Genomic DNA, 57,244 nt, shown 5'->3' on the forward strand with positions numbered 1-57,244 from the left:
CCGATAGTACCAACGTTAACGTGCGGTTTCGTACGTTCAAATTTTTCTTTAGACACGATCGTGTTCCTTCCTAGTTGTGATTCGCCCCGCTGACTGGCGGGACGCGTCAGAAGTTGTATTTTATGCGCCAACCGAAGCGGACGCAATATTTCTGCTGATGTTTAACCGCGCTCAGCGACGATACCGTCGGCGATATTCTTCGGAACTTCAGCATATTCGCTGAACTCCATCGAATAGGATGCGCGGCCTTGCGTAGCAGAACGAAGATCCGTTGCGTAACCAAACATTTCTGAAAGCGGAACTTGCGCACGGATAATCTTCAGTCCAGCCGGACCTTCATCCATACCACCGATGATGCCGCGACGACGGTTCAGGTCACCAACAACATCACCCATCCAGTCTTCCGGAGTGGTTACTTCAACTTTCATCATAGGTTCAAGAATGACAGGTTGAGCATCAAGTGCACCCTTCCTGAACGCCATAGAACCGGCGATCTTAAACGCCATTTCGCTCGAGTCAACATCGTGGTATGAACCATCGAACAGCGTCGCTTTGACGTCCAGTACCGGATAACCGGCAAGCACACCATTTTTCATCTGCTCTTCGATACCTTTCGCCACGGCTCCGATATATTCTCTCGGAATCACACCGCCAACGACTTCGTCAACGAAGACAAAACCGGCATTCGGCTCAGAAGGTTCAATCTTCAGCCATACGTGACCGTACTGGCCGCGACCACCAGATTGACGTACGAACTTACCTTCAACTTCCGTCTTACCACGGATAGTTTCACGGTAAGCAACCTGAGGTTTACCAACGTTACATTCAACGCTGAACTCACGCTTCATACGGTCAACGATGATATCCAGATGAAGCTCGCCCATCCCTGAGATCAGGGTCTGGCCAGATTCTTCATCCGTTTCCACCCGGAAAGATGGGTCTTCTGCAGCCAGCTTACCCAGCGCAATACCCATTTTTTCCTGGTCAGCTTTCGACCTTGGTTCAACAGCAATCTGAATAACCGGCTCTGGGAAATCCATACGTTCCAGGACTACTTTATGATCCTGATCGCACAGGGTGTCACCCGTCGTCACATTTTTCAGACCGATTGCTGCCGCGATGTCGCCAGCTCGAACTTCTTTGATTTCTTCACGTTTATTCGAATGCATCTGTACGATACGCCCGAAACGTTCACGCTTATCTTTTACCGTGTTGTAGACGGTATCGCCTGAATTCACAACACCAGAATAGACACGCATAAATGTCAGGGTGCCCACAAACGGGTCCGTTGCGATCTTGAATGCCAGCGCAGCAAACGGTTCTTCGTCGCTGGAATGGCGGATCACTTCGTTACCATCCATGTCTTCACCACGGATTGCTTTGACTTCCGTCGGTGATGGCAGGAATTCAACGACGGCATCCAGGACAGCCTGCACACCTTTGTTCTTGAATGCAGAACCACAGGTCGCCAGAACAATTTCATTATTCAGCGTACGCTGGCGCAAGCCGGCTTTGATGTCATCTTCTGACAGGTTCCCTTCTTCCAGGTACTTATCCATCAGCTCTTCAGACGCTTCAGCTGCCGCTTCAACCAGGTTTGTGTGCCATTCTTCGGCCAGTTCCTGCATGTCGGCTGGAATGTCTTCATAAGAGAAGCTCATGCCCTGATCGGCTTCATTCCAGTTGATCGCTTTCATTTTAATCAGGTCGATCACACCTTTGAATTCTTCTTCCGCACCAATGTTCAATTGAATTGGTACCGGATTTGCGCCAAGACGGTGTTTGATTTGATCAATCACGCGCAGGAAGTCTGCGCCTGCACGGTCCATCTTGTTCACGAAGACCATACGGGGTACTTCGTATTTATCAGCCTGACGCCATACGGTTTCAGACTGCGGTTCGACACCTGATGAACCACAGAAAACAACCACTGCACCATCAAGTACGCGCAGAGAACGCTCTACTTCGATAGTGAAATCAACGTGTCCTGGGGTGTCGATAATATTGATGCGGTGCTCTGGGAACTGAGCATCCATACCACGCCAGAAGGTTGTAGTGGCAGCAGAGGTGATGGTAATCCCACGCTCCTGCTCCTGCTCCATCCAGTCCATGGTAGCGGCACCGTCGTGTACTTCACCAATTTTGTGGGAAAGACCTGTATAGAACAGGATACGCTCGGTCGTGGTTGTTTTCCCGGCGTCTACGTGAGCACAGATACCGATGTTACGGTAACGCTCGATAGGAGTTTTGCGAGCCACGATTGAATCCTCTTACTAAGGTTATCCTTAGAAAATGGTATGGGCGCAGCAGGCCAAGCCTGCTGCGCCCAGTCGCTAATAACGAAATTACCAGCGGTAGTGTGCGAACGCTTTGTTCGCTTCTGCCATACGGTGAACGTCTTCACGTTTCTTAACAGCAGAACCTTTGTTGTCGGATGCGTCCAGCATTTCAGCAGCCAGACGAGCAGCCATAGATTTTTCACCACGCTTACGCGCAGCTTCAACCAACCAACGCATAGCCAGAGCATTACGACGTACTGGACGTACTTCTACTGGTACCTGGTAAGTTGAACCACCTACACGGCGAGATTTAACCTCTACCGCTGGGCGAACGTTTTCAAGAGCTTTTTCAAAAATAGCCAGGTGCTCTTCACCAGAGCGCTCAGCCATAGTATCCAGTGCAGTGTAAACAATTTTCTCTGCAGTAGATTTCTTACCGTCAACCATCAGGATGTTGACGAATTTTGCCAGCAATTCAGATTTGAATTTAGGATCTGGAAGGATCTTACGCTGACCAATTACGCGACGACGTGGCATGGAAATTCTCCGTTGTCTTCTTCAGGTTTTATCCAAAACTTTTCAGTTTTTTCAAAATTACAGTTAATTTAGTGTTTGGCCTTACTTAACGGATTCCATTAAGACTTAGGACGCTTCACACCGTACTTAGAACGACCTTGTTTACGGTCGTTAACGCCTGCACAGTCAAGTGCACCACGAACAGTGTGGTAACGCACACCCGGAAGGTCTTTAACACGACCACCACGGATCAGAACAACACTGTGCTCTTGCAGGTTGTGACCTTCACCACCGATGTATGAAGTAACTTCAAAACCGTTGGTCAGACGTACACGACATACTTTACGCAGTGCGGAGTTTGGTTTTTTTGGAGTAGTAGTGTATACACGAGTACATACACCACGCTTTTGTGGACACGCTTCTAGCGCAGGCACGTTGCTTTTAACAACTTGCTTTGCACGTGGTTTGCGTACCAGCTGGTTAATAGTTGCCATTAAATAGCTCCTGATTATTTACTTTCGTAAAGGTGAAAAATCCGCCTCCCAACAACAGGAGGACGCGAAATTTTAGGCGTCGGACTATAAGGTGTCAAGATATATACAGCGATCACAGCAATGATCATTTCTTAATCACTGCTTTTCACTGGTCTGTTCTCTTTTTCATCACCCGTCACTATGCCCATTTCATGCTGTTCGGATGGCTGATCGTCAGCTCGACAAATTGATTGTGATCGATCACTTCGACTTCAGAGGACGTGCGCCCTGCCAGCCCCCGGGCCAGCAGATCCGCTTCCAGCACATACACTGACGCACCCTGACTCAGCACCTGATCCAGCTGACCCGGTGACACGGCAGCCACTGCCGCATCCTGCAACAACAAAACATCATCGCCCGGCAGGAGCTGTTCAGCACATTGCTGTAAAGCGCGATTTTGAAAAGGAGAGGAAAAGACCATGTGTAGCATAAATCGCCCCGTTGGCAGGTTGCGGGTTAATAACTCAGTAATTTCTGACAGCGATGCAGCCTGTGACTGAATTCATCGCGGCCCAGAACTTCAGCGTCAATCAGCAAATCATCCGCCGACAGTCCGCGCTTTGACAGCGATTCGCAGCAAACCCAGATGTCTTCAATGTCATAGAGGGACAGCATCTTGAACGCGACACTGTATTCACGGCTCAGAACCTGGTCGCCCTGCTGCCCTTTTAATAATTGCCAGACCCCATCCCCGATAAAGAATAGCTGGATTTCTTCACTGTAAGCAGAGGTTGCCAGCACAGCATCCAGCCCTTCCCGGCCGCTGTTACTGCCATGGGGGACGGAACGAAAAACGAACCCAATCGACATAAGGATTTCCGAATTGATTAAAACTGAATGACGCGATCAGCACTCAGCAGCACTTCTGCCAGGCCACCCAACCCCGCCTGTTCGAAGCCGTCGGCAAGATTGTTGCCGGGCAGCGTGTTTTGACTGGCTTCCTGCTCACTGACAACGCCCCGCCGAAGTGCCGCAGCCACACAGGTTTGCAGTTCAACCTCATGTTCACGGCCCAGTTGCTGCCAGGCTGCCAGCAAATCAAACTCGTCCGAAGCCGGTGAGACCAGAACAGAGCCGTTGTGAACCCCGTCCTGATAGAAAAACACCCGCTGTAACTGATGGCCGGCTGCAATCACTGCCTGTGCAAACTGCAATGCGCTTCTGGCGTTCTGTGTCCCGTAGGCCGGGCCATCCACCACCAGCGCAAAAGTCAGGCTCATTTTTCGCCATCCTCGGTTTTACGCTGCCGAATGTAGAGATACACGGTATGTTTGGAAATATTCAGACGATCGGCCACACGGTTAATCGCATCTTTGATATCAAAGATACCTTTATCGTACAGCTCCATCACGATCTGACGGTTTTTCGCATTGTTCGACACGTTCTTGTCTGCATTGATTTCTTCAATCGTGCGTTCAACCGTCTGATCCACCAGCTCATCCACATCACTGGCAAAATTCACACTGGATGCCGCCTGTTTAGCTTCATCGGTCGGCATGAAAGATTGCAGGATCTGAGAGAAAGGCGCATCCAGATTCACGTTAATACACAGCAGACCAATGATATTGTCATCGGCATTACGGATAGCGATGGTGATGGACTTCATCAGAGCCCCACCCTTGGCACGCGTAAAATAGGCACGGGAAAAATTACGTTCCGACCCTTCGATATCTCGCAACATTCGCAGGGCAAGATCCGTGATGGGCGATCCCACCTTACGACCGGTGTTTTCACCATTGGCAATTTTGATCGCCGAAGTATTCAGGTCTGCCAGTGAGTGCAGCACAATTTCACAGAACGGGCCGATCAGTGCGGCCAGGCCATCAACGACGGCTTCATATGAACGTAAAATGGTAAAGTCATGTTCGGTAAACGTTCGGGTTTCAATTAAGTCACTTTCCACCATGACTTCAGTGCCAAAGTTATCTGCTGATACCACTTTCCTGTCTTCCTTGCTCATTCCCGTGACCCGGTTTTACAGGCAATCCTGCATTTCAACGAAACGGGGAAAAATTCAATTCTTGCTTGCAAGTTTATCAGAATATGAATACAGGTCTTCACAAAATGAAATTTGCAACGCACAAAATAGGACAGAAACCAGACTGAAGTAATAAAAAAGCCCGGCTTATAGCCGGGCTTTTGGAAATTGCAGACAATGAACGATTACTCGTCGTCAGCGTCTTTCTTGGCCTTCACGATATCCAGCAGTTCAACTTCAAATACCAGCGTTGAGTTTGCAGGAATGCTTGGGTTGGCCTGAGAGCCGTATGCCAGCTCAGGCGGAATCACAAACTTGAACTTAGAACCGACAGGCATCAGCTGAACGCCTTCAGTCCAGCCCGGAATCACCTGATTCAGCGGGAAAGTTGCAGGCTGGTTACGCTTGTAAGAACTATCGAACTCAGTCCCGTCAACCAGCGTACCTTTATAGTGAACCTTCACAGTGTCGGTGGATTTCGGCTTATCGCCCTGACCTTCAGTTTCGACTGCATACAGCAGACCTGACTCAGTTTTCTTCACGCCTTCCTGCTTCTCGAACTCAGCGCGGAAGTCATCGCCTGTTTTGGCATTTTCTTCAGCTTCTGCTTTGGCTTTCGTCGCCATCATATCAGAAACGCGCTTGTCCAGTTCCTGCAACGTCTGCTGAGTTTCTTCCTGGCTCAGACGGCTGTTGCCGGCGAATACATCACTAACACCAGCCAGGACATCTTCTTTTTTCAGTTCCAGGCCCAGCTCTTTTTGCTGTTCCAGGTTTGCAGACAAGTACTGTGCCAGCGAAGCACCAATTGCGTAAGCGGCTTTCTGATCTTCAGATTCAAACGCTTTTGTCGCTTCGGCTGCAGTCTGCTCAACCTGAGCAGCTGACTCTGCTTTTTCTGCAGGTGCCGAGGTTTTCTCATCCTGACAACCTACTGCCAGCAGAATGGTTGCTGCCAGTAAAGACACTTTCAGAACTGGTTTCATCTCTCTCTCCATTTTTCCAGAGGCTAAGCTCTTAACTTTATGCATAATTTTTCACAGTTGTGTTAAAACCATGCCATATCAATATACTAATACCAACTTTTTTCTTGCCGTTGGTGATAACACCCGGGTTTCAATGGGATCAACACCGGGCAAAAGCGGCCGAAACACGGAAAGTCAGCACATGCGTCACATTTTTATAGCAGCCATTTTCATTCTGACCCTGATCTCTGTCTCAGGTTGCGATATTTCAGGTCCCGAACGTCAGCGCTGGGATCTGGCACCGCAAGGCGCAACCGCTTTCAGTCTGAGCAGGGATGGCCGCTTTGCCTTATTTTATTCAGCCCAACAAGGTATCGTGCTCTGGGATCTACAGCAAAACAAAAAGTTAGCGAGTTTAGGTTCTCAAGATCCACATCACACAACCGTGACAAATAGTGATATTTCAGACAATCACCGCTACGCGATCACCGCAACAGCACAGAACTTTGCAATCTGGGATCTGGCCTGGGGACAGGCTCAGGGACTCTGGTCGATCTCCGACGGCATCATCCGGGATGCAACAATCGCGAATGACGGCAAGCAGGTGCTGCTGGCCCTGTCAAACGGCAAAGCACTGTACGTCAACTTGGGCAACGGAAGACGGCTGGAGTTCCTCGCCCACCGGGAAAAAGTGAATTCTGTAGCCATTTCTCCAAATGGCCACTACGCCCTCTCCGGCGGTGATGACAAACGTGCTTTTCTCTGGGATACCCAAACCGGTCAGATTCTGTATCAGTTTGAGCACACGATGCGGGTTAATCAGGTGAGCCTGCAGCGAGACGGCAAGCTGGCAATGACAGCCGACAGCGGCAACGAGGCGTTTATCTGGAATTTAACGAACGGGCAGAAACAAGCTTCTCTGAACATTCGTCTGAGGCAGCAAAACTTCTCCAGTGCCCGCTTTTCTGATGATGGCTTGCAACTGGCTACCGGCACGCCCTCCCGCCGGGTTGAACTGTGGAACACCGTGACTGGCAACAGACAGGGCTACTGGCAAGCGGCCACACAAGAAAACGAGCGCCCGGGGTCAGCGGTGGTGTATGATGTGGCCATTACGCCACTCGGCGATGTCCGCTCAGGCAACTCAGCCGGCATTGCTCAGGATTGGCACCGTCCCGAATGACCGATGATCATCAACCATGACAGACATTGAAAAAAAGCTACAGGCTCAGATAGATGAGCTGGAAATGAAACAGGCTTTTCAGGAGCAGACGATTGAAGAGCTCAATGACGCGCTGACGCAACAGCAGTTTCTGATCGATAAGATGCAGGTCCAGATGCGCTATCTGGTGGGCAAAGTGAAGTCAGGTCAAGTTTCCAATATCGCCAGTGAGAGCGAAGAAACACCACCCCCTCACTACTGAGGGAAAAACATTGATACAAAAACGGGAAGCCTGCGCTTCCCGTTTTGCCGTCATGACTTAGTGGTCATGTCCGCAACAACCACCTTCATGGTCGTGATCATGGTCGTGGTCGTGTCCACAACCGCCCGCCTGATGAATATGGCCGTGAGAAATTTCTTCTTCCGTTGCAGCACGAGTCGCAACAATTTCCACATCAAACGTCAGTGTCTGGCCCGCCAGCATGTGGTTACCGTCAACAACAACTTCGTCGCCGTCAACTTCAGTCACTTCTACCGGGATTGGACCCTGATCGGTGTCTGCCAGGAAACGCATGCCAACAGTAATTTCGTCCACACCCTGGAACACTTCAGCCGGAACGCGCTGAACCATTTCTGCATGGTGCTCGCCGTATGCTTCTTCCGGTGCCACAGTCACTTCGAACTTATCGCCAACTGCACGGCCTTCCAGAGCTTTTTCCAGACCGATGATCAGGTTGTTGTGGCCGTGCAGGTAATCCAGCGGCGCATCTGTGGTTGACTGATCAACGACAATACCTTCTTCGGTTTTCACTTGGTAAGCCAGGCTTACTACGGTGTCTTTAGCGACTTTCATGTTTACTCCGAATTTGAGCAGGGGATTTAACCTGTAATCATACCGGATCTGCCCTGCCAGACGCCAATACTGATCGAAAATTCGGCCGGGATTCATTCCGGCTTAAAAATACCGATCACTTGTTCCTGAGCCGTTCCGGCCACATGTTTGCTGTCTTCAACAGATTTCGGCAGGCGGGTATCCGTGTGGTGACAAGCGACACATTCGACTTTCTCCACCTCATTTTCCAGCCACCAGCGTAACGTGTCCTGCTGCTGACAGGCCGGGCACACCGCACCGGCGATAAATCGTTTCTTGGTCATAGCTCCCTTCCTGTACTGCTTGGGATGGTCTCAATTTACGGCGGGTCAGTCCCAGCCGTTATGCCGCTCACGCTCACCGCGCATCTCGCGGTCAAAAATCTCTTCCAGCTCTTTGCGGGCTTCTTTTGCTCGGGTTGCCAGGTGCACATCTTCCGAATGCTGCGGCAACAAATCCCGTAAAGCGGTGGTATCCAGTTTCCGGAAATGTGCCTCAGCCCGCTTGGCCTTATATGGGTGCATTCCCAGTGCCACCAGTGCCTGACGACCTAAATCCAGCGCACCGGCAAAGGTTTCCCGGGAGAACATATCAACACCGTGGCTAAGCAGCTGGTGCGCTTCCACCCGACTGCGGGCCCGGGCCAGAATCTTCAGACGCGGAAAGTGCTGCTGGCAAATTGCCACCACCTGCATCACCTCCTCCGGACTGTCGGTGCAGATAATAATGGCTTCCGCTTTCTCGGCTCCGGCGGCACGCAGCAGGTCAAGCTGGCTGGCGTCGCCATAATACACCTTATAGCCGAACTTGCGCAGAAACTGGATCTGACCGGGATCCCGTTCCAGAATCGTCACCCGGATTTTATTGGCGAACAACAGCCGTCCTACCACCTGCCCGAAACGGCCAAACCCGGTAATGATCACCCTGGGTTCCCGATCAATCACATCCGATTCAGGTTCATCCCCCGCCTCAGCCTGAAAGGTACGGACGAACCATTTGTCCTGTAAACGCAGCACCAGCGGCGTGGTCATCATCGACAGGCTGACCACCACCAGCAAAAAACCGGTCAGCTCTGCATTGAGCAATCCCTCACTTTGGGCCGCCGTGAACAGCACGAATGCAAACTCGCCTCCCTGACTGAGAATAGCCGCCATCTGGCTGCGGGATTTGGCCTGAATGCCAAACAAACGCGCAAGCAGATACAGCAGCAGTCCTTTTACCACTACCAGTGCGACAACCGCCGCCAGGATCTGCAGGGGGTAATCCAGCAACAGTCCCAGATTCACCGCCATGCCGACTGAGATAAAAAACAGGCCGAGCAGCAGTCCCTTAAACGGCTCTATGGCGATCTCCAGCTCATGGCGGTACTCGCTCTCAGCCAGCAGCACGCCCGCCAGAAAAGTTCCCAGTGCCATCGACAGACCCAGCGTTTCCATGCCCAGCGCGATCCCAATAACCAGCAGCAGCGCTGTCACGGTGAACAGTTCCCGAACCCCGGACATCACGACCCAGCGAAACAGCGGTCGTAACAGGAAATGGCCGCCCACCAGCAGCACAGCGATTCCCGCCACCATGGCGACCAGATCCAGCCAGTTGCCGCCCTCGCTTCCCGCCAGTAAGGGCAGAAAAGCCAGCATCGGGATCACGGCAATATCCTGAAAAAGCAGCACGGCAAAGCCGGACTGACCAGTATCCGAACGTCCGATCCCTTGCTCTTCTATCACCCGAAGGGCAATCGCCGTTGAAGACAGGGCCAAGCCCATCCCAATCACCAGCGCCACCCGCCAGTCCAGATTCCCGATGAACTGCTCACACAACAGCACAACCGTGGCAATGACCAGGCTGGTCAGTACGACCTGACTGCCGCCCAGACCAAGGATCGGCTGGCGCATCTGCCACAGTTTGCCGGGGTTCAGTTCCAGACCGATCAGAAACAGCAGCAAAACCACACCGAATTCTGAAAAATGCAGAACCGCCTCGACATCATTGATCAGTCCCAGCCCCCAGGGGCCGATGCCAATCCCGGCCAGCAGATACCCGAGCACCGACCCCAGCCCGAGTCGCTGGGCCACCGGAACTGCAACCACAGCCGCCGCCAAGAACACAACACTGCTGGTTAATACATCAGACGCCATGTTTCCCCTCCTGACTTGCTTCTGCCAGAGGTAACATCAGCCACTCCCGGTAGTATTGTGCATGCGCCCGACGCTCTGCATCCGGGATGCGCCGTGCCCAGTGGAGCACCAGAGGCGGGAGCCAGTGCATCTGGCACAGCTCAGCCGTCAGCTCAAAAGGCTTCAAAATCTCAGCCACGCTGCAGCGGTTATACCCATCCGGTGTGTAAGCTTCCGCAGCTCCGCCGGTGGTGATCACCGAGCGCCAGTACTTGCCTTTGGTCCCCGTCCCTTCTCCGTGGGCAAAGCCTTTACTCAGCACCACATCTATCCACTCTTTGAGCAAAGCCGGGCAGGAATACATATAAAGCGGGTGCTGAAAAACCAGCATGTCATGCTGACTGACTAATTCCCGTTCACAGGCCGCATCAATAAAAAAATCTGGGTACTTGCCGTAGAGGTCGTGAAAGGTCACGTGAGGCAGATTTGCCACGGCAGACAGCATGGCTTTGTTCGCCACGGAAGCATCCGGATCCGGATGCGCATAAATAAGAAGAATACGTGGTGGGGCTTGTTCCATAGGCCTTTTCCTCATTTCCCTGAGTCACCGCATGAGCCGGACTGACAGGACTCATCAAAGCATCATACCGAATTCTGCCGCCGTGTGGATCGCTTTGTTCCTGAGATTTCAACGGCAAAAATATGAATCCTTTCCCGGCACCCCCTGCACCTGTTCGCAGTTCAACGCAGATTGTTATAGACTCCCGCACCAGTCACCTATTTGTTGTGGAGCGGCAACAGCCGGTAGTAACAGGCAATGATCACTTTTTCTGATATTCAATTGCTCCGGGGCGGCAACGTCCTGCTGGATCAAGCAACGGCCACCATTCATCCGGGCGATAAAGTCGGCCTGGTTGGCAAGAATGGCTGCGGTAAATCCACCCTGTTTGCCCTGATCAAAGGCGAACTGAGTGTAGATGCCGGTCAGCATTCCGTCCCGTCGCACTGGGAACTGGCCTGGGTGGCGCAGGAAACCCCGGCTCTGGAGCGGACCGCCCTGGACTATGTCATCGACGGCGATCGTGAATACCGTCAGCTGGAGCAAGCCTTACTGGCTGCCGAACAGGCCGATGACGGCAACAAAGTTGCCCTGCTGCACGACCAGCTGGATGCCATTGGCGGCTACAGCATTAAAGCCCGGGCCTCCGAACTGCTGGATGGCCTCGGATTCTCACAGGATCAGATGGGCTGGAATCTGACGCAGTTCTCCGGTGGCTGGCGGATGCGTCTCAACCTGGCTCAGGCCCTGCTGTGCCGCTCTGATCTGCTGCTGCTCGACGAACCGACCAACCACCTGGATCTGGATGCAGTTCTCTGGCTGGAAAAATGGCTCCAGAACTACCGGGGGACGCTGGTTCTGATTTCCCACGACCGCGATTTCCTCGATCCTGTGGTCGGACGGATCATCCATGTCGAAAACCAGCACCTGAACGAATACACGGGCAACTACTCGTCGTTTGAAAACCAGCGCGCCGAAAAGCTGATCCTGCAACAGTCGATGTTCCAGAAACAGCAGAAACAAATGGCGCACATGCAATCCTATATCGACCGCTTCCGGTATAAAGCCAGCAAAGCCCGCCAGGCTCAGAGCCGGATTAAAGCACTGGAACGCATGGAAAAGGTACTGCCAGCTCAGTTTGATAACCCGTTCAACTTCGAATTCCGCGAGCCGGACAGCCTGCCCAATCCAATCATCATGATGGATCAGGTGGCCACCGGTTACGGAGAAGTCCAAATCCTCGACAAAATTCGTCTCAATCTGGTGCCGGGCAGCCGGATTGGTCTGCTGGGCCGGAACGGTGCCGGTAAATCAACCCTGATCAAACTGCTGTCTGCCGAGCTGGCGCCTCAGGCCGGAGATCTGACCTACTCACAGGGCGTAAAAATTGGCTACTTCGCCCAGCATCAGCTGGAAACCCTGCGACTGGACGAAACGCCGCTGCAGCACATGAGCCGTCTGGCCCCGGAATCCACTGAGCAGCAACTGCGTGATTACCTCGGCAGCTTCGGTTTTAAAGGCGACAAAGCATTGGACCTGGTCGGCCCGTTTTCCGGCGGAGAGAAAGCCCGTCTGGTGCTGGCACTGATTGTCTGGCAACGTCCGAACCTGCTGCTGCTTGACGAACCGACCAACCATCTGGATCTCGACATGCGTCAGGCACTGACACTGGCATTGCAGTCCTTCGAAGGTGCGATGGTAATCGTCAGTCACGATCGTTACCTGCTGCGGGCGACGACCGATGATTTGTATCTGGTCCATGACCGCCAGGTTGAGCCATTCGACGGCGACCTCAACGATTACCACAAATGGCTGACCGAACAGCAACGTAACGAGCGCCGGGAACAACAGGCCACCAAGCCGGAATCAGCCAGTAAGGACAACAGTGCTGCCTCCCGCAAAGAACAAAAACGTCTGGAAGCTGAATTCCGCAAACAGACCGCACCGCTGCGGAAACAGATTGAGAAACTGGATACTCAGATGGAGAAACTGAGCCAGACTCTAGCTCAGGCTGAAGCGGCACTCTCCGATGGCAGTATTTACGAAGCCGAAAACAAGGTGCGGCTGAATCAGGCACTGCAGACGCAGAGCCAGGCCAAAAGTGAGCTGGAAGACGTCGAAATGGCGTGGATGGAATTGCAGGAGCAACTTGAAAGCATGGAGCAGGAATTCAATGTCAGCAACTGATCACCCGAGGGTTCAAGGCTTTCAGGCCGATTTATTCTGGCGCTTCTGCCTCCAGCACTACAGCTTAGAAGGCGTCAGCCTGGCATGCCTGCAACTGCAGGACGAATTTCAGGGAAACGTCAATCTGGCGCTGCTGCTGCACTGGCTTGATACCCAGCAGTACGCCCTGTCGACAACTGAAATCCGCCAGCTGGAACAGGCTCTGGCTGCAACCGAAACACAACTGACGGCTTATCGTCAGTTACGCCGCAATCTGAAACCCCAGCTGGACTCTGCGGGCTATCAGCAGATGATCGACTTTGAACTCATGCTGGAGCAGAACCAGCAGCAGGATCTGATTAGCTGCCTGAATCATCAGGCTCAGCAACCTAGAGCGGCTCTGCCGCCACCCGCCGATAACCTGGGTCAGTATTGTCAGCGGCTGGAAGCGGACAACCTGGCATTACAGATTCGAGGCTGACCGTTCTTTAATCAGGGTAAGGCAGGCATCTGCCTTACCAAATCATTGCCACACACCCCGCTGTCAGTGTCCCCATCGTCAGATTAAAACGCTGCCTTGCCTGAGGCTGATTCAGCCAGCGACCAATCAGCGTCCCGAATCCGGCCCAGAGCGACACACAGGGAAATCCAATCACATAAAAAACCGTCGCCACAGTCAGAGCTGAGGACCAGTAAGCCTCACCTGCAGAGGTAAAAGTGCTGATCGCAGTCACTGACATCATCCACGCCTTCGGATTCACATACTGAAACAACGCCGCTGCGACAAAAGACATCGGCCGGGCATCGTGGTCATCCACCTGAACTTGTCCGCCTGCCGTGGCAATTTTCCAGGCCAGATACAACAAATATGCGCTCCCCAACCAGCGCAGTGCCTCATGCAGAACCGGATAACGGACAAAAATCACCCCGAGCCCTGCGGCCACCAGCAGAATCATACTGACCAGACCAAAACCGATCCCGAGGATGTGCGGGATCGTCCGCCAGTAGCCAAAATTCGCCCCTGAAGCGGTGACCATCATATTGTTCGGCCCCGGGGTCCCCGTCATCGTCGCAGCGAATGCCATCAGTGAAATCAAAAACTGCCATTCAATGTTCATGTTTTACTCCATGAAGATATTTCTTATTGTATCGATACAATTTAATGTTGAGCTTGCATATCAACCAAAATTAAGGTCAAAATGCAGCCTAACAAGGGGATAAATTGGAATCAAAGGATTTATTGTCACCATGACAATTGAGACAATTCAGCAAGCCTTTCTCCGGCAGAGCGAAGACGGGCGTCCGATTTATCGGCGGCTGGCCGAGGCTATCGCGCAGCAAATCGAATCCGGACAACTGGCTGCAGGCAGCAAACTGCCGACTCACCGCGCACTGGCCGATCGTCTCGGCGTGACGGTCGGCACCATCACCCGAGCGTACGCGGAAACCGAACGACGGGGACTGGTTGAAGCCAGAGTCGGCGCCGGGACATATGTCTGCCCGCGCAACCGCCCGGACTGGGTGTTCAGCTATCCGAACCAGGCACCGGACGAATGTAATTTCGGTTATAACATTCCGCCTGCAATCGACAGATCTGCGATGATGGCCAGCGCCATGCAGACGCTGAGTCAGCATCCGGATCTGCTCAATCATCTGATGCTGTATCAGGACCCGCAAGGTCTGACGGCGCACCGGGAGGTCATCAGCCACTGGCTGAGTACACACGGCGTCCAGCTCGATCCCGCCCGGATGCATTTCACGTCCGGGGCGCAACATGCAATTCAGCTCGTTCTGTCTGTTTTTTGCCGCAGCGGCGATACCCTGCTGACCGAACAGGTGAGTTATCCCGGATTTCTCGGACTGGCCCGACAGATGCAGATGAATGTCAAAGCCGTGGAGATGGATGCAGAAGGCCTGCTCCCGGACAGTCTGGAGATAGCCTGCCGTCAGTACCAGCCGCGGATGCTGTACTGTACGCCCACCCTGCAAAACCCGACAGCGGCCACCATGAGCCGGGAACGGCGTGAAGCCATACTGGCAGTCTGCCGCCGTCATCAGGTGCTGATCATTGAAGACGATGTCAACGGCCTGTTACCGTCAGAGACACCGCCGCCTCTGGTCAATCTCGACAGCGAGCAGGTGATCCACTTCGGCAGCTTGTCCAAATGTCTGGCACCCGGCCTGCGACTTGGCTACATCCAGGTGCCGTTAAAACATCAGACCCGACTGAACACGGCGCTGCACCATCACTGCCTGATGATCAGCCCGCTGCTCAGTGCACTGGCCTGCGAATTGATCCGTCAGGGAGATGCCGACCGGGCATTACAGCAGATCCGGCAAGACATGCAGCAGCGAGCCCGACTGCTCGAACGCTATCTGGAGCCGTATCTGGTTCAGTATCAGTTACCGGGCTTCCACGCCTGGCTGACCTTGCCCGATCACTGGCGCCTGAGCGACTTCGTTGCTGCCGCTGAAGCCCGGGATGTGGTGGTCAAATCTGCTGAACTGTTCACGCCGCCGGGCAGCACAATTCAGCAGGCAGTGCGTCTGGCCATCAGTGCGCCGCACAGTCATGATAAACTTGAACAGGGTCTGGCGATTCTGGCTGAGCTGCTGACTCAGTCGCCTTACCCGGATTTCCCGCTCTGACGGTCAGAACAGCTGGAGAACACCATGAAGCACTTTCAGCCCGCAACCGGCCTGCGGAACGCGCACCTGCAAACCATTCTGCCACGACTGTTCCGTCGTCAAGCCCTGTTCGAACCTCTGGCGGAGCGGATTCAGACCCCGGACGATGATTTTCTCGACCTGGTCTGGACGGCCGCGCCCGAGCAGCACCCGGCACACATGCCAATCATGATCCTCTTTCACGGGCTGGAAGGCAGTTTCCACAGCCCTTATGCGCACAGTCTGCTTTTTGCGGCCAGACAGCAGGGCTGGTTGGGTGTGATGATGCATTTCCGTGGATGCAGCGGGGAAATTAACCGTCAGGCCCGGAGCTATCACTCCGGTGAAACCAGTGATGCACGTTACTTCATCGACCAGTTACGCGAACGTTTTCCGCATCATCCATTGCTGGCGGTTGGAGTTTCTCTGGGGGGTAATATGCTGGTGAACTATCTGGCTGAAACCGGCGAAGCATCCGGACTGACCGCAGCTCAGGTCATTTCTCCGCCCTTGGATCTGTCAGCCTGCTCGTCCCGGATTGAACAGGGGTTTTCCCGGGTCTACCAGCGCTACCTGCTCGGTTCCATGAAGAAAAATATGCTGAAAAAAATGGCTGCGTTACCGGACCTGCTGCCCTTTCAGACCGAACAGATTGCTGGAATCGCATCGCTGCGACAGTTTGACGATACCGTCACAGCGCCGCTGCATGGCTTTGCTGATGCGGCCGACTACTACCAACGTTGCAGCGGACTGGGAAAACTGGCGCAGGTACAGACCCCGTTGCGGGTGATTCATGCCGCTGACGATCCTTTCATGACGGCGGCAGTCATCCCGACACAGCCGCTGCCTGCCCATATCGAGTATCACCTGACCCAATACGGGGGCCATGTCGGTTTTATCAGCGGCAGCTGGCGCGAGCCGACGTTCTGGCTGGACCAGACCGTACCGGCCTGGTTTCAAAAAAAACTCAGGGGTTAACCTGAAACAAAAAACGCCTGGCAAATCTGCACAGGCATTTTTTCAATGAGGCCCGGTTATCCGATTTTCCCGGTATCGATCAGCTGCTGGATCAGCGGCCGCATGATCAGCTCCATCGCAAAGCTCATCTTCCCGCCCGGCACCACCAGCGTATTATGGCGCGACATAAACGAGCCCTGGATCATCGCCAGCAGATACGGGAAATCAACATTCTTGATGCCACGGAAACGGATCACCACAAAACTCTCATCCAGACTGGGGATGGCTTTCGCACTGACCGGGTTGGAGGTATCAACCGTCGGCACTCGCTGGAAGTTAATATGGGTCCGGGAAAACTGCGGAGTAATGTAATTGAGATAATCATCCATTGAACGGACGATGGACTCCATCACTGCTTCTCTGGAGTGGCCGCGATCGCGGGTATCCCGCACGATTTTCTGAATCCATTCCAGGTTCACAATCGGGACCATGCCAATCAGCAGGTCGACGTGCTGAGCAACATTGACATCGCCATCCACGACGCCACCGTGCAGGCCTTCGTAAAACAGCAGATCGGTATTTTCCGGCAGATCCTGCCAGGGCGTAAAAGTGCCCGGCATCTGGTTATAGGGCACGGCTTCATCAAACGTGTGCAGATAACGGCGGTATTTTCCGCTGCCGTCTTCGCCGTACTGACGGAAAAAGTTTTCCAGCAGTGCAAAGTCATTGGCCTGCGGGCCAAAATAGCTGATGTGGCGCCCCTGCTCCTTGGCTTTGCGGATCTCCACATCCATTTCCGGACGGGTAAAACGGTGAAAACTGTCCCCTTCCAGCCATGCCGCATGGATATTCAGCATATTAAACATCTTGCGGAAAGCTTCCGAAGTGGTGGACGTTCCTGCTCCGGAGGAACCTGTTACTGCAATGATTGGGTGTTTTGCAGACATGACATACCTTGTCGTTTATCCAAACGGAATCAGTTATTAACAGGGCAAATGGATGCAGTCAAGCATCCGACCGCATCCGTCGGCGCCAGCTTCCGTTTTCTGCTGTCACCTCTGAGTATGGCAGCTTTATTCTGTGCGAAGCGAGCGACGTAGTTTGATATCCACCGTTTCGTGCAATTCGGAATACATAATCACGGCCTCTCCCGCCGCCAATTGCTGGCGTACCTTGTCCACTTTCTGCGCCAGGCTCAGCTCTTGCTCACCGTAGTCGGTGCCCTCGCGCAGGACAAAGTGTTCAATCAGGTTGGTCAGCGTTTCAGCATCGATATCTTGCCAGGGAATAATCATACAACTTACCTGATTAACCCAGATGACAACGGCTTATGCCGCGACAATCTGGTAAGAATGAGTCAGGGTCACGCCTTTGCCCAGCATCAGGCACACGGAGCAGTACTTTTCCAGTGAATCGCTGACAGCTTTGGCAACCTGAGCGTCATCGAGATGATGACCGGTGACGACAAAATGCAGATTGGCCGAGGTGAAATAACGCGGTGCCTGTTCGCGGCGCACGGAATCAATCTGTGCCTCACAGGCGGTGATCACCTGACCGGCACTTTTCAGCGCATCGACCACGTCCACCGAGCTGCAGCCTCCGGCAGCCATCAGGACCAGTTCCATCGGGCTGGGCGCTTTACTGCCGCCGTTCCCGTCCATGACCACACTGTGGCCCGAGTTAGACTGGCCGATAAAAGTCAAATCTTCGACCCATTTCACACGTGATTGCATGCGTTACTCCTTACTACAAAAACCCGGATTTTATCACTAAGTCACAACGGTGTGATCATGTGCACAGTAAAGTGTCCAAAATGTTCATTTATCCCCGCGCAATATCAAGCAATGCATGACGAAAAAAGTTAAACTCTTGGTCTGAATGTTCACATGCGCTTGCAGCCCAGCCGTTGACTGAATATGCTAGTTGGCAAACAATAGTATTGTTCTACCCAACCCCAATGCAAGGAATGACGTTGTTGGGCAACACACTGCAGAGGAAGTTAGTAATATGGTTCCAGGTAAACCGCAAACAGATCCAACTTTGGAGTGGTTCCTTTCTCACTGCCACATTCATAAGTACCCGTCGAAGAGTACACTGATCCATGCTGGCGAGAAAGCAGAGACCCTCTACTACATTGTCAAAGGTTCCGTCGCCGTTCTGATCAAGGATGAAGAAGGTAAGGAAATGATCCTGTCTTACCTCAACCAGGGCGACTTCATTGGTGAACTGGGCCTGTTTGAAGAAGGCCAGGAGCGTACTGCCTGGGTTCGTGCGAAAACACCATGTGAAGTGGCTGAGATTTCCTTTAAGAAATTCCGTCAGCTGATCCAGGTTAATCCGGATATCCTGATGCGTCTGTCCGCACAGATGGCACGCCGTCTGCAAGTCACCAGCCAGAAAGTCGGTGATCTGGCATTCCTGGACGTGACTGGCCGTATTGCCCAGACCCTGCTGAATCTGGCAAAACAACCGGATGCCATGACTCACCCGGACGGCATGCAGATCAAAATTACCCGTCAGGAAATCGGCCAGATTGTTGGCTGTTCCCGTGAAACCGTTGGCCGCATTCTGAAGATGCTGGAAGAGCAGAACCTGATTTCTGCCCACGGTAAAACCATCGTTGTGTACGGAACACGCTGATCACTCTCCGGTGATGCAGCCAATGTGAGTACAATAAAAAGCCGCAAACGCGGCTTTTTTTATTTCTGCCGGGCATACCCTGTGATTACAGCTGTTTTCTCAGGACACTTCACATTTTTTCAGTTGCCTTCCATCCCTCTGTTGCTACATTTGGCGTATCAGTACTATGTGGATGTGCAGATATGGATATCGAACGTTTTGCCCCAAATGCCCAGCACAATCAGCTTCCCCCGCGCCCTGTCGTAACCAGAGGACGTTTCCTCTCTGCCTCGGTTGAAATGACAGGTTTTCAGTCTCCCCGGCAGCTTCTGGAGCAGGAAGCCTACCTGTGTCTGACCAGCCCCCCAAGTGAATCGGATGACTGGATGCAACCGCTGGATCAACAGCACTGACAAGCCCTCTCACAGCACGAGATATGGCATTCAGACACCCCAGATAAAAAAACAGCGGCCCAGAGGCCGCTGTTTAATGACAGAGCAAAGATACCTGTCTTACATATTCGTACTTTCAAAGATCTTGTCAGCCGACGCAGCCACAAAGCCCGGGTAGAGTTCCCCGTTCTCCTGCAGATACCGCTTGGCAAACTCATAGAAACCGCCTGGAATTGAACGGATACCATCGGTAAAGCGGACTTCCACCCGATCAGCCATCGTTGATGACTGCTCCAGCAGCACTTCCGGACTACCTTTCACTTCACCACCCGATTCATTGATGGTGAAGCCGTTGTGGCGCAGCAGGCTGTTCACCTCTGCAACTTCCGCAAACTGCTCCAGCTGATTTACGCTGACGGTGAAATGGTTCGCACCATAGCCATGGGCAGCAACCCAACCCGCGTACTCACTTTCCTCGGCCAGCTTCTCATAGGTCGCGTAATCGAGATCCCATAAACGGCCGCCGTACAGGAAAGCACCATCCTTCATTGCGCCTTCAGGAATCTGCTTCACCAGCTCACGCACGGTATTTTGCAGCTCCGCCGAGCACTGTCCGACCAGCAGTTCACTGATGAAGACTTTTGGTGCAGCCGGGTTCGGATGCTCAAAGTGCTCCGCATACAGTTTCTTCTGCTCGAAGTGATACGTTCCGCACGGCTTGTAACCAATCGCAATGAATGGTGCAGCCAGCACATCCAGGCTCACACCCGGCAGATTGAACGTACGCAGGGCAATGTGATCGTTCAGCAGAGGCTCTTCCTCTGTCAGCAGATCGTGCACCTGAGCGGCCGAAGGGCAAAGACGGGTTGTGTAGTCCTGCCACAGGGCATCAAACAGTTTTTCCACTCTTTCCATGTTGCGGTTCCCTCGTCAATACGGGTTAAGCAATAGTTACAGTTGGATCCCCGGAGACAGCTGAGCAGGCAGTTCGGTTGCCTCTCCTTCCATGGATGCCATTGGATACGCACAGTAGTCCGCGGCGTAGTAAGCGCTTGGGCGCAGGTTACCGGACGCACCCGGACCACCGAACGGTGCATCACCGCTGGCACCCGTCAGCTGACGGTTGCGGTTCACAACACCGGCGCGAATATGATCGATAAAGTACTGCCACTCGCTGTCGTCAGTCGAAACCAGACCGGCAGACAGGCCATAGCGGGTGTCATTTGCCATCTCAACAGCCTGAGGCAGCTCCTGATAACGTGCCACCTGCAGCAACGGACCAAAATATTCTTCGTCCGGCAGCTCGGCGATCTTGCTCACTTCAACAATACCCGGAGTCACGATGGCACCCTGACCACGCTCAGCTTTCAGCAGCGCTTCACCACCCATGCTCAGCAGACGTTCCTGCGCAGCAATGATGTTATCGGCTGCGACCACAGAGATTTGCGGCCCCATAAACGGCTGTGGCTCAGCAAACGGACCGTCAACTTTGATGGCCTTGGTTGCCGCAATCAGTTCAGCAATCAGCGCATCCCCTTCAGCACCTTCAGGTACATACAGGCGACGGGCACAGGTACAACGCTGACCGGCACTGATAAACGCCGACTGGATGATGGTGTAAACCGTTGATTTCAGATCGCCGTAAGCTTTGGAGATCACCATCGGGTTGTTCCCGCCCATTTCCAGTGCCAGCATCTTGCCAGGCTGACCGGCAAACTGACGGTGCAGGATGTGACCGGTATTCGCACTGCCGGTAAACAGCAGGCCATCGATACCGGCAGATTGTGCCAGTGCTTCACCGGTGGCGCGTGCGCCCTGAACCAGATTGATCACACCAGCAGGCAGACCCGCCTGTTCCCACAGTTTAATGGTTTCTTCCGCTACTTTCGGCGTCAGATCAGACGGTTTGAAAACCACAGTGTTTCCGGCCAGCAGTGCAGGAACAATGTGACCGTTCGGAAGGTGTCCCGGGAAGTTGTATGGACCGAAAACAGCCATCACGCCCAGCGGACGGTGACGCAGCACCGCTTTGGTACCAGCCACGTCTTTTTCACGCTCGCCGGTCCGCTCGTTATATGCACGGACAGAAATCGCAATCTTGCCAACCATGGCACCGGCTTCCGTGCGGGTTTCCCACAGAGGTTTACCGGTCTCTTCCGAGATCGTGCGGGCAATGAGCTCGCTGTTGTCTTTGACCAGGGCAGCAAAGCGCTCAACAATGGCCTGACGCTCAGCCAGGCTGGTTTTGCGCCAGCTGGTCAGAGCCTCACGGGCGCTGGCAACAGCCTGCTCAACCTGCTCTGCGGTTGCGCTCTTGCCTTCCCAGATCACTTCACCACTGAATGGGTTCAGCGACTGCATCGCGTCACCCTGACCGGCTTGCCAGTTACCTGCAATCCATTGTGTCATCTTGTATTCCACCCTAGTTATTGGGCGATCAGGCGAACCTGATCCCCGTTTTTCACTTCTAACACCTTGGCCATTTCCGGAGAAATGATGGCCAGATTACGTTCACCATCCAGTGCAACTTTACCGACCGTGGCACGGAATCCGGCAAAACTGGTATTACTGATGATGTAGTTATGAGAGCTGTGGTGCTCACCAATTTCGACCGTACAACGCTGAGATGCACGGACAGATTCGATATGGCGCAGATCGCACTCAACCGTTGGGCCGGCATCAAAGAGATCCACATAGCCACGGTTGACGAAGCCTTCCGCTTCCAGCAGCTTCAGTGCCGGACGAGTGTTGTCGTGCACCTGACCGATCACCGCCTGCGCTTCTTTGCTCAGCAGGTTGACGTAAATCGGCAGTTTCGGCATCAGATCTGCAATGAACTCCTTCCGGCCAATCCCTGTCAGGTAGTCTGCTTCCGTAAACTCAATGGAGAAAAAGTGCTCTTTGAGCCACTCCCAGAACGGAGAGTTGCCATTTTCATCGGACACGCCACGCATTTCTGCAATCACAGTGTCTGCAAAGCGCTGGCGGTGCTCAGCCAGCATGAGGAAACGGCACTTGGACAGCAGTCTGCCATTCAGCCCCTGACGCCACTGCGGACGCAGGAACAGGGTGCACAGCTCACTCACACCGGTGTAATCATTACCAAATGTCAGAACCTTCAGCACTTTGTGCACGTCCAGATGTGGTGAGTTATGGACCAGTGTGCTGAGGTGATAAGTATAGAACGGGTTGTCCAGACCGACGGCCGCTTCCAGGGCTGTGGTACCGGCGATTTCACCTGTCTCAGTGTCTTCCGCCACCATGAGGTAGCCTTCCGGGCCAGGTTCAGTCACGTCTTTATGAAAGCTTTCGACTGAATGAGCGATCCGCTTACTGAGGATCTCCTCATTGACCGGCAGTGATGTGAAACCGTGGCCTGATTCTTCGGCGCACGTCATCAGTGCAGGTAAATCAGCTTTTGTAATGGGACGTATAACCAGCATCGAACTCCCTCCTGATGCAGGTAGCAACACAGGTTGCTAACTGTAAATCTGTCTTTCTCTTCTAAAAACAGCCCCGGTATTTCCGGGGCAGTTAAGCAGGGCCGGCAATCCAACCGGCCCTGATACATCTTATTTGTTGTAAAGCTTCGCGATTGCACGTTCCAGACGCGCCATCCCTTCTTCAACATCGGCTTTCTCAATCACCAGTGATGGTGTGAAACGCACAACGTTGGTGCCTGCAACCAGAACCATCAGGCCTTCTTCACCGGCAGCCAGCAGCACGTCACGTGCACGGCCCTGCCAGTCTTCGTTCAGCGCCGCACCCAGCAGCAGACCTTTACCACGCACTTCAGAGAAGATTGGGTATTGCGCATTGATCTTCTCAATGCCGTCACGGAACCACTGCTCACGCTCTTTCACGCCAGCCAGAACTTCTGGTTTGGTCACTTCTTCAACCACAGCTTCTGCTACTGCACATGCCAGCGGGTTACCGCCGTAAGTTGAACCGTGTGTACCAATTTTCAGGTGCTGTGCCAGTTCAGTGGTCGTCAGCATGGCACCAATCGGGAAACCACCGCCCAGAGACTTCGCCGTACTCAGGATATCTGGTGTAACGCCCAGACCCTGATACGCGTAGAACTCACCGGTACGACCGTTACCCGTCTGAACTTCATCAAAGATCAGCAGCGCGTTGTGCTTGTCACACAGCTCGCGAACGCCCTGAATGAATTCATTCGTTGGAGAAACGATACCGCCTTCGCCCTGCAGCGGCTCCATCATGACAGCACAAGTGCGGTCAGAGATGTGCGCAGCCAGCGATTCCAGATCGTTGTAAGGCAGGTGAGTGACAGACTGAGGCTTAGGACCAAAGCCGTCAGAGTATGCCGCCTGACCACCGACCGTCACGGTGAAGAACGTACGGCCGTGGAAGCCTTGTTTGAAGGCAATGATTTCGTCTTTTTCAGGACCGAATTTGTCTGCCGCGTAACGACGCGCCAGTTTCAGTGCAGCTTCGTTCGCTTCTGCACCGGAGTTCGCAAAGAATACTTTTTCAGCAAAGCTGACTTCAGTCAGTTTTTTCGCCAGACGCAGTGCCGGCTCATTGGTCATGACGTTACTCAGGTGCCAAATCTTCTCAGACTGCTCTTTCAGCGCTGATACCATAGCCGGATGGCAATGGCCCAAGCAGCTCACCGCGATACCACCGGCGAAATCGATGTACTCACGATCATCCTGGTCCCACACACGGGCACCTTTCCCTTTCACCGGGATGATTTGCATTGGGGCATAACAAGGTACCATGACCTCATCAAAGGTTTGACGTCCTACTTTTTGTTCCGTCGCCATCATACTTTCCTTCTGTGTATATCGCTTTGCGCATAGTATTTACATAATTTTAACCGATTCCAATAGCAGAAAATGTTTTTTCCTGAGGCACAATGGCCAAAGATCCCCGCTACGGATACATATTTATGCGTGAAGTCGGAAAACTTATTAAGCCGATTTTGAGGAAAGGTGTTTTTCCACGCAGGAATCAATGCCCCTGTACAGGATTTGGCCAACTGCATAAGATTGCGGCCGGGCAATGATGAAAAAATTTAGGTCAATGTTAAGAAAAGTGATACAGATCGCGCTTGTGAGACCGCGAAAAACGGCCAAAAACAGGCATAAGAAAGGCTAATGGGTCATTAGCCAGGCCCCGTTTGACAAGGCCTGAGCCCTTAATTGCCCCGAAAATCAGAGATGAATTTCAGCGACGCAGGAAGTTAGCCAGCAACTGGTGACCCTGCTCTGTGAGAATACTTTCCGGGTGGAACTGCACCCCTTCCAGCGGCAGGGTTTTGTGAGCAATTCCCATGATCTCATCCGGCTCGCCGTCGCGTTCGGTCCAGGCCGTCACTTCAAAGCAGTCCGGCAGGGTCTCGGCCTTCACCACCAGCGAGTGATAACGGGTGACCGTCAGCGGGTTGTTCAGCCCGGCAAAGACACTGTGATTGTTGTGCACTACGGGTGAGGTTTTTCCGTGCATGACCTGACGGGCGCGCACGACTTTGGCACCAAAAACCTGCGCCATGGCCTGATGGCCCAGACAAACGCCCAGAATCGGCAGTTTTCCGGCAAAGTATTCAATGGCAGCCAGAGAGATACCGGCATCATCCGGTGTACACGGGCCGGGAGAAATCACCAGATGGGTCGGAGACAGGGCTTCAATACCGGCCAGATCAATTTCATCATGACGGACCACCTGAACCTCGGCCCCCAGTTCGCAGAAGTACTGGTAAAGGTTGTAGGTAAACGAGTCGTAATTATCAATGATCAACAGCATAAGTATCCCTGCCCTGAGAAAATCGGCGCCCTATTTTGCAACAGGGAGAGAGAAAGGCAAGCAGGATTCCCTCCTGCCTGCCTTTTTACTTCAGAGACGGATGGGATTAATGTTTCATCCGGCAAGATTCGCCGTTATAAACCGCCTTCAGACGGCCGGTCAGACGCAGCGGCGCATAAGTACAAGGGATTTCAAAGACTCCGTAAGCCAGCACGCTCAGATTCACGGCATCACCGGCACGAATGCCCACATGGTTCAGGAACAGATTATCTTCACGGTAGCGGCGCTGCTGACCCGGCATCAGCCAGAACTGCGTGCTGTCCCAGTACCAGTGGTTGAACACCGGATACACCGGGTGGAAACTCTTGTTCTTGAAGGTCAGCTGGAAACCACGGTTCCCCGGCTGCGGATAACGCAGGCTCACCACCACAGGATCATGGTCAGACGCGGAGTACGGTCCTTCTGATTTAGCCAGATTGCCGGAGTACTTGCCTGAGTACTCAAACAGGGTGCTTTCAACGGAGTTGATGTGCCACTCTTCAATACCCGCGACTTTGTCAGCCAGAGATGCACTCGCCAGCGCATGGTCCAGGCTACCCAGCTCGCCGTCGTAGCTGTAGGAATAAGCCAGTTGGTCATGACCTTTGGTGGCCAGATTCACCAGACCGGCACCTTTTCCGGCTTCAACACCTTGCTCATGCAGGACTTTCCCGGCAACAGAGGTGCCGGACGCCGACATGATCTTACGCTCCGCCGCAGCCGGATCGTAGTCCGTCAGCACACGGATTGGATCTTCTTTAGCGTAGGCGTTCATGTCACCCAGAACTAGCAGGTCGCCCTCAACATCTTTCAGCGCGTCAGACAGCACCATCGCCGCAGACACACGGAAGGCATTACAGTGGCCCTGCATATCCGCCGGATCGCTGTCAAACTCACCGCTCACCCAGTCTTCATAGCAGCCTGAGCCTTTGGATTTCAGGTGGTTCACAACCACCGTCAGCGGTTTGGCGCCCGGAATCCCTTTCAGCACGAACGCCTGCATCAGGCTGTCACGCTGGTACTTGTCCAGTTGCTTTTCCTCACCCTTCGGACTGGTACCGGCCAGATGCTGTTCCGGCATGCGGATCACCTCAGCGGCTTTGGCTGGTTCTACCTTCGCCGGACGGTAAATCATCGCCACCATAATGGCATCAGAGCCAAAGAACTGGCCTTTGTTCAGATCGGCTTCCTGAATGGTGATGTAGCTGTAGTGATCCGCCGGATCCGTGAACTGCTCGTTCAGAGTTGACACCAGATTCGCCAGAGCGCTGTCGCTGCCGAAACCGTTGTTTTCCATTTCCATGATGCCGACGATATCCGCATTCATGGCCGTCAGCGCATTCACGATCTTGGTGCGCTGCAGCTGGAAATCATCCAGGGTTTTCGCACCACGGTTACAGCCTTTCTCTGAGTCTGCATCGGCCTGGTCTTTACACATCGCATTCAGCGCGCCGCCGATATCGCTGTCACTAGTAAAGAAGTTCAGTACGTTGAAACTGGCAACTTTCAGCTGAGACTCAGGAACGTCCTGAGGTGCCGTGGTGCGGTCATCCGCATGAATAAAATCTGCCGCTGAAACCGTGGTAGTTGGCAGCAGGCGGTATTCACCATAGCTGTAACCAATCACACCTTCCAGATTCACAACTGTATCTCCGACGCGGATGTAGCCCTGCTCGGCGTCCAGACCCGGAAAGTAAGGAATCACACCGTTAGGTGCCTTGGCGTCGGTATCAATGAACAACTGGTTCCGGCTGTTCTGCGCGGCCAGTGCCGTGGCAGCCTCACTGCCGGCAGGATGGAGCTGGGTCGGTTTCACCAGCGGTGCGCCGTGCGACAGCACCATGTTGTTGCGGTAGGAGTCGTAGTCAAAGCCAAAGTTACGGGTGACTTTCAGGGCGCTGTCTGCATTCAGGCGAACCTGCATGCCTTCGTAGCGCTCCATCGCATCTGCCAAGTCTTCATCGGCTTTCAGGCTGATCGCAACCGGTGCAGGCTGTGCCGCCTGCCCTTCCACGACGATATTTCCCTGCTCCGCCAGAAGTTGGGTCAGGTCATAATGTTCTTTAACCTTAGCTTTCAGACAAACCGTCATACCCGCCTCAACGTCGGCTGCGACCTTGTTGCCGGTGTAAACAAAGATACCGTCAGAGGTGTCCGGGTTGCCATCACCCTCGGCATCCTGCAGGAAAAAGCCCTTATAGAGGCTTTTGGTCGTGGCAGTGACCACACCCCGGACATAGTACGCTTCATTACTGGTGTACTGGCCGTCCGGAACCATCGGACTTTTCAGGCCGTCGCCCTGAATGTCATAGATCGGGGTCAGGGTTTGCGTATCACAGCTAAAAGTGTCTGCCATGGCGTGCGCCGGGATCAGGCCCATCGCAGCGACCAGAGGCAAAAGTTGGGTTCGCAACATGTCTGCAATCCTTTACATTTATTGAGAGATATATCTAAAAAGGAATGCATTATTTAACAGAGATACATCTCATGAATGTGACAATGATTACAAATAAGCCTGATATGCACTCAGAATCTCTGTTTTAGTGATCGCTCTCTCACAAGAAATGCATGAAGTTGACGGGGAATGGACATAAAAAAAGCAGAAGGCACTGCCTTCTGCTTACATCTGTTCGCTGAAATAAAATGGACGATTAAGGACGGCCGACAAAGCCGACAGCTTCGAACACCTTCTTCAGAACCTGAGCGGCATGAGCCGACGCTTTCTCTGCACCGGTCTTCATCACCTGATCCAGGAAAGCGCGGTCTTCGCGGTATGCTTTGTAACGCGCCTGCAGAGGTTCCAGCATCGCAACAACGGCTTCCGCCGTATCTTTCTTCAGGTGACCGTACATCTTACCGGTGTATTCGGCTTCAATGTCAGCAAAGCTCTTCCCGGTTACACCAGACAGGATCCCCATCAGGTTCGAAACACCCGGCTTATTGTCCACATCAAACAGCACACGCGGCGGCTCTTCCGAGTCAGTCACCGCACGTTTGATCTTCTTGGTGATGATTTTCGGATCTTCCAGCAAACCAATCACGTTATTGCGGTTATCGTCCGACTTGGACATTTTCTTCAGCGGATCCTGCAGGCTCATCACCCGGGCACCCACCGGCGGGATATAAGGTTCAGGCACCACAAACGTATCGCCGTACAGGTTGTTGAAACGGATCGCGATGTCGCGGGCCAGTTCCAGGTGCTGCTTCTGATCGTTGCCAACCGGCACCTGATGCGCACCGTACAGCAAAATATCCGCCGCCATCAGGACCGGATAAGAAAACAGACCGGCGTTGATGTTTTCAGAATGACGCTGAGACTTATCCTTAAACTGAGTCATCCGGTTCAGTTCACCCATCTGGGTATAGCAGTTCAGAACCCAGGCCAGCTGAGCATGCTCCGGTGCATGAGACTGAACGAAGAGCGTGCTCTTTTCAGGGCTGACGCCAACAGCCAGACACAGTGCCAGCGCATCCAGGGTTGCTTCGCGCAGCTCTGTCGGATCCTGTCGAACGGTAATTGCATGCAGGTCTACCACACAGTAGTGGCAGTTATAATCATCCTGCATTTGCTCCCACTGACGCAGCGCACCCATGTAGTTACCAATACTTAACTCACCGGAAGGCTGTACGCCACTAAATACAATGGGTTTACTCATGATGGGATATTCCTGTTTTTCCTAAACATATCCGGCAGCGACGCCATGCCGCTGCCTGAAAACACTAAGAGACCAAAATTATATGCGGAACGGCTGTCAGGCGATGCTCACAACATCCAGCAGCTGACTGAACTGATTCAGTACCCGGTCCGGGTTGCTGTCGCTGATTGGCAGACCATAGTTGTAGCCGTAAGTCAGGCCGACAACATAGCACGAGGCCGCCTGGGCTGCCAGAATATCGTTGCGGGAGTCGCCGACCATCAACATCTCACTGCAACTCAGGCAATGTTTTTCCATCAGCCAATGCAGTGCGTACGGATCCGGCTTTTTCTTCGGGAAAGTATCGCCGCCGATCACATCGACAAAATATTGGGCAATGCCATATTCTTCAAGGATATGCGGCACAAACTGAGACGGCTTGTTGGTGACAATGGCCATCGGGATCCCGGCCTGATGCAGCGTCTCCAGCGTGTGCTTCACGCCATCATACAGCACCGTCTTTTTATGGCCGCCTTCGGCATAAAAACGATTAAACAGGACCAGCGCCTGCTGATGCAGCGCCGGGTCCAGCGTCGGATCGAGATCGATGCTCTGGCTCAGCGCACGGCCAATCAGAATTTCTGCACCGTTACCAATCCAGGTCTGGGTTTGTGCTTCCGTCACACCCGGCAGGCCCAAGGCCTGCATGGTTTTATCCGCAGCATCGGCCAGATCCGGCACACTGTCGAGCAACGTGCCGTCCAGATCGAACGCAATAAACTGAATACCGTCAATCTTCATCCGCGCTGCACCTTCGCCAGTTCAGCACGCATCTCATCAATCACGGCTTTGTAGTCAGGCTGACCAAAAATCGCAGAACCGGCCACGAACATGTCTGCCCCGGCTTCGGCAATTTCACGGATATTGTCGACTTTCACGCCGCCATCAATTTCCAGCCGGATCTCACGCCCCGACGCCTGAATACGCTCGCGCACCTGACGCAGTTTTTCCAGGGTATGCGGAATAAATGACTGTCCGCCAAAACCCGGGTTCACCGACATCAGCAGAATCATGTCCAGTTTGTCCATCACATGATCCAGGTAATGCAGCGGCGTTGCCGGGTTAAAGACCACACCCGCCTGACAGCCATGTTCTTTAATCAGCTGCAGGCTGCGATCCAGATGCTCTGTCGCCTCGGCATGAATCGTAATCATGGTCGCGCCGGCTTTGGCAAAGTCAGGAATGATGCGATCCACCGGCTTCACCATCAGATGCACATCAATGGGTGCGGTAATGCCATAGTCACGCAGCGCTTTACAAATGGGCGCACCAAAGGTGAGATTCGGTACGTAATGGTTATCCATCACATCAAAGTGGATAACGTCTGCACCTGCAGCCAGCACCTTTTCAACGTCTTCACCCAAACGGGCAAAATCGGCAGACAAAATGGAGGGAGCGATCAGAAAATCCGTCATGTTCAGCCTCTGTACTCAAATTGATTCCCCGGATATCACCGGGGCGGATACTGGGCAAAATTCTACCCGATCTGAACCGTGATGTCTTACCGATTTCAGCCAAGTCGGCTCGTGGAATTGGCCAGCCCGGCTATGCTATTAGCAGAGTACTTGAGGCGCAGGTTTCACTGACAGGGACAGAATCATGACTCAGACACCTCCGGCAAAAAAAACCAATGTCTTTCGCAGTGTGGCTGCCGCCTTGCTCGGTGTGCAATCCGATCACAACCGGCGTCAGGATTTCAACCAGCCCAGTGCCCTGCCTTTTATCCTGGCAGGACTGGTGGTCATCGTGATTTTTGTGGCCGTTCTGGTTGGGATCAGTCAGTTTGTGGCGGGGTAAATAGCGCCAGCAGCTCGTCGACTTTATTCCGGCCGCTGCCGTTGCGGCTGATCGTCCGTTTCACTTTCACCACAGACAAATCCGCGCCGTGGTACAGGCGGCGGGTCAGTGTGGTGTCGTGATTGGAAATCAGCACCGGAATACCGCGCTGGGTTGCCGTACTTTCAGCCACATCGGCCAGGGCTGCCTGATCATCCAGACTGAATCCGTTCCCGGCATAAGAGGTAAAATTAGCCGTGGTCGACAAAGGCGCATAAGGAGGATCGCAATAAATCACGCTGCCTTTACGAGCCCGGGAAAAAGTATGGTGGTACCCTTCGCAGATGAAGGTCGCTTTTTTGGCTTTTTCCGCAAAAAAGTACATCTCTGCTTCAGGGAAATATGGCTTCTTGTAAGAGCCGAACGGCACATTGAACCCGCCTTTTTTGTTATAGCGGCAAAGGCCGTTGAAGCCATGACGGTTCAGGTAGAGAAAATACAGTGAGCGCTGGTAAGGATCCTGAGTCTTGTTAAAAGCTTCCCGGATAGCCAGATAAGCGCCTTTCTGATTGTATTCCGGGGTGAAAAAACCTTGCGCATCATTGATATAACGCTCAGGTTCAGTTTTCACCACATTGTACAGATTGATCAGATCCGGGTTGATATCTGCCAGCAGATAATCGTCGTAATCCGTGTTAAGAAACACAGAACCCGCCCCGACAAAAGGCTCAACCAGTTTACGCGCAGGTGGCAGATGTCGTCTGATATCCTCGACCAGAGAAAACTTCCCTCCGGCCCATTTCAGAAAGGCACGCTGCTTTTTCATTCGGTTAACCTACCACCCATAGCGACTGTGTTTACAAAGGTGGCGGATTGTAACCTATTTCTCAGTTTACCCCTAGGGGCAATTCTCCCCCGGCGCTCGGAATCACCAACATTGCCAGCAATATCAACTACTGTGCCCGTTCTATCTCACGATGGATTTGAGTATAGGATTTCACCCACGGCTGAACCGACTGAACTTTATCCGGCAATTGAGCCTGTGCTCGGCGGGCTGCAGCAACGCTGGCGTAATTCCCCGTCACCACAATATACCAGCGCACGCCCTGACGCTGGGTCTGGTAGACCCGGGCCATTTCTTTCACGCCGTACTCATTGAGGAAACTGCGCGTCGCCTCCAGCGAATGCATCGCCGCCAGCTGCAAGGCATAGTGGCGGCTGTTGACGGCTTTCAGCTTGTCCATATCTTCAGCCATCACTGCCTGCAAACCAACCAATGGTGACGGGGCTGGGCTGGCTGACGGCTCTGAAGACTGTCCTTCAGGTGCCGCTGAAACGTCTGAGGCTGCTGCCCCGGTGTTTCCTTCTGAATTCTCTGCCGTGCGACTGTGCTGATCCGTCGCCAGTACTTCATTGATGGCAGCTTTCAAATCGCTCTGAGATGCAATCGCCAGTTCACCAGAGCCCCCTGTTTCCTGCTCCGTGATCATGGCATCCACGACATCTGACGGCACAACGACCCGCTTGGTCGTCTCATTCGAACGACCGACGGTCAGCCCTTCCAGTTGAACTGGTGCCGGTAGGGCATCCGTATTTTCCGTTGCTGGTGCACGCACCTCAGCCACCGCCTGGTCCGTTGTCGTTTCCGGTTCCGTCGTCATCTTCGGCTCCTCAAGGGTCACCGTAGTTTCCGGTACAGTTTCAGGCAATGTCTCGGCAACAAGCTGTTCATTGTCAGACTGTGCCAGCGTTTCATCCAACGCGGGGGAAGCCTCACTGCGTTCAGCCTCTGATCGCGGAGGTGCCTTCGCATCGTCAGAAGGCAGAAACCAGAACACTGTCCCCGCCCCGATCAGCACGACCAGGAGCAGCAACAACGACATGGGGGAAAAAGTGCGTGACGATGATGATGCCATTTTTGCGACCTCCGAGTGATCCAGTGTCATCAGTGCTCCAGGCGTTGGCGCAACCTCGGCCGCCTGTGCTTTCAGCGCACGCCGCTGGTTCGCATCCAGGGAATGGCTGGCCAGCACCAGTTCCATAAACGTCTGGACTTCAGGTTCAGACAACGACGGGATTTCAAGCTCCAGCGGCGACTGCCCCTGACCATGGGAAACCTGACGTAATGCTTTGGTTAACTGACCCGTCTGACTAAAGAGTAGTACATTGACCTGCCAGCCTGAAGCCTGTTGGGCTTTCATCACCAATGCCCACAGTTCGCCGATCAGGGCCGGGCTGAGCAGATGGGCATCATCAATGACCAGCAATAACTCAGCCGGCTTGCCCTCAAGCAGGCGTTCCAGTGATTGATGCAAAGGATCGCTGTCGTTGAACACCGCCTTCGGGATCAACTGGTTCAGCAGAATACTTCTGTGCTGGTTATCATGCTGTGCCGGGTGACACATCAGCAATGCCTGCCGGGCCTGACTGCCGTCAGCGTCGGCCCACTGCTCCAGATAGCGCTGAGCCAGCCAGGTTTTACCGGCTCCCGCGTCGCCGCTGATTTGAATTAAATGAGAACCGAATCGGGTCAGGAACTGCACCCGGGAAAGAAGATGGATCTGGCTGTCCAGATCCAGGGATGTCAGAGAAGCGGCTATCGTCATGCAATCATTACAACATCAGGGTTCAATCACCTGACGCAGGATGTCATGAGGCACATCAGAGACAACTTCTGCCTGACCTATACCGGTGGGCAGTACCAGTCTGAGCTTGCCTGACAACACTTTCTTATCCCGCATCATGTGTTTGATATAGTGGTCAAAGTTCATGGTTTCCGGTGCCAGTACAGGCAAGTCGGCCTGTTCCAGCAGCGCACGGATTTTTTCCGCTTGTGCTGAAGTCAGCAAGCCTAACAGACATGCTGTCCGGGCTGCCTGAACTGTACCGGCAGCCACAGCTTCACCGTGAAGCCAATTACCATACCCCATCTCAGCTTCAATCGCATGACCAAAAGTGTGACCCAGATTCAGCAGCGCGCGTACACCTGACTCTTTCTCGTCCGCGGCAACCACATCGGCCTTAATTTGACAGCATCGGGCAATCGCCTGACCCAGCGCCACAGAGTCCAGCGCACGCAGCTGAGCAATATTCTGTTCCAGCCAGATGAAGAAATCCTGATCAGCGATAATCCCGTATTTGATCACCTCAGCCATGCCTGCCGCGAACTCACGTGCAGGCAGACTTTTCAGGCAATCAGTATCAATCACGACCGCCTGCGGCTGGTAAAAGGCACCAATCATATTCTTGCCCAACGGGTGATTCACGGCTGTTTTGCCGCCGACGGAAGAGTCAACCTGCGCCAGCAGGGTGGTCGGCACCTGAATAAAATCCACACCACGCTGGAAGCTGGCCGCAGCAAAACCGACCACATCGCCAATGACACCGCCACCCAGTGCCACCAGCACCACATCACGGCCATAACTGCCTTCCAGCAGGAAGGTCATAATCTGGTTGAAAGTATCGAGGGTTTTGTACTGCTCGCCATCCGGCAGGTTGAGCAGGGCCACATCTTTCGCCAACGGGCGAAGCGTGGCCTGCAATGTACTGGCATAAAGCGGGGCAACCGTATCGTTGCTGATGATCACAACCCGGCGACCGGCCACAGAGGAAAAGTAATCCGGACTGGACAGTAATCCGGTGCCAATTGAAATCTCGTAACTTCTCTCACCCAGATTAACTGTAATCCGCTCCATGGCTCTCTGTGTCCCCGTAGTTAACGCTCTTCCAGCATTTTGATAATTTGATTGGCAACGACCTTTGCACTCTGGTCGTCGGTACGCACGACGTAGTCTGCCACCTCTTCATACAATGGATTACGCTCTTCTGCAAGCGCTTCCAGTACTTCGCGGGGGTTGTCCGTCTGCAGCAGCGGGCGCTTCTTGTCGCGCTGAGTACGTGCCAGCTGTTTCTCAATGGTGGTTTCCAGATACACCACGATACCGCGAGCAGAAAGACGGTTACGACTCTCTTTGCTTTTCACCGAGCCACCCCCGGTCGCCAGCACAATACCCTGCTCCTGGGTGAGATCATCGATGACCGCTTCTTCACGGGCACGGAATCCCGCCTCGCCTTCTACATCGAAGACCCAGCTGATATCAGCACCAGTCCGTTCTTCGATCACAGAATCTGAGTCCAGAAACTCCATATGTAACTGCTGTGCAAGGTGTCTGCCAATGGTGCTTTTACCGGCTCCCATTGGGCCTACCAAGAAAATATTTCGTTTTTCAGCCATGTTTAGCAAATATACGCGCGGTTAAAAAATAGACAAAACCGCCCACAGGCTTTTGATTTACAAGCCCGAGGCGCCAACTTCCTCACATTTCAATCGTGATAAGACCGAAAATTATCTCAGGACTGACAGCTGTTTGGCAATAGCCAGTCGTCCCCAAGGCCGTTATCTCTGTTCCGGGATCGCCCCGGCAACGGCATCCTGCCTGACTAACGCAGGATTTTCGGCGTCACAAAAATGAGTAACTCGCGCCTGCCCTCCCGCTCCAGAGTCTGCCGGAACAGACGGCCCAGCAACGGCATATCCCCCAGCAAAGGGACTTTGCGGACCGACTGACTGGACTGATGCTGAAAAATGCCACCCAGAACAATAGTTTCACCGTGGTCCACCAGCACCTGCGTCCCAATCCGCTGTGTATCAATGGCCACCACCTGACCCGTCCCCGTGTTCACGGTTTCTCCCGGTTTGTTCTGGGTGACTTCCAAATCCAGAATCAGCTTATCGTCCGGTGTAATCTGCGGGGTCACCATCAGGCTCAGCACTGCTTTCTTGAATGAGACCGAGACGGCACCGCTGGAAGCTGCCTCCAGGTAGGGGATCTCAGTCCCCTGCTCAATATAGGCCATTTTCTTATTGGTAGTGACCAAACGCGGGCTGGAAATAATTTCAGCTTTCTCTTCGGCCTGCAGTGCAGACAGCTCCAAATCCAACAATTGATCCCCCAGCCGGGCAACCTGAAACGCAATTCGGGCGGCGCCGTGCTGCGCACCAAGATTAACGTTCAGAAAGTCGTTCAGATCCGGTGTCCCGTCGCTGTTCAGTGCTGCCAGATTACTGTCAATTGAGCCTCCGACAGTCACGCTGCCGTTGTTTTCAAGCATCCCCCAGCGTACGCCGAGATCGGCCGTATCTTTCTCATTCATGCTGACAATCCGGGCTTCAATCTGCACCTGCCGGACCGGTTGATCCAATCGATCAATAATCAGCAGCAGACTTTCCAGGCTCTCCGCGACATCTTTCACAATCAGCGCATTGGTTCTGTCGTCCACATGCAAAGCACCTTGTGCAGTGAGTAAACTGGACTGCCCCTCAGAACCGGACAGCAACGCTGCCAGCTCCGTCGCCTTGGCATAGCGAATCGGGATCACCCGGGTCTTCAGTGATGTCTGAGACTCTGCCTGACCAGCAGTTCCGCCAGCCAGCTCAGCTCTGGGCGCAACCATCATCACGTTCCCCTGCCGCCTGTAGGCCAACCCTTTCAGGGTCAGAATACTGTCCATCGCCTGTGACCAGGGAACATCGGTCAGGTGCAGGGTGATATTGCCCTGCACCGCATCGGAAATGACCAGATTATCCTGCCGGTGATCTGCCATCATCTGCAGCAGCTGGCGCACAGGCACATCCTGGAAGTTGAGTGAGATCGTATTTTCTTGGTCGTCTAAATCCGCCGATTGAAGCGGAGTCGCCAGCGCCCCGGCCGACAGACACCAAAACAGAGCCAATAGAATGCAGAGGTGATGCATAATGTGTAAATTTTCCTGATTGATAGAGCTGATAGGAGAAAGGATGAAGCTACCGTTAAGACTCTCCGTCCGTTAACTGAAGGATGATGTTTCCGGCACAATGTGCATCGCCCGGCCATTCGATCACGGTGTGAGCCGGTGTCACCTCCGCGATCCTGCCCGCGCGGCCAAAAACCTGCCCCTCCGCCACCCGGTACAGACGGCCGGAGGGATCGCTGAGCACCGCCCACAGCCCCATACGGTCTCGTAAACTGCCGATCATCCGAAATCCCTTCATCTCCGCAGTGCCGGAAAATTGCTCCGAGCAAGCAACAGCTTCAGTTGTCAGGCTTTCCGGACTGGGCGTCACAAACAGCTGTCGCACAGGACGGGCCGAAAACACCGGAGCTTCCTGAAAATGAATCGCAGACGACGGGGCACTGAGGGTCAGCAAAATCACAGCCGTGAACGCCACGATAAACAAGATGCATTTTCGTGCGGTCATCGCCTATCTCCTGCTGCACCTTCACTGTCCGGAACGCTATTTTCCGGCTGAACCTCTTCCGCCGCCCGGTACAACTGAGCGGTGCCCTGTACCCTGAGCTCGCCCGGCACTTGTTCATCCGGCTGTATCTCTAACTCGTCCATGATCAGCAGCCAGGATTTGGCTGCCATCTGCGCGAAAAACTGTCCGACAGCGGCATAACTGCCGCTCAGCTCGAACTGCACCGGCTGCATAGCATACCAATCATACTGCTGATTTTGTTGCCAGTTCAGCCCGTGCAACCGGACACCAGACCGTCTGCTTTCAAGCTCAATATCCCCCAGCACTGTCGTCCATGCTGCCTGTCCGGGCAGGCGCATCGCCTGGTGCCGGTAATCGGTCTGCAGCTGCTGTGTCTGAACCTGCAACTGTGGCAGGCTCCCGGCGATGGTTTGCTGATGGCGTATCTGGCTCCTGAGCACGCTTTCCTGAGCACTCAGCTGCAACTGTTGAGCCTGTAACGGAGACAGCAACCACCATTTCCCCGTGATCACAACTGCCACCATGACCAGCAGGCAGACAACCAGCTGATACCGCAAGGGCCAGTCCGGCAGAGTTTCCAGCGTCAGATCACGCCAGTCAGTCATAGGCCGCCTCCGAATGTACCGGGGCCAGTGTCAGGGTGAATGTGAATCGCTGACTTCCTGACGGCACATGTCGTGGTAAAGGCTGCGCAACCCTGTCGACGGAATGCAGCTGACCGTGACGAAGCCAGTCCGCGCTGCCTGTCCGTGCCAGCAACAGTGACAAAGCGGATGCATCCTGTGTCAGCCCGCGCAGACTGACTTGCGCCTGACGAAGACTCAGCGCTTCCAACTGAACCGCTTCGGGAAAGACATCCGGCAGCGCATTCAACAGATGGATCAGCGGAAACCGGGCATGATGCCAGTCAGAAAACTGACGCAGCCTTTTGTGGTACAACTCCGACAACGCTTGCTGCTCTGCCACAGCCGCCAGACTGGGTGCCAGCACCTCTGTCTGCTGCCGGAGCTGCGCATACCGGCTTTGCAGTTCCCGGAGCTGCTGGTTTTCGTAAACGTACATCCCTCCCACCACCAGCATGGCCAAGGTAACGAAACTGCCCGACAACCGGACAAAACGGCGTCGGTGTGCCGCCTGTCGCTCAGCCCGCCAAGGCAGCAGATTCACAGCCCTCAGCATGACATTGCCCCCCGGATGGCCAGTGCAACCGGCTTCACCCAGCCGCGGCTTTGCGACGCAGTGATCAGTGCTGTGTCTGACTGATACGGGAATACCTGCTGTGGTGTCAGCAATTGTACCGGCAGCCCGCAAAGTTGCTGCCAGCACCCCCGTTCATCCTCAGTTAATGCAATGCCTGTCAGCCACAGGCTTTCAACATCTTCAAAGACGCCGGACAGGCGCAGCTGACGGGTTACATCCCGGCTCAACTCAGCCTGCGACCCTGCCACAGGAAAGGTTCGATGATAAGGCTGGGGATGCCGAGAGCTGGCCGCCAGATCCCAGCCCGAGTCATGCTGACAAACAATCGCCGATGCAGCGCCGGACGCCCCGCCGGAATTTTGCTCAAGATACCGTAACAGCCACAACAGGGTGCGCGCTTGCAGCTCCATCACTGCCGGACGAAATCCGGCCTCTCTCGCCAGCCGGACTTTCTGCTCCACCGCCGCCGATTTCGCGGCGAAAACCCGGTACATTTCCGTCTCATGACCGGGTGTTTCTGCATCCTGTAAGCGATGAAAGTCGAGGCTGAGCGACTGCGGATCCACAGCCAGCAGATGAGCCAATTGCTGCGCAAGCGCGGATGCCACATCCTGCCCCCAACGCCGTTCCAGCCCGATATCCCGCTGAACGACCTCACTGTCGGGCAGTGACAACACACATGCCCCGGTCCGCTTTGGAAGCAAGGTCCGTAATTGACGCAAGGCTGACAACTGATCTGCCGGGAAAACGCTATCCTGAAGAGGCCCTGTGCCGGACAGCTGTCCGGGTTCGTTTTCCGGGGTCAGAGCAACCTCCGCATAAGCAGACAAAGTGAATCGCCCTTTATTTTGCTTGAGCACGACCGCCTTTACACTTTGACGACCGATATCGATTCCGGTCCAAACTGGCTTGTGCAACATAGCGTGGTATGCTCCCCCTGGTAACGACAAGACAAAATTATTCGAATAAACACCTTTGACGGCGTTAAATTTATTTGAGTTATCTTTATACTACTGACTGAAGTAGCGCGGATGGCCGGACGAAGGTGTAACGGGAATTCTCAAGTGAAGTTCATAAAGCGATTATTTATCTTTGCAATTATTTGCATCATTCTTGGAGTCAGTACGATTTTTGGTTTCTATCTTTACGTGAAACCGGATCTCCCTGATGTCGCAACGCTTAAAAACGTTGAATTACAAACACCTATGCAGGTGTACAGCGCAGACGGTGAACTGATTTCCCAGTTTGGTGAAAAACGCCGTATCCCGCTGACAATGGACCAGATCCCGCCGCAGATGATCCATGCGGTGATCGCCACCGAGGACAGCCGCTTTTATGAGCATCCCGGTATTGACCCGATCGGTATCATCCGTGCTGCCGTTGTCGTCGCCGTTTCAGGCTCCGCCAAGCAAGGGGCCAGTACGATCACTCAGCAGCTTGCCCGGAACTTTTTCCTCAGCAATGAGAAAAAGATCATGCGGAAGGTCAAAGAGATTTTCATTGCCGTTCATATCGAGCAATTGCTGACCAAGGATGAAATCCTTGAGCTTTATCTGAATAAAATCTACCTGGGCTACCGTGCTTACGGTGTCGGTGCTGCCGCGCAGGTCTATTTCGGCAAAGACATCAGCCAGCTGACGCTGGGCGAAATCGCTGTCATTGGCGGCCTGCCGAAAGCTCCGTCAACGATGAACCCGCTCTACTCACTGGATCGCGCAACCACCCGTCGTAACGTGGTTCTGAGCCGGATGCTGGACGAAGGCTACATTACCCGTACCGAATTCGAACAAGCCAAAGCCGAACCGATTATTTCCCGTTACCACGGTGCGGAAATCCAGCTCAACGCCCCTTATTTCGCTGAGCGGGCCCGTGCATGGATGATTGACCGCTACGGCGAGGATGCCTACACCTCGGGCATGAAAGTCTACACCACGGTCAATCCGAAACTTCAGCGTGCCGCACAGCAGGCTTCTGTTCAGAACCTGCTGGATTATGACCAGCGACACGGTTTCCGTGGTGCGGTTGCGACCTTGTGGATGCCGGAGCAGGCCGTCTGGGAAGAAAAGAAAATTCTGGATCATCTGGCGAAACAACCAAGTTACGGAGAGCTGGAACCGGCAGTGGTGGTTGGTGTCGGTCAGAAAGACGCGGAAGTAATCCTGCGGGACGGCCAGCACCAGACACTGAGCTGGGATGGCATGAAGTGGGCCCGCCGCTTTATCACCGATTCCAGTCAGGGTCCGTCGCCAAACGTGGCCGCTGATATTCTGACTGCGGGTCAGCAAATCTGGGTTCAGCAGAAAGGTGAACAATGGGTGCTGAGCCAGGTACCTGATGCCAACACCGCTTTTGTTGCTATTTCCCCGTATAACGGCGCCGTACAGGCCATGGTGGGCGGCTTCAACTTCGTCCACAGCAAGTTTAACCGTGCGACGCAGTCCATCCGTCAGGTCGGCTCCAGCATCAAGCCATTTATCTATTCCGCCGGTCTGGATTCGGGCATGACACTGGCAACCCTGGTCAACGACGCCCCGATCGACAGCCGGGATCACAGCATGGGAACAGCCTGGCGTCCGAAAAACTCACCACCGGTTTATGACGGCTGGACCCGTCTGCGTCGTGGCCTGGCTCAGTCGAAAAATGTGATGGCAGTTCGGGTACTGCAGGATGTCGGCCTGGATGACACCATCAGTTACCTGACCCGCTTTGGCTTTAAGCGTAAAGATCTGCCGCGTGCCGAAGCCATCGCACTGGGTGCAGGCAGCCTGACGCCGCTGGAAATGGTGCAGGGCTTCTCCGTGTTCGCCAACGGCGGCTACTTTGTGGAACCGTATTTCATTGAACGCGTGGAAGATGCCTACGGCAATCTGGTCTATCAGGCCCATCCGAATGTGGTCTGTGATGAAGACTGTCAGCGTAAAGAACAACTGGCCGGCAACCAGATTGCAGCCAGCCGCGCGGTCATGCACGATATCGCTATCAGTGAGGAAGAGCTGGGGCCAACAGGCAGCGCGACCGAAACTGACCAGCAGACCATTCGCCTCGCACCTCAGGTGATCTCTGAGCAGAACGCTTTCCTGGTTCGTGAGATGCTGGAAAGTAACATCTGGGGCGGCGGTGACTGGGCACACAAAACCGGCTGGAACGGTACCGGCTGGCGTGGTCAGGCTCTGAAACGCCGCGATGTCGGCGGAAAAACCGGTACCACCAATGACTCCAAAGATGCCTGGTATACCGGATTCGGTCCCGGTGTTGTTGCAACAGCCTGGGTCGGATTTGATGATCACAGCCGTGAACTGGGCCGCACCAGCTACAACCCGAATCTGGATAAAGACCAGACTGCCGGGGCAGAAGCCGGCGCGAAAACCGCTCAGCCGGCCTGGATCGGCTTTATGGAAAAAGCGCTTGAAGATGTGCCGGAACAACGCAAGCAGCTGCCGCCGCGCATTGTACAGGTCCGGATTGACCGCGATACCGGCAAGCTGACCCGGAAGACCGACTACACCTCCATGTTCGAGTACTTCATTCAGGGCACAGAACCGAAAGACTATGCCGGCGAAGGCGGTACAGACAGCGGCATCTTCGAAGCCGACAGTTCAGATGAGCTGTTCTGATTTCAGCAATACCGACTTCAGTCACTGATCTTCAATTAAAAAGCGCGCCTCAGGCGCGCTTTTTTTCTCTCGATTATCCGTATTCCAGATGCGGCGTAATACTTTGCCGGATCTGCTCGGCCAGCTGCTCGTAACGCCCTTTCAGGGGTGAGCCCGGGCGGTATGCCAGCGTAATCAGACGGCTGGGTTCCGGATCGCAGGCCTTGAGGTAACACACCCCGTCCCGCCGGGACGTATTGGGAGTGGCCAGTTTCGGCAGCAGGGTAATTCCGCTCCCGGCCGCCACCATATTCCGCAGTGTTTCCAGACTGGTCGCTTTAAAACTGCCGTCTTCCTTCGCGCCCGCAGCAAAACAAAAGCCCATCGCCTGATCTCGCAGACAATGCCCGTCTCCCAGCATCAGCAGGGTCTGCCCTTTCAGCTCAGACATAGGCAGCTCATGCCGATCCGACCAGGGGTGCGCTTCCGGTACAGCCACCATCATCGGTTCGTGATACAACGCCAGTTCCTTGAAATGCTCGCTTTCCTTCACCGCCGCCAGAATGATGCAGTCCAGCTTGCCTTCTTCCAGCTGTTGCGCCAGCACATGCGTCTGTGCTTCATGCAAGTACAGTTCAAGCTGAGGAAACGCCCGCTTGAGCGCCGGAATAATCAAGGGCAGCAGATAAGGCCCGACCGTCGGAATAAAACCGACATGCAGCGGCCCGGCCATACTCTCCCCCTGCTGACTGGCCATCTCCGACAGCACCTTGACCTCGTGCAGCACTTTTTTCGCCTGGCTGACCAGATTCAGTCCGACATCGGTAAACAGAACTTTGCGGCTGGTGCGTTCCAGCAACGATACCCCCAGCTCAGTCTCCAGTTTACGGATCTGCCCGCTCAGCGTCGGCTGACTGACATAGCAGGCTTCGGCGGCTTTCCTGAAATGCCGGTGCTCAGACAGCGCCACCAGATATTCAAGATCCCGGATGTTCATGCATGCGCTCCCCAAATATTTAATAGAAATGAACGATTAATAAGATAACAGCAAACGATTGGAGCTATCAAACAGTATTTCGGATACTACATCCATCGACAGGGACAACACAAAAAAGTCCCACAGTTTTATGAAATGAAAAACTTCCAACAGGAGCACAATATGTTTACATCAAAAGAAGGCCAGGCCATCCCGCAAGTCACTTTCCCGACCCGTCAGGGCGATCAGTGGGTCAACGTCACTACAGATGAACTGTTTCAGGACAAAACCGTCGTGGTCTTCAGCCTGCCGGGTGCATTTACCCCGACCTGCTCTTCAAGCCACCTGCCACGATACAACGAACTGGCGTCTGTTTTTGCAGAGCACGGTGTAGACGACATTCTGTGTGTGTCAGTCAATGACACCTTCGTGATGAACGCGTGGAAAGCCGATCAGGAAGCAGAAAATATCACGTTCATCCCGGACGGTAACGGTGAGTTCACCAAGGGCATGGGCATGCTGGTTGAGAAACACGATCTGGGCTTCGGTGAACGTTCATGGCGCTACAGCATGCTGGTGAAAAACGGCATCGTGACCAAAATGTTTATTGAAAACGACGAACCGGGCGACCCGTTCAAGGTTTCCGACGCCGATACGATGCTGAGCTACATCGCCCCTGACTATCAGTTGCAGGAATCGATCACTGTGTTCACCAAACCAGGCTGTCCATTCTGTGCCAAAGCGAAACAGAATCTGATCGACAAAGGTCTGCAGTTTGAGGAAGTGGTTCTGGGCAAAGATGCCACCAGCGTCAGTCTGCGTGCCATCACTGGCCAGAGCACCGTGCCACAGGTCTTTATCGGCGGTCGTCATATCGGCGGCAGTGAAGCATTGGAAACCTACCTGGGCTAATTCCCGACTCAAGGCAGGGCGACAGCCCTGCCCTCCACCACGCCCTGAACTGAATGTCATTGGAGAAGTAGAATGAAAACCTTGACCGTTGAAGTTGCTGTCATCGGCGGCGGTACGGCTGGCCTGGGAGCTTACCGGGCAGCCAAAGCACATACCGACAGTGTTGTCATGATTGAAGGCGGCCCTTATGGCACCACCTGCGCCCGTGTCGGCTGCATGCCTTCCAAGCTGTTAATTGCCGCAGCCGAAAGTGTGCACAACATTGAAAAAGCACCAGCCTTCGGCATTCATCCTCAGGGTGAGATTCGCATCAACGGCCGAGAAGTGATGGATCGCGTGAAGCGCGAGCGTGACCGCTTTGTCGGCTTCGTGCTGGAAAGCGTGGATGAAATCCCAGCTGAAGACAAAATCAGCGGCTTTGCAAAATTTATCAATGACACCACACTCGAAGTCGACGGCCACACCCGCATCGAAGCCAAGCGGATTGTGATCGCCACCGGCTCCCGTCCTGCCTATCCGGCAGCCTGGCATGAGCTGGGTGATCGTCTGGTGATCAATGATGATGTCTTTGACTGGGACGACTTACCGGCATCTGTCGCCGTCTTTGGTCCGGGCGTGATCGGACTGGAACTGGGTCAGGCACTGCACCGCCTCGGCGTTGACGTGAAAATCTTCGGTCTGGGGGGCCAGGTGGGTCCGCTGACTGACGATGAAGTCATGGCGTATGCCAACAAGACTTTCAATGACGAGCTGTACCTGGATGCCGATGTCAAAGTCGAGAGCATGAAGCGGGTTGGCGATGAAGTCGAAATCCAGTTCATCAACCAAACCGGCAAACTGGAGACGCAATACTTCAGCTATGTTCTGGCCGCAACCGGACGTCGCCCGAACGTCGACAAACTGGCGATTGAAAACACCAGTCTGACGCTGGATGAACGCGGGGTGCCTGTAGCCGACCACTTTACGCTGCAGACCTCGGTTGACACGATTTTTATCGCCGGAGATGCCAGCAACCAGCTGCCGCTGCTGCACGAAGCGGCCGATCAGGGCCGGATTGCAGGAGACAATGCAGGTCGTTTCCCGGATATCCGTGCCGGACTGCGCCGCTCGAAAATTTCCGTGGTCTTCACCGAGCCGCAGATCGCCATGGTCGGCGAAAGCCGCCGGGAAATTACCACACGTCTGGGTAACTGCGGCTGTTACGAAGTGGGCACCGTATCCTTTGAAAACCAGGGCCGTTCCCGGGTGATGCTGCGCAATCAGGGCATTCTGAATGTCTATGGTGAACACGGCACCGGTCGTTTTCTGGGCGCTGAGATGATTGGCCCGAATGCAGAGCATCTGGCCCACCTGCTGAGCTGGGCGCATCAGAATCAGATGACCATCGCGCAGATGCTGGATATGCCGTTCTATCATCCGGTGATTGAAGAAGGTGTCCGGACGGCACTGCGGGATCTGAACGCCAAACTGCATCTGGGGCCGGAAATGATCAAACACTGTCTGGACTGCGGTCCGGGCTGTTAATCAGCCTTCGATGATAAGCGGGAAAGCAAAAGCGCCGGGGAACCGGCGCTTTTTTATTGGGAAAACCAGATTGGGATAAACCAGAAAATCAGGCAACGTTCACACTGGGAATCACATGCTGTTGATCCAGCCGCACTTCCAGTGCCACTTCGTCACAGGCATGCTGACGCGGACACATATCGCAGTCTTTCATGACTTTCTCCGGCAGCAGGGTTTTCGAGGTCGGAATAAAGTCCTGCTTCATGAAGAACTCCGGCACACGAGTCAGCACAAACACGCGCTTAATCGCCATCTGACCGGCTTTTTCCAGCAGATGCTGCACCAGTGCCTTACCCTGCCCCTGATGCTGCCAGCCCGCTTCAATGCCCAGAGAGCGAATTTCCGCCAGACCCGAATCATAGACATAAAGCGATGCACAACCGGTCACGATCCCCTGAGTCTCGGCAACAGCAAATGAGCCGATATCCCGCACCAGTTCGTTCCGCGGACGCGGCAGGTTCTCGCCCAGTCCGGCCCAGTAAGCTACCATCCCTTCAATCGCATCCAGATCAGTCAGGCGGGCACCCCGCACTTTCACACCCGGCGCATGACGTTTTGACAGCCGTTTTTCAGCCTGAGCAATCGCATGATCCACCTGATTCGGCGCAACCCCGCCAAGGGCACAGCGTTTCTCCAGACAGGATTCAATGGTCAGAATTGGATAGACATCTGCGTCGATCACCGGTGAGAAAGCCTGCATTTCGGCCAGTGACAACTCCTCCAGCGCACAGCCCTTCTCAATGGCAGCCACCACGGCCACCCCGACGATATGGTGCGCTTCACGGAACGGAATCCCTTTCGCCACCAGATAATCGGCCAGCTCGGTCGCATTGGAGTAGCCCTGCATCGCCGCTTCCAGCGTCCGGTCTTTATTGACCTTGATACCGTCAAAGCACAGCGCCGCTATTTCCATACATTCATGCCAGGTGTCGAGCGCGTCAAACAGCCCTTCTTTGTCTTCCTGCATATCTTTGTTGTACGCTAGCGGCAGGGCCTTAACCGTCATCATCATCCCGGCCAGCGAACCGTAGACACGGCCGCACTTACCCCGGATCAGCTCCAGCGCATCCGGATTCTTCTTCTGCGGCATCAGAGAAGAGCCCGACGTCACGGTATCGGCCAGTTCAATGAAATTCGACTCACCGGAGTTATAGAAAATCATATCTTCCGACAAACGAGACAGATGGAGCATGGAAATCGACGCCGTCGACAGCAGTTCCATCACATGGTCCCGGTCCGAAACTGAATCCAGACTGTTGCGGGTCGCCCGGTGAAAACCCAGACTGTGGGCCAGCGCTTCCCGGTCAATCGGATAAGCAGTTCCCGCCAGCGCACCCGAGCCGAGCGGACAGGTGTCCAGCCGGTGCAGTGCGTCACTCAGACGCGAGTGGTCCCGCTCGAACATCTCGACATACGCCAGACACCAGTGGGCAAAAGTCACCGGCTGCGCACGCTGCAGGTGAGTATAGCCCGGCAGCACCGTGGTCTGATGCTCACGGGCAACCGTCGTCAGCTGACTCTGCAGATGATCCAGCATCATCAGCAGCTGGTGTCCCTGCTGACGGCACCACAGCTTGAGGTCGGTCGCCACCTGATCGTTCCGGGAACGGCCGGTATGCAATTTCTTGCCCAGATCACCCACCCGGTGGATCAGCTGTTGCTCCACCCAGCTGTGAATGTCTTCAGCGTCGGACTGGAGAATCTGTTGCGGATCCTCCATCACCGCCAGCTTCAGCTCATTCAGAGCCAGTTCCAGCTTCTGCTGTTCCGCCTCGGTCAGTACCCCGACCTGACGCAGCGCTTTCGACCAGGCCACCGAGCCAACGATGTCCTGCTCCGCCAGGCGGTAATCAAATCGCAGGGAATCATTGAACTGCTTGAACCGAGTATCTGCTGCCTGACTAAAACGTCCGCCCCATAGTGCCATGGTACTTCTCCTTTCCGGTACGACCGACTTTGCTCACATATCTTGATTGGTAATGCGCTTTACGCTGATAGAATTATTTTTTTTGCTCGTTCAGTGCACGGATACGGCTGGCCAGCGAGTACAGGCGGATAAAGCCACCGGCATGGCTGTGATCGTACACTTCATCTTCACCGAAGGTCGCAAACTCTTCTGAGTACAGACTGTTTGGTGAGCGCTTCTGAACTGCGGTGACCTGGCCTTTGTACAGCTTCAGGACCACTTCGCCATTGACGTCCTGCGCCAGCTCATCAGCCGCAGCCAGCAATGAACGGCACAGCGGCGTAAACCAACGGCCATCGTAAATCAGATGTGAAGCTTTCAGCGCGAGGCTTTCACGGAACTCAAAGGAATCTTTATCCAGTACCAGCTGTTCCACCGCACGCAGGGCTTCCATCATGATGGTGCCTCCCGGGGTTTCATAACAGCCGCGGGATTTAATCCCAACCAGACGGTTTTCTACGATATCGATCCGACCGACACCGTGCTCAGCACCTTTCGCGTTCAGATACACCAGCGCTTCATAAGGTGACATGGCTTTGCCATCAACCGCGACAATCTCGCCTTTTTCAATTTTGACCGATACCTGCTCCGGCGTATTCGGGGCATCTTCCGGATCCTTGGTCCAGACCCAGCACAGCTCATTTGGCTGATTCCATGTATTTTCCAGTACACCGCCTTCGGTCGAGATGTGCCAGGCATTGGCGTCACGGGAGTAGATTTTTTCTAAGGTCGCTGTGGTCGGAATTTTACGCTCTGCCAGATAATCCAGCAGGGCTTCACGACTGCGCAGGTCCCACTCACGCCAAGGCGCAATCACAGTCAGCTGAGGTGCCAGCGCTGCATAAGCACTTTCGAAACGGACCTGGTCGTTCCCCTTACCGGTACAACCGTGACACAGGGCATCGGCACCCACTTCCAGCGCACACTCTACCTGAGCTTTCGCGATAATCGGACGCGCCATCGATGTGCCCAGCAGGTATTTGCCTTCGTATACCGCACCGGTTTTCAGACTTGGATAGATGTAATCTTTGACCATTTCTTCTTTCAGGTCTGCGATGTAGCAGGCAGATGCACCCGAGGCCAGTGCTTTTTCTTCAATGCCTTCCAGCTCAGCTTCACCCTGACCCACATCGGCCACAAAGGCGACGACTTCACAGTCATAGTTTTCTTTCAGCCATGGAATGATGGCCGAAGTATCCAGACCGCCGGAATAAGCTAATACGACTTTGTTTACCTTGCTCATTGTTACTCTCCTTCGTTGCCTGCGCGACGGTCATCCCGTTCAGGCGGTATCAATCTTGATGTTTGAAACGACAAATTCAATTGGGTTAATTTTTATATCCGAACCCGGATTTTGCGCCAGCGTCCGGATGCAAATCTGCTGACTCAGAGCACAAATCGGGTTCCGATTTGTTCCCCTTCAAACAGCGCCAGAAGTTTGTCCGGATAACGCCAGCCCGCAATTTCGACCGGACGTCCTAAACCTTTGGCGGCCTCAAACGCTGCTTTCACTTTTACAATCATGCCGTCGGTAATCACCGCTTGCTGAATCAGCGCATCCGCTTTAACTTCAGTCAGCGATTCAATCAGATGGCCTTTGCCATCCAGCACGCCACTGACATCTGACAGCAGGACCAGCTCAGCATCCAGTGCCGCGGCGACGGCCACAGCGGCCTGATCGGCATTGACATTCATCAGTTCACCGTCAGCCGTCAGGCCAATTGAACTGATAATCGGCAGGTAACCCGATGCCATCAGACCAGCCACCAGACTGCTGTCACCCGGTGCGGCTTTACCGACAGCACCCAGTTCCGGGTCCAGCTCAGTCACCTGGCACAGACCACCATCAGCCAGCCCCAGACCGACCGCTTTCACACCGCACTTTATCGCATGGCCCTGCAGCATCTTATTGGCAGTCCCTGCCAGTGCGCCCGCAATCACGCCAATCTGATCCACCGGGGTCACCCGCAGCCCCTGCTTCTTCACCGTTGGCAGATTGAGCTTTTTCATCAGGTCATCCACCAGATAACCGCCGCCATGTACCAGGAGCAAAGGACGATTCGCCTTCGCCTGATATGCACTGATGGCTCCAAAGACTTTCTCGAGCGTGTCGCTGCACGACAATACGGCTCCACCCAATTTGATCACTAACGGCGACTGTTCCATCCCGCTTCTCCTTTCAACAGCCAGACTTAGCCAACCAGCGCAGTCAACGGCGCAAAACCATTACGAATATTGATACATTGCATCGCCTGAGACGATGCACCTTTCAGTAAATTGTCGATGGCTGAGGTCAGGATGACGTGCTGCCCCTCCACCAGCCAACCGATGTCACAGAAGCAAGTATTTACCACATCCTGCAAACGTGCTGCCTGATTGCCCAGCAGACGGACCGCCTGTTCGCCAGGCTGGTGATAGGCTGCTGCCATCGCCGCCGAGACGGCTTCGGGGGTCACCCCCGGAGCCAGTCTGGCCGTGATTGTAGCCAGGATGCCGCGCTTAAAATTGCCGAGATGCGGGGTAAAGATGACGTCAGCTCCCAGATGCGCAGCAATTTCAGGCTGATGACGGTGGGTAAACACACCGTAGGCCTGCAGGCTGACTTCGCAGAAACTGTTGGTCATGCTGGCTTTGCGTCCGGCGCCGGAGACACCACTCACGGCATTAATTACCGGCCATTGCTGAGTGTCCAGCAGCCCGGCTGCCAGCAATGGTTTCAGGGCCAGCTGAGACGCTGTCGGATAACACCCGGGAACAGCAACGAGCTGCGCCTGGCGAATAGCATCACCGTTCCACTCAGCCAGACCGTAGACCGCTTCGTCCAGCCATTGGGCATGCTGATGTGAAAATCCATAATAGCGGGTATAAAAATCATCGCCTTTCACCCGGAAAGCCCCGGACAGATCAAAGACCTGACAGCCAGCTTCCAGGAAAATCGGAGCCAGGTCATGACTGACTTCATGCGCCGTGGCCAGCAGCACGATATCGGAAGAGTTTGCGACCGCAGCTGCATCGGTCAGCGGCTGAAGCGGTAAATCGACCAGTCCGCGTAATTGCCCGTGCAGTTCGCTGATGGTTTTACCGGCATCCAGACTGTTTTCAGACACATAGAGACCGGCCAGTTGCAAATGCGGATGTTTCAGTACCATGGCTGCCAGTTCCGCACCGGTATAGCCGCTGGCACCAATGATAGAGGTATTCAACATATAAGATCCTGTCGTCATCGTTGTGAAATTCACTATCAAGAAAATATAACTGCTGTATGTTTCAGCGCGTGGCGCCAGGCAGGCGCGTCATGGAAGGTGCCAGAGACACCGGGCGATAGAGACTTAGCGTCGTCGGAAGGAATGCTGCTTGTGGTTCATCGCCTGGTTCATACTGCTGCTGATGGCCTCTGGTTGATCATAAAAGACGTCTTGCACATACCGTTTATCTGTTTGCTGCATGACATCAAACTTGTTTTGTTATTCACACACAAACCAAATAAGCAAATTTTTATTCATTAATTATGAATTTTTATATTTACCTTTTTCGATTTTTTATGTCAAGCCAGACGGCAGAAAAAAGTATGCTTCGTGACGGCTGCACGGTGATACGTCATGCTCTGGCTGTAAAAATAAAGAAAGTAAATTACAGAACAGAGACAGTCCGCAGGATTCATGCACGTCGTTTGATAGGATTTTTGTCTAAAAAGGGCCTACTTATTGACCTTTCGCCCCAATGAAGGCTAGATTGTTGGCAACGCCTTGGCGATTGGATGTAACAAAATTACGATATGGATGCGATATGAACGAAAAGTACAGTGCGTTAAAAAGCAATGTCAGTATGCTTGGCCACTTGCTGGGTAACACCATCAAGGATGTCCACGGCAGCGAACTGCTGGATAAAGTTGAAACCATTCGAAAACTGTCAAAATCGGCCTGCGCCGGGAACAGTGACGATCGGGAAAAACTGATTACCGAGCTGCAGAACCTGCCAGATGATCAACTGCTGCCTGTTACCCATGCGTTCAGTCAGTTCCTGAACCTGACCAACATCGCCGAGCAATACCACACGATTTCCCGCCATTGCGAAGATCTGGTATGCAGTCCGGATGAAATGGACAGTCTTTTTGCCAAGCTCAAAGATGAAAGCATCACTGAGCTGGACTCGCTGCAGGCTGTTCGTGAACTCAACATCGAACTGGTGCTCACCGCACACCCGACGGAAATCGCCCGTCGCACCATGATTCACAAGCTGGTGCAAATCAATAAATGTCTGTCCCAGCTTGAATTGAACGAGCTGTCTCACCGGGAGCGCCAGAGAGCAGAACGCCGTCTGGAGCAACTGATTGCTCAGGCCTGGCACTCCGATGTGATCCGTAAGCAACGCCCCAGCCCGCTGGATGAAGCCAAGTGGGGTTTTGCCGTCGTTGAGAACTCTTTATGGGAAGCCGTCCCGGAGTTCCTGCGCCAGTTTGATGAAAAGCTGCATCAGCATCTGGGAGAAAGCCTGCCGCTGGACGCCGCGCCTGTGAAATTCTCTTCCTGGATGGGGGGAGACCGCGACGGGAACCCGTTCGTCACTGCCGAAATCACCCGTGAGGTATTGCTGCTTTCACGCTGGAAAGCAGCAGATCTGTACCTGAACGATATCCAGGAACTGGTCAGTGAGCTGTCAATGGTTGCCTGTAACGACGAAGTCCGCGAGCTGGCTCATGGCGCCCATGAACCGTATCGTGAAATCGTCAAAGGACTTCGCACGTTGCTGACCCAGACCCGTGACGTGCTGGATGCAAAAATAAAAGGCCATGATGTGCCGAAAGTTGCGATTCTGGAAGATGTCGAGCAGCTTTGGGCACCACTACATGCCTGTTACCAGTCTTTGCACGAATGCGGCATGGGCATCATTGCTGATGGCCTGCTGCTGGATACGCTGCGTCGCGTCCAGTGTTTTGGCGTCCATCTGGTACGTCTGGATATCCGTCAGGAAAGTACCCGCCACTCCAATGTAATTTCAGAACTGACCCGCTATCTGGGACTGGGAGATTACGACCAGTGGAGTGAACAGGACAAAGTGGCTTTCCTGGTCCGCGAGCTGGCTTCAAAACGCCCACTGCTGCCTCGTGACTGGCAACCCTCAGAGCCAGTTCAGGAAGTTCTGGACACCTGTCGCGTCATTGCTGAGCAATCCCGACAGGCGCTGGGTGCCTATGTGATTTCCATGGCCCGGACAGCTTCCGATGTTCTGGCTGTTCACCTGCTGCTCAAAGAAGCCGGATGTCCTTTCCGCCTGGATGTCTGTCCGCTGTTTGAAACCCTGGACGATCTGAACAACGCGGAATCTGTCATCACCCAGCTGATGAATATCGACTGGTACCGCGGTTTTATTCAGAACCACCAGATGGTCATGATTGGCTATTCCGACTCCGCCAAAGATGCCGGTGTGACCGCGGCTGGCTGGGCACAGTACCGCGCCATGGAAGCCCTGGTGAATGTCTGCGATGACGCCGGTGTTGAACTGACGCTGTTCCACGGTCGTGGCGGTAGTATCGGCCGTGGTGGTGCGCCGGCTCACGCTGCCCTGCTGTCTCAGCCGCCACGCAGCCTGAAAGGCGGCCTGCGTGTCACGGAGCAGGGCGAAATGATTCGCTTCAAACTGGGTCTGCCGGATGTGGCAGTCAACAGCCTGAATCTCTATGCCAGCGCGATCCTGGAAGCCAACCTGCTGCCGCCTCCGGCACCAAAGCAGGAGTGGCGGGATGTCATGGACAATCTGTCTGATATCTCATGCGACGCTTACCGCGCTGTGGTTCGTGGTCATGAATCTTTTGTCCCTTACTTCCGTGCTGCCACGCCGGAAATGGAGCTGGGTAAACTGCCACTGGGCTCCCGTCCGTCGAAGCGGAATCCGAAAGGCGGTGTTGAAAGTTTACGTGCAATTCCATGGATCTTCGCCTGGAGTCAGAACCGCCTGCTGCTGCCAGCATGGCTGGGTGCAGGAAAAGCAATTCAGCATGTGATTGATCAGGGGAAAGCATCACTTCTGGAAGATATGTGCCGTGAATGGCCATTCTTCTCTACCCGACTGGGTATGCTGGAAATGGTTTACAGCAAGACCAATATTCAGATTGCAGAGTATTACGATCAGCGCCTGACCGACGAAAGTCTGTGGCCGCTGGGACAAGAACTCCGCGACCAGTTACAGCGCGATATCAAGGTCGTCCTGAACGTCGAGAACAGCGATCACCTGATGGAACAAGACCCTTGGGGTGCTGAATCTATCCGCCTGCGTAATGTTTATGTTGAGCCGCTGAACATGCTTCAGGCTGAGCTGTTGCACCGGACCCGTCAGCAGGAAACAGTCTCGCCAATGCTGGAAGAAGCCCTGATGGTCACGATTGCCGGCATCGCTGCCGGTATGCGCAACACCGGCTAAATCCCGCATTTCCAAATCAAAACAGGCCACCTTCGGGGTGGCCTGTTTTTTGTTCGCAATTAAGACAATACGAAATTCCGAATTTCAGCTATGGTCTATATACGTGCAGTGAATCAACATGAAGGAAACTTTGTGCACTGCATGCAGTCCGCATAATTGGACAAACGTCACAAGATAACTAATTGCTCACTGTTCACCACAGAATATTTATGCTTCTGCTGGTTGCAGTGATTCAATTGATGATATCCTATGTGATCTCGGCCGGGCACTGCAACAATACGATTATAAAAACGCCTAAGAGCGGATGGGTAACGTAACACCCGGTCGATTTATTTTTTTTGTAGTATTTTAACGGATAGAAGAGATGTCACTACCACACGTCATTTTGACCGTGCTGAGTTCGCGTGATGCGACCGGCTACGACATTACGAAAGAGTTCTCTCACAGTATCGGCTATTTCTGGAAAGCCAGTCATCAGCAGGTATACCGCGAGTTGAACAAAATGGCCACCAACAATCAGGTTACCTGTAAACTTGAACCTCAGGAGGGTAAACCGGATCGTAAGGTATATTCCATTACCGATCTGGGCCGGCAAGCGCTGTTTGAGTGGTTCCAGGAACCCGCTCGTAATCCAACCATCCGTGATGAGTTTTCTGCCAAACTGCTGGTCTGCGGCGTACACAACTCGCAGCCAATGCAGCAACAGCTGGAAGCACTGATCGAAGAATCTCACACACTGATGAACCATTACCATGAGCTGGAGAAAGTCCATTTCGCCAACTACAAAGACATGGATCGCCAGTCTCGTCTGGATCGCCTGACCCTGCGTCGTGGTATCCACAACCGCCAGGCCTGGATTGACTGGGCAGAAGAAGTACTGGCAGAACTGAAAGATATGGACAGCTCTGAAAGCAGCGTTGCTCTGAGCGCTGAGTAAAGACCACGACTCCCGGACCGGGAGTCCGTGATGTACCGCCATAAACAGGTACACCATCATCTTTTCATCAAAAAAGCCGCTTTCGCGGCTTTTTCTTTTTGGTCTCTGTCAGGTTCCCTGAGGCTTGCTCAGACGGTCGCTTCCGCTTCAGCGCGGACACCCAGCGTATGGCAGATTGCATAGGTCAGCTCTGCGCGGTTCAGGGTGTAGAAATGGAAATCCTTCACGCCTTCACGGCTCAGTACACGAACCATATCAATCGCATTACTGGCGCCGACCATCTGGCGACTCAGCAAATCATCGTCCAGTCCCTGATACTGCTTCTCCAGCCAGTTCGGAATTTTCACGTTATTGGTCTGGGCAAATCGCTTCGCCTGCTTCATGTTCACCACAGGCAGGATCCCCGGCACAATCTCAACATCAATGCCGGCAGCCACACAACGGTCGCGGAAGCGCAGGTAGCTCTCCACATCAAAGAAGAACTGAGTAATCGCACGGTTTGCACCAGCGTCCACTTTACGCTTCAGGTTGATCAGATCAGCCTGCGCACTTTTCGCTTCCGGATGCACTTCAGGGTAAGCCGCCACCGAAATGTCGAAATCGGCTTCTGCTCGCAGCAGTTCCACCAGATCAACGGCATACATGTCCGGCTTCCCGCCGTTCGGTGGCAGGTCGCCACGCAGGGCCACAATATTTCGAATCCCGTTTTTCCAGTAATCACGGGCAATGGAACGTAACTCATCACGGGAAGCATCAATACAGGTCAGATGGGGGGCTGCAATCAGACCGGTCTGATCTTTGATATCTTTGATGATCGAGTGAGTCCGATCCCGCTCACCGGAGTTGGCACCATAAGTGACCGAGACAAACTTGGGTTTCAGCGTTTTCAGACGATGAATCGAGGACCACAGGGTTTCCTCCATCGCAGGCGTACTTGGCGGGAAGAATTCAAATGACACATTGATCGCACCGTTCAGATCGGCGATGTTCTGATTTAAAGCATCCAGATGATTGGCGTAAGAGTAACCCATAATTGAAACCTTCCTGCTGATGGCCTGCGGCCTTCCCTGTAAACTCTGACGCCGAATAACCATTTAGACGTCTATATGTCCACAGAATGTCTTGTAACCAATTTAATGTCAACCGCATAAACATGAATTTTTCTCAACATCAAATCCCACTTTCTTCAAGTTCTGAATTTTGCACCTTAGGATCCCGTTCAGCCCGCGTACTCACTGTATTGTGAAGATAGCAAATACAACAAAGGGCAGCGGAAAACTGCCCTTTCGATCTATCTCATCACCCAAAAATCTTACAACAGGTTCGCCAGACGATTCAGATCGGACAGCAAGGCACCGGCCGTCACGTCACGCCCTGCGCCCGGGCCGCGGATCACCAGAGGATTCTCGCGGTACCAGCGGCTTTCAATGGCAAAGATATTGTCACAAGGCAGCAGGTTAGCCAGGGCATGTTCCGGCTCCAGTGCATCCAGCCCCACAACGGCCTGACCATTTTTATCCAGCCGGGCCACATAACGCAGCACCTTCCCTTCCCGTTGAGCTTTGGTCAGGCGAGCCTGCAGCCGTTCATCCAGAACAGGCCCCTGCTCAAAGAAGGCGTCCAGACTTAGACCGGCCAATTCCTCCGGCACCAGTGATTCCACTTTCACCTGTTCAGGCTCCAGTGCCAGACCGGACTCTCGCGCCAGAATCACCAGCTTCCGCATGACATCACTGCCATCCAGATCATGCCGGGGATCCGGCTCCGTCAGCCCCTGCTGCCAGGCCTGCTCCAGTAACTGACTGAACGGCAGACTGCCGTCAAATTGCTGGAACAGCCAGGACAGGGTCCCGGAGAAAATCCCCGACACTGCAATAATAGTATCGCCGCTGTCACGCAGGTCTTTCACCGTATGGTTCACCGGTAACCCGGCCCCGACCGTCGCGTTATACAGCCAGTGACGGCTGCTCTTCTCAAAGGCATCGACCACGGCACAATACACGTCTCCCGGTGCGGAGCCAGCCACTTTATTGGCTGAGATCAAATGCAGGCCACTGCTGGCAAAGTCAGAATACCGTTCAGACAGCGCCTTGCTGGCCGTCACATCCAGGACCACCAGCTCGTCGTAATCATGCTGACCCAACGCAGGCAACCAGTCGCTGCCACCGGTTGCTTCGTTGTCAAACTGGGTCAGCGCACGCTCTGTCGGAATACCTTGCAGGTCAATCCAGAAACGCCGGCTGTCTGCGACCCCGATCAGGGTAAAACTCATGCCATGACGCTTTTCCAGTGCCACCTTCTCTTCCCCGAACAGTTCCAGCCACCGGCTGCCGATATTGCCCTTACCGCAAAGGATCAGACCAA

55 protein-coding genes (1 of these 55 cut by a window edge) are annotated in these 57,244 nt (G+C 53.9%); 14 read left to right on the forward strand and 41 right to left on the reverse strand.

Going from position 1 to position 57,244, the window contains the following annotated elements; translation table 11 throughout:
• Nucleotides 1-161: 161 nt before the first annotated feature.
• The 8 genes from fusA to fkpA all read right to left on the reverse strand — a co-directional run bounded on the left by fusA (nt 162) and on the right by fkpA (nt 6,292).
• Nucleotides 162-2,258, reverse strand: coding sequence for an elongation factor G (gene fusA, locus SPK40_RS17155; protein WP_248144379.1), 2,097 nt, complete (start codon nt 2,256-2,258; stop codon nt 162-164).
• Nucleotides 2,259-2,345: 87 nt separating this feature from the next.
• Nucleotides 2,346-2,816, reverse strand: a complete 471-nt coding sequence (rpsG, locus tag SPK40_RS17160; protein ID WP_036754546.1) for a 30S ribosomal protein S7 — start codon at nt 2,814-2,816, stop codon at nt 2,346-2,348.
• 98 nt (nt 2,817-2,914) lie between these two features.
• Nucleotides 2,915-3,289 (reverse strand): 30S ribosomal protein S12, encoded by a 375-nt coding sequence (gene rpsL, locus SPK40_RS17165; RefSeq protein WP_004399892.1) that lies wholly within the window; start codon nt 3,287-3,289, stop codon nt 2,915-2,917.
• Between the two features lie 178 nt (nt 3,290-3,467).
• Nucleotides 3,468-3,758, reverse strand: a complete 291-nt coding sequence (gene tusB, locus SPK40_RS17170) for a sulfurtransferase complex subunit TusB (RefSeq protein WP_248144380.1) — start codon at nt 3,756-3,758, stop codon at nt 3,468-3,470.
• Nucleotides 3,759-3,784: 26 nt separating this feature from the next.
• A complete protein-coding gene (gene tusC, locus SPK40_RS17175; RefSeq protein ID WP_330961329.1) occupies nt 3,785-4,138 on the reverse strand; it encodes a sulfurtransferase complex subunit TusC in 354 nt (117 codons plus the stop codon).
• A 17-nt stretch (nt 4,139-4,155) separates the two neighbouring features.
• Nucleotides 4,156-4,548, reverse strand: coding sequence for a sulfurtransferase complex subunit TusD (gene tusD / locus SPK40_RS17180; protein ID WP_248144382.1), 393 nt, complete (start codon nt 4,546-4,548; stop codon nt 4,156-4,158).
• Nucleotides 4,545-5,234 carry a helix-turn-helix transcriptional regulator gene (locus tag SPK40_RS17185; RefSeq protein ID WP_371929389.1) on the reverse strand — a complete coding sequence of 230 codons (690 nt, stop codon included), beginning with the start codon at nt 5,232-5,234 and terminating at the stop codon, nt 4,545-4,547. The genes tusD and SPK40_RS17185 overlap by 4 nt, the downstream gene beginning before the upstream one ends.
• Nucleotides 5,235-5,491: 257 nt before the next feature.
• On the reverse strand, nt 5,492-6,292 hold the full coding sequence (fkpA, locus tag SPK40_RS17190; RefSeq protein WP_330961330.1) for an FKBP-type peptidyl-prolyl cis-trans isomerase: 801 nt from the start codon (nt 6,290-6,292) through the stop codon (nt 5,492-5,494).
• 181 nt (nt 6,293-6,473) lie between these two features.
• Between fkpA and SPK40_RS17195 the strand changes: the two genes are divergently transcribed.
• Both SPK40_RS17195 and SPK40_RS17200 read left to right on the forward strand, forming a co-directional pair.
• Nucleotides 6,474-7,454: a WD40 repeat domain-containing protein gene (locus SPK40_RS17195; protein WP_330961331.1), complete on the forward strand. Its 981-nt coding sequence runs from the start codon at nt 6,474-6,476 to the stop codon at nt 7,452-7,454.
• Between the two features lie 16 nt (nt 7,455-7,470).
• On the forward strand, nt 7,471-7,695 hold the full coding sequence (locus tag SPK40_RS17200; RefSeq protein WP_330961332.1) for a SlyX family protein: 225 nt from the start codon (nt 7,471-7,473) through the stop codon (nt 7,693-7,695).
• Nucleotides 7,696-7,752: 57 nt separating this feature from the next.
• Here the strand turns inward: SPK40_RS17200 and slyD are convergent, their stop codons facing one another.
• From slyD to kefG, 4 genes are all read right to left on the reverse strand, one after another.
• Entirely contained in the window at nt 7,753-8,286 is a 534-nt protein-coding gene (gene slyD, locus SPK40_RS17205) for a peptidylprolyl isomerase (protein WP_248144387.1), read from the reverse strand.
• A 92-nt stretch (nt 8,287-8,378) separates the two neighbouring features.
• Nucleotides 8,379-8,588: a YheV family putative zinc ribbon protein gene (locus SPK40_RS17210; RefSeq protein WP_036754556.1), complete on the reverse strand. Its 210-nt coding sequence runs from the start codon at nt 8,586-8,588 to the stop codon at nt 8,379-8,381.
• 45 nt (nt 8,589-8,633) lie between these two features.
• Nucleotides 8,634-10,439: a glutathione-regulated potassium-efflux system protein KefB gene (gene kefB / locus SPK40_RS17215; protein WP_248144389.1), complete on the reverse strand. Its 1,806-nt coding sequence runs from the start codon at nt 10,437-10,439 to the stop codon at nt 8,634-8,636.
• Nucleotides 10,429-10,998: a glutathione-regulated potassium-efflux system ancillary protein KefG gene (gene kefG / locus SPK40_RS17220; protein WP_330961333.1), complete on the reverse strand. Its 570-nt coding sequence runs from the start codon at nt 10,996-10,998 to the stop codon at nt 10,429-10,431. The genes kefB and kefG overlap by 11 nt, the downstream gene beginning before the upstream one ends.
• 237 nt (nt 10,999-11,235) lie before the next feature.
• Between kefG and SPK40_RS17225 the strand changes: the two genes are divergently transcribed.
• A complete protein-coding gene (locus tag SPK40_RS17225) occupies nt 11,236-13,164 on the forward strand; it encodes an ABC transporter ATP-binding protein (RefSeq protein ID WP_330961334.1) in 1,929 nt (642 codons plus the stop codon).
• A complete protein-coding gene (locus tag SPK40_RS17230) occupies nt 13,151-13,624 on the forward strand; it encodes a TIGR02444 family protein (RefSeq protein ID WP_330961335.1) in 474 nt (157 codons plus the stop codon). Before SPK40_RS17225 ends, SPK40_RS17230 begins: the two co-directional genes overlap by 14 nt.
• Before the next feature lie 34 nt (nt 13,625-13,658).
• Here SPK40_RS17230 and SPK40_RS17235 read toward each other — a convergent pair whose 3' ends face one another.
• A complete protein-coding gene (locus SPK40_RS17235; RefSeq protein ID WP_330961336.1) occupies nt 13,659-14,261 on the reverse strand; it encodes a LysE family translocator in 603 nt (200 codons plus the stop codon).
• Nucleotides 14,262-14,391: 130 nt separating this feature from the next.
• Between SPK40_RS17235 and SPK40_RS17240 the strand changes: the two genes are divergently transcribed.
• Nucleotides 14,392-15,792 carry an aminotransferase-like domain-containing protein gene (locus SPK40_RS17240; RefSeq protein WP_330961337.1) on the forward strand — a complete coding sequence of 467 codons (1,401 nt, stop codon included), beginning with the start codon at nt 14,392-14,394 and terminating at the stop codon, nt 15,790-15,792.
• Between the two features lie 24 nt (nt 15,793-15,816).
• Nucleotides 15,817-16,788 carry a hydrolase gene (locus SPK40_RS17245; protein ID WP_330961338.1) on the forward strand — a complete coding sequence of 324 codons (972 nt, stop codon included), beginning with the start codon at nt 15,817-15,819 and terminating at the stop codon, nt 16,786-16,788.
• Between the two features lie 56 nt (nt 16,789-16,844).
• Here SPK40_RS17245 and SPK40_RS17250 read toward each other — a convergent pair whose 3' ends face one another.
• From SPK40_RS17250 to SPK40_RS17260, 3 genes are all read right to left on the reverse strand, one after another.
• Nucleotides 16,845-17,714: a phosphoribulokinase gene (locus tag SPK40_RS17250; RefSeq protein ID WP_036754574.1), complete on the reverse strand. Its 870-nt coding sequence runs from the start codon at nt 17,712-17,714 to the stop codon at nt 16,845-16,847.
• Nucleotides 17,715-17,840: 126 nt separating this feature from the next.
• Complete coding sequence (locus SPK40_RS17255) at nt 17,841-18,062, reverse strand: YheU family protein (protein WP_248144396.1); 222 nt, start codon at nt 18,060-18,062, stop codon at nt 17,841-17,843.
• 33 nt (nt 18,063-18,095) lie between these two features.
• A complete protein-coding gene (locus tag SPK40_RS17260) occupies nt 18,096-18,500 on the reverse strand; it encodes an OsmC family protein (protein WP_330961339.1) in 405 nt (134 codons plus the stop codon).
• 274 nt (nt 18,501-18,774) lie between these two features.
• Here SPK40_RS17260 and crp point away from each other — a divergent pair, with 274 nt between their 5' ends.
• Nucleotides 18,775-19,407 (forward strand): cAMP-activated global transcriptional regulator CRP, encoded by a 633-nt coding sequence (gene crp, locus SPK40_RS17265; protein WP_027250650.1) that lies wholly within the window; start codon nt 18,775-18,777, stop codon nt 19,405-19,407.
• A 182-nt stretch (nt 19,408-19,589) separates the two neighbouring features.
• Complete coding sequence (locus SPK40_RS17270) at nt 19,590-19,799, forward strand: hypothetical protein (protein ID WP_248144398.1); 210 nt, start codon at nt 19,590-19,592, stop codon at nt 19,797-19,799.
• A gap of 99 nt (nt 19,800-19,898) precedes the next feature.
• Here SPK40_RS17270 and SPK40_RS17275 read toward each other — a convergent pair whose 3' ends face one another.
• The 9 genes from SPK40_RS17275 to rpe form a co-directional block, all read right to left on the reverse strand.
• Nucleotides 19,899-20,693 (reverse strand): DUF1338 domain-containing protein, encoded by a 795-nt coding sequence (locus SPK40_RS17275; RefSeq protein ID WP_330961340.1) that lies wholly within the window; start codon nt 20,691-20,693, stop codon nt 19,899-19,901.
• 36 nt (nt 20,694-20,729) lie between these two features.
• Nucleotides 20,730-22,187, reverse strand: a complete 1,458-nt coding sequence (gene astD, locus SPK40_RS17280; protein ID WP_248144400.1) for a succinylglutamate-semialdehyde dehydrogenase — start codon at nt 22,185-22,187, stop codon at nt 20,730-20,732.
• Nucleotides 22,188-22,204: 17 nt separating this feature from the next.
• On the reverse strand, nt 22,205-23,221 hold the full coding sequence (astA, locus tag SPK40_RS17285; RefSeq protein ID WP_248144401.1) for an arginine N-succinyltransferase: 1,017 nt from the start codon (nt 23,219-23,221) through the stop codon (nt 22,205-22,207).
• A gap of 129 nt (nt 23,222-23,350) precedes the next feature.
• Entirely contained in the window at nt 23,351-24,568 is a 1,218-nt protein-coding gene (locus tag SPK40_RS17290) for an aspartate aminotransferase family protein (RefSeq protein WP_248144402.1), read from the reverse strand.
• A gap of 403 nt (nt 24,569-24,971) precedes the next feature.
• Nucleotides 24,972-25,547, reverse strand: a complete 576-nt coding sequence (locus SPK40_RS17295; protein WP_330961341.1) for an aminodeoxychorismate/anthranilate synthase component II — start codon at nt 25,545-25,547, stop codon at nt 24,972-24,974.
• Nucleotides 25,548-25,653: 106 nt separating this feature from the next.
• Nucleotides 25,654-28,002, reverse strand: coding sequence for an ExeM/NucH family extracellular endonuclease (locus tag SPK40_RS17300; protein ID WP_330961342.1), 2,349 nt, complete (start codon nt 28,000-28,002; stop codon nt 25,654-25,656).
• Between the two features lie 235 nt (nt 28,003-28,237).
• Nucleotides 28,238-29,242 (reverse strand): tryptophan--tRNA ligase, encoded by a 1,005-nt coding sequence (gene trpS / locus SPK40_RS17305; RefSeq protein WP_248144405.1) that lies wholly within the window; start codon nt 29,240-29,242, stop codon nt 28,238-28,240.
• Between the two features lie 96 nt (nt 29,243-29,338).
• Complete coding sequence (locus SPK40_RS17310) at nt 29,339-30,022, reverse strand: phosphoglycolate phosphatase (RefSeq protein ID WP_330961343.1); 684 nt, start codon at nt 30,020-30,022, stop codon at nt 29,339-29,341.
• Complete coding sequence (rpe, locus tag SPK40_RS17315; RefSeq protein WP_248144407.1) at nt 30,019-30,696, reverse strand: ribulose-phosphate 3-epimerase; 678 nt, start codon at nt 30,694-30,696, stop codon at nt 30,019-30,021. Before rpe ends, SPK40_RS17310 begins: the two co-directional genes overlap by 4 nt.
• Nucleotides 30,697-30,880: 184 nt before the next feature.
• Here rpe and SPK40_RS17320 point away from each other — a divergent pair, with 184 nt between their 5' ends.
• A complete protein-coding gene (locus tag SPK40_RS17320; protein WP_330961344.1) occupies nt 30,881-31,078 on the forward strand; it encodes a DUF2970 domain-containing protein in 198 nt (65 codons plus the stop codon).
• Here the strand turns inward: SPK40_RS17320 and dam are convergent.
• From dam to pilM, 9 genes are all read right to left on the reverse strand, one after another.
• A complete protein-coding gene (dam, locus tag SPK40_RS17325) occupies nt 31,056-31,883 on the reverse strand; it encodes an adenine-specific DNA-methyltransferase (RefSeq protein ID WP_248144409.1) in 828 nt (275 codons plus the stop codon). The genes SPK40_RS17320 and dam overlap by 23 nt on opposite strands.
• A gap of 127 nt (nt 31,884-32,010) precedes the next feature.
• On the reverse strand, nt 32,011-33,663 hold the full coding sequence (locus SPK40_RS17330) for an AAA family ATPase (protein WP_330961345.1): 1,653 nt from the start codon (nt 33,661-33,663) through the stop codon (nt 32,011-32,013).
• Between the two features lie 15 nt (nt 33,664-33,678).
• Nucleotides 33,679-34,752 carry a 3-dehydroquinate synthase gene (gene aroB, locus SPK40_RS17335; RefSeq protein WP_330961346.1) on the reverse strand — a complete coding sequence of 358 codons (1,074 nt, stop codon included), beginning with the start codon at nt 34,750-34,752 and terminating at the stop codon, nt 33,679-33,681.
• Between the two features lie 20 nt (nt 34,753-34,772).
• Nucleotides 34,773-35,291 (reverse strand): shikimate kinase AroK, encoded by a 519-nt coding sequence (aroK, locus tag SPK40_RS17340; RefSeq protein ID WP_248144412.1) that lies wholly within the window; start codon nt 35,289-35,291, stop codon nt 34,773-34,775.
• A gap of 206 nt (nt 35,292-35,497) precedes the next feature.
• Nucleotides 35,498-36,811: a type IV pilus secretin PilQ gene (locus SPK40_RS17345; RefSeq protein ID WP_248144413.1), complete on the reverse strand. Its 1,314-nt coding sequence runs from the start codon at nt 36,809-36,811 to the stop codon at nt 35,498-35,500.
• Between the two features lie 55 nt (nt 36,812-36,866).
• A complete protein-coding gene (locus SPK40_RS17350; RefSeq protein WP_330961347.1) occupies nt 36,867-37,295 on the reverse strand; it encodes a pilus assembly protein PilP in 429 nt (142 codons plus the stop codon).
• Nucleotides 37,292-37,921, reverse strand: coding sequence for a type 4a pilus biogenesis protein PilO (locus SPK40_RS17355; RefSeq protein ID WP_330961348.1), 630 nt, complete (start codon nt 37,919-37,921; stop codon nt 37,292-37,294). Before SPK40_RS17355 ends, SPK40_RS17350 begins: the two co-directional genes overlap by 4 nt.
• A complete protein-coding gene (locus tag SPK40_RS17360; RefSeq protein ID WP_330961349.1) occupies nt 37,914-38,495 on the reverse strand; it encodes a PilN domain-containing protein in 582 nt (193 codons plus the stop codon). Before SPK40_RS17360 ends, SPK40_RS17355 begins: the two co-directional genes overlap by 8 nt.
• Nucleotides 38,489-39,436, reverse strand: coding sequence for a type IV pilus biogenesis protein PilM (gene pilM, locus SPK40_RS17365; protein WP_330961350.1), 948 nt, complete (start codon nt 39,434-39,436; stop codon nt 38,489-38,491). The genes SPK40_RS17360 and pilM overlap by 7 nt, the downstream gene beginning before the upstream one ends.
• A gap of 144 nt (nt 39,437-39,580) precedes the next feature.
• On the opposite strand from pilM, the gene SPK40_RS17370 reads away from it, so the two are divergent.
• A complete protein-coding gene (locus SPK40_RS17370) occupies nt 39,581-42,130 on the forward strand; it encodes a penicillin-binding protein 1A (protein WP_330961351.1) in 2,550 nt (849 codons plus the stop codon).
• A 73-nt stretch (nt 42,131-42,203) separates the two neighbouring features.
• Here the strand turns inward: SPK40_RS17370 and oxyR are convergent, their stop codons facing one another.
• Nucleotides 42,204-43,106 (reverse strand): DNA-binding transcriptional regulator OxyR, encoded by a 903-nt coding sequence (gene oxyR / locus SPK40_RS17375; protein WP_330961352.1) that lies wholly within the window; start codon nt 43,104-43,106, stop codon nt 42,204-42,206.
• A 162-nt stretch (nt 43,107-43,268) separates the two neighbouring features.
• On the opposite strand from oxyR, the gene SPK40_RS17380 reads away from it, so the two are divergent.
• On the forward strand, nt 43,269-43,997 hold the full coding sequence (locus SPK40_RS17380; RefSeq protein WP_330961353.1) for a glutathione peroxidase: 729 nt from the start codon (nt 43,269-43,271) through the stop codon (nt 43,995-43,997).
• Between the two features lie 72 nt (nt 43,998-44,069).
• On the forward strand, nt 44,070-45,521 hold the full coding sequence (locus SPK40_RS17385; protein WP_330961354.1) for a dihydrolipoyl dehydrogenase: 1,452 nt from the start codon (nt 44,070-44,072) through the stop codon (nt 45,519-45,521).
• An 88-nt stretch (nt 45,522-45,609) separates the two neighbouring features.
• Here SPK40_RS17385 and argH read toward each other — a convergent pair whose 3' ends face one another.
• From argH to argC, 4 genes are all read right to left on the reverse strand, one after another.
• Nucleotides 45,610-47,487 (reverse strand): argininosuccinate lyase, encoded by a 1,878-nt coding sequence (gene argH / locus SPK40_RS17390; protein WP_330961355.1) that lies wholly within the window; start codon nt 47,485-47,487, stop codon nt 45,610-45,612.
• 73 nt (nt 47,488-47,560) lie between these two features.
• Nucleotides 47,561-48,769 (reverse strand): argininosuccinate synthase, encoded by a 1,209-nt coding sequence (locus tag SPK40_RS17395; protein WP_248144423.1) that lies wholly within the window; start codon nt 48,767-48,769, stop codon nt 47,561-47,563.
• A 143-nt stretch (nt 48,770-48,912) separates the two neighbouring features.
• Nucleotides 48,913-49,692, reverse strand: a complete 780-nt coding sequence (gene argB, locus SPK40_RS17400) for an acetylglutamate kinase (protein ID WP_248144424.1) — start codon at nt 49,690-49,692, stop codon at nt 48,913-48,915.
• 26 nt (nt 49,693-49,718) lie between these two features.
• A complete protein-coding gene (gene argC / locus SPK40_RS17405; RefSeq protein ID WP_330961356.1) occupies nt 49,719-50,732 on the reverse strand; it encodes an N-acetyl-gamma-glutamyl-phosphate reductase in 1,014 nt (337 codons plus the stop codon).
• Nucleotides 50,733-51,312: 580 nt separating this feature from the next.
• On the opposite strand from argC, the gene ppc reads away from it, so the two are divergent.
• Together ppc and SPK40_RS17415 are read left to right on the forward strand one after the other, a co-directional pair.
• Nucleotides 51,313-53,943: a phosphoenolpyruvate carboxylase gene (gene ppc / locus SPK40_RS17410; protein ID WP_330961357.1), complete on the forward strand. Its 2,631-nt coding sequence runs from the start codon at nt 51,313-51,315 to the stop codon at nt 53,941-53,943.
• Between the two features lie 364 nt (nt 53,944-54,307).
• Nucleotides 54,308-54,880, forward strand: a complete 573-nt coding sequence (locus tag SPK40_RS17415; protein WP_248144427.1) for a PadR family transcriptional regulator — start codon at nt 54,308-54,310, stop codon at nt 54,878-54,880.
• 128 nt (nt 54,881-55,008) lie between these two features.
• Here the strand turns inward: SPK40_RS17415 and metF are convergent, their stop codons facing one another.
• Both metF and SPK40_RS17425 read right to left on the reverse strand, forming a co-directional pair.
• Nucleotides 55,009-55,911 (reverse strand): methylenetetrahydrofolate reductase, encoded by a 903-nt coding sequence (gene metF / locus SPK40_RS17420; RefSeq protein ID WP_330961358.1) that lies wholly within the window; start codon nt 55,909-55,911, stop codon nt 55,009-55,011.
• Between the two features lie 281 nt (nt 55,912-56,192).
• On the reverse strand, nt 56,193-57,244 hold the 3' portion of the coding sequence (locus SPK40_RS17425) for a bifunctional aspartate kinase/homoserine dehydrogenase II (protein WP_330961359.1). It continues 1,354 nt past the right edge of the window; the window shows 1,052 of its 2,406 coding nt (coding positions 1,355-2,406); the start codon falls outside the window, past its right edge; its stop codon occupies nt 56,193-56,195.

Source organism: Photobacterium sp. 53610, from assembly GCF_036409375.1.
GTDB lineage: Bacteria > Pseudomonadota > Gammaproteobacteria > Enterobacterales > Vibrionaceae > Photobacterium.

Excerpts from the sequence above, each read along its gene's own strand:
- SPK40_RS17300 (WP_330961342.1), bottom strand. The coding sequence starts at position 28,002 with ATGTTGCGAACCCAACTTTTGCCTCTGGTCGCTGCGATGGGCCTGATC.
- SPK40_RS17195 (WP_330961331.1), top strand. The coding sequence starts at position 6,474 with ATGCGTCACATTTTTATAGCAGCCATTTTCATTCTGACCCTGATCTCT.
- astA (WP_248144401.1), bottom strand. The coding sequence starts at position 23,221 with ATGCTGGTTATACGTCCCATTACAAAAGCTGATTTACCTGCACTGATG.
- SPK40_RS17355 (WP_330961348.1), bottom strand. The coding sequence starts at position 37,921 with ATGACTGACTGGCGTGATCTGACGCTGGAAACTCTGCCGGACTGGCCC.
- kefB (WP_248144389.1), bottom strand. The coding sequence starts at position 10,439 with ATGGCGTCTGATGTATTAACCAGCAGTGTTGTGTTCTTGGCGGCGGCT.
- crp (WP_027250650.1), top strand. The coding sequence starts at position 18,775 with ATGGTTCCAGGTAAACCGCAAACAGATCCAACTTTGGAGTGGTTCCTT.
- argH (WP_330961355.1), bottom strand. The coding sequence starts at position 47,487 with ATGGCACTATGGGGCGGACGTTTTAGTCAGGCAGCAGATACTCGGTTC.
- tusC (WP_330961329.1), bottom strand. The coding sequence starts at position 4,138 with ATGTCGATTGGGTTCGTTTTTCGTTCCGTCCCCCATGGCAGTAACAGC.
- oxyR (WP_330961352.1), bottom strand. The coding sequence starts at position 43,106 with ATGAACATCCGGGATCTTGAATATCTGGTGGCGCTGTCTGAGCACCGG.
- SPK40_RS17250 (WP_036754574.1), bottom strand. The coding sequence starts at position 17,714 with ATGTCTGCAAAACACCCAATCATTGCAGTAACAGGTTCCTCCGGAGCA.
- argB (WP_248144424.1), bottom strand. The coding sequence starts at position 49,692 with ATGGAACAGTCGCCGTTAGTGATCAAATTGGGTGGAGCCGTATTGTCG.
- rpsL (WP_004399892.1), bottom strand. The coding sequence starts at position 3,289 with ATGGCAACTATTAACCAGCTGGTACGCAAACCACGTGCAAAGCAAGTT.
- rpsG (WP_036754546.1), bottom strand. The coding sequence starts at position 2,816 with ATGCCACGTCGTCGCGTAATTGGTCAGCGTAAGATCCTTCCAGATCCT.
- tusD (WP_248144382.1), bottom strand. The coding sequence starts at position 4,548 with ATGAGCCTGACTTTTGCGCTGGTGGTGGATGGCCCGGCCTACGGGACA.
- SPK40_RS17290 (WP_248144402.1), bottom strand. The coding sequence starts at position 24,568 with ATGGCGACGGAACAAAAAGTAGGACGTCAAACCTTTGATGAGGTCATG.
- SPK40_RS17270 (WP_248144398.1), top strand. The coding sequence starts at position 19,590 with ATGGATATCGAACGTTTTGCCCCAAATGCCCAGCACAATCAGCTTCCC.
- aroB (WP_330961346.1), bottom strand. The coding sequence starts at position 34,752 with ATGGAGCGGATTACAGTTAATCTGGGTGAGAGAAGTTACGAGATTTCA.
- trpS (WP_248144405.1), bottom strand. The coding sequence starts at position 29,242 with ATGAGTAAACCCATTGTATTTAGTGGCGTACAGCCTTCCGGTGAGTTA.
- SPK40_RS17330 (WP_330961345.1), bottom strand. The coding sequence starts at position 33,663 with ATGACGATAGCCGCTTCTCTGACATCCCTGGATCTGGACAGCCAGATC.
- dam (WP_248144409.1), bottom strand. The coding sequence starts at position 31,883 with ATGAAAAAGCAGCGTGCCTTTCTGAAATGGGCCGGAGGGAAGTTTTCT.
- SPK40_RS17210 (WP_036754556.1), bottom strand. The coding sequence starts at position 8,588 with ATGACCAAGAAACGATTTATCGCCGGTGCGGTGTGCCCGGCCTGTCAG.
- SPK40_RS17255 (WP_248144396.1), bottom strand. The coding sequence starts at position 18,062 with ATGATTATTCCCTGGCAAGATATCGATGCTGAAACGCTGACCAACCTG.
- SPK40_RS17295 (WP_330961341.1), bottom strand. The coding sequence starts at position 25,547 with ATGCTGTTGATCATTGATAATTACGACTCGTTTACCTACAACCTTTAC.
- pilM (WP_330961350.1), bottom strand. The coding sequence starts at position 39,436 with ATGTTGCACAAGCCAGTTTGGACCGGAATCGATATCGGTCGTCAAAGT.
- SPK40_RS17395 (WP_248144423.1), bottom strand. The coding sequence starts at position 48,769 with ATGAGCAAGGTAAACAAAGTCGTATTAGCTTATTCCGGCGGTCTGGAT.
- SPK40_RS17185 (WP_371929389.1), bottom strand. The coding sequence starts at position 5,234 with ATGGTGGAAAGTGACTTAATTGAAACCCGAACGTTTACCGAACATGAC.
- SPK40_RS17200 (WP_330961332.1), top strand. The coding sequence starts at position 7,471 with ATGACAGACATTGAAAAAAAGCTACAGGCTCAGATAGATGAGCTGGAA.
- fkpA (WP_330961330.1), bottom strand. The coding sequence starts at position 6,292 with ATGAAACCAGTTCTGAAAGTGTCTTTACTGGCAGCAACCATTCTGCTG.
- SPK40_RS17360 (WP_330961349.1), bottom strand. The coding sequence starts at position 38,495 with ATGCTGAGGGCTGTGAATCTGCTGCCTTGGCGGGCTGAGCGACAGGCG.
- aroK (WP_248144412.1), bottom strand. The coding sequence starts at position 35,291 with ATGGCTGAAAAACGAAATATTTTCTTGGTAGGCCCAATGGGAGCCGGT.
- SPK40_RS17320 (WP_330961344.1), top strand. The coding sequence starts at position 30,881 with ATGACTCAGACACCTCCGGCAAAAAAAACCAATGTCTTTCGCAGTGTG.
- astD (WP_248144400.1), bottom strand. The coding sequence starts at position 22,187 with ATGACACAATGGATTGCAGGTAACTGGCAAGCCGGTCAGGGTGACGCG.
- SPK40_RS17380 (WP_330961353.1), top strand. The coding sequence starts at position 43,269 with ATGTTTACATCAAAAGAAGGCCAGGCCATCCCGCAAGTCACTTTCCCG.
- SPK40_RS17225 (WP_330961334.1), top strand. The coding sequence starts at position 11,236 with ATGATCACTTTTTCTGATATTCAATTGCTCCGGGGCGGCAACGTCCTG.
- SPK40_RS17345 (WP_248144413.1), bottom strand. The coding sequence starts at position 36,811 with ATGCATCACCTCTGCATTCTATTGGCTCTGTTTTGGTGTCTGTCGGCC.
- SPK40_RS17275 (WP_330961340.1), bottom strand. The coding sequence starts at position 20,693 with ATGGAAAGAGTGGAAAAACTGTTTGATGCCCTGTGGCAGGACTACACA.
- SPK40_RS17245 (WP_330961338.1), top strand. The coding sequence starts at position 15,817 with ATGAAGCACTTTCAGCCCGCAACCGGCCTGCGGAACGCGCACCTGCAA.
- SPK40_RS17235 (WP_330961336.1), bottom strand. The coding sequence starts at position 14,261 with ATGAACATTGAATGGCAGTTTTTGATTTCACTGATGGCATTCGCTGCG.
- tusB (WP_248144380.1), bottom strand. The coding sequence starts at position 3,758 with ATGCTACACATGGTCTTTTCCTCTCCTTTTCAAAATCGCGCTTTACAG.
- SPK40_RS17240 (WP_330961337.1), top strand. The coding sequence starts at position 14,392 with ATGACAATTGAGACAATTCAGCAAGCCTTTCTCCGGCAGAGCGAAGAC.
- SPK40_RS17385 (WP_330961354.1), top strand. The coding sequence starts at position 44,070 with ATGAAAACCTTGACCGTTGAAGTTGCTGTCATCGGCGGCGGTACGGCT.
- SPK40_RS17350 (WP_330961347.1), bottom strand. The coding sequence starts at position 37,295 with ATGACCGCACGAAAATGCATCTTGTTTATCGTGGCGTTCACGGCTGTG.
- SPK40_RS17260 (WP_330961339.1), bottom strand. The coding sequence starts at position 18,500 with ATGCAATCACGTGTGAAATGGGTCGAAGATTTGACTTTTATCGGCCAG.
- kefG (WP_330961333.1), bottom strand. The coding sequence starts at position 10,998 with ATGGAACAAGCCCCACCACGTATTCTTCTTATTTATGCGCATCCGGAT.
- rpe (WP_248144407.1), bottom strand. The coding sequence starts at position 30,696 with ATGACGGATTTTCTGATCGCTCCCTCCATTTTGTCTGCCGATTTTGCC.
- SPK40_RS17230 (WP_330961335.1), top strand. The coding sequence starts at position 13,151 with ATGTCAGCAACTGATCACCCGAGGGTTCAAGGCTTTCAGGCCGATTTA.
- metF (WP_330961358.1), bottom strand. The coding sequence starts at position 55,911 with ATGGGTTACTCTTACGCCAATCATCTGGATGCTTTAAATCAGAACATC.
- SPK40_RS17415 (WP_248144427.1), top strand. The coding sequence starts at position 54,308 with ATGTCACTACCACACGTCATTTTGACCGTGCTGAGTTCGCGTGATGCG.
- SPK40_RS17310 (WP_330961343.1), bottom strand. The coding sequence starts at position 30,022 with ATGAAGATTGACGGTATTCAGTTTATTGCGTTCGATCTGGACGGCACG.
- argC (WP_330961356.1), bottom strand. The coding sequence starts at position 50,732 with ATGTTGAATACCTCTATCATTGGTGCCAGCGGCTATACCGGTGCGGAA.
- ppc (WP_330961357.1), top strand. The coding sequence starts at position 51,313 with ATGAACGAAAAGTACAGTGCGTTAAAAAGCAATGTCAGTATGCTTGGC.
- slyD (WP_248144387.1), bottom strand. The coding sequence starts at position 8,286 with ATGAAAGTCGCTAAAGACACCGTAGTAAGCCTGGCTTACCAAGTGAAA.